Below are 48,862 nucleotides of genomic sequence, written 5' to 3'. Positions count from 1 at the left end.
AAACGCGATTGTTCCATAGTCACTGCGTGGAGCGGCGCTTTGGAAAATATAAAAAACTTGCTCGCTAAGTACATGGCGAACGAAAATATGCTTTGTTGATCGCCAATTACATTTTCACATCGGCATGCATCGCCAAGTCCATCTCATAATCATTGCAGATTGAAGGGGATGGATGACTTCGCGTTGCTGAATTCTGTCCCATGTGAACAATTTCCGCGGTCGCCGGTTGGTCTGGGGCAACCCCTAACGCCAGCGTTCAGCGAGCCGATCGGCTCTCCGTCCAGACTGGCCGCCATTTCAGGAGACCGATGATCATGCGCACGATCACCCGCCTATTCGACCACTATTCCGACGGCCTTGACGCCATTCGCAGCCTCGAGAGCGACGGCTACCACAGCCATGACATCAGCCTCATCTCCAATAACGCCGAGGAATGGCACGCCGCGGATGGTTCGACGGACCACGCCGGGCATGACCACGATCACGGCAACAAGGCCGGCGAAGGCGCGGCGACCGGTGCGGGCGTCGGGGCGGCACTCGGCGGCGGCGCCGGACTGCTGGCGGGTCTCGGCATGCTCGCCATTCCGGGCGTGGGACCCGTTGTCGCCGCAGGTTGGCTGGCGGCGACGGCGGCCGGCGCGCTCGGCGGCGCCGTTGCCGGCGGCGCCACCGGCGGTCTGGTGGGCGCGCTCACCGATGACGGCGAGAACGAGGACGACGCCCATGTCTACGCCGAGGGCGTGCGTCGCGGCGGGTCGCTGGTCAGCGTGCGCATCGCCGATGACCGGGCTCAGGATGTGGAAGCGGTGCTGGAACGCCATGGCGGCGTCAAAGCCGAGAAGCGCGGCGGCGCCTATCGCAGCGAAGGCTGGGAGCGCTTTGATCCGTCGGCTGAACCCTATGACCGCGACCGGGTCGTGGCGGAACGGGCCCGCTACCGCACAGACCCGGTGGCCCAGGAGCCCCGCAGCTTCACCGGGACCGACACCGTGCGCGACGATTCGATCAGCGATGATCGCATCCGCGCGGAGCAATCGCGCACGGGCGAGACCCCGCCCCCGCGTATCTGATCGCTGTCATCGGACAGTCGTCTGAAAAGGTGCCGGTTCGCCGGCGCCTTTTTTCTTGCGTCGGTTCGCTCAGGCCGCGGCGCGCCGGACCTCGTCGGGGGTGGGAACCTGGACGGCGGGGGTGATCGGCGCGCCGGTGGCCTCGGCCACCAGTTCGGCGGTGCGGGTTTCCACCGCCGCTTCAAGCCGGGCCATGAATTCGTCCTTGCCCAGACCCAGAGGGATGGCGTCGAGGAACTCCAGGGTCGCGGTTCCGGGGTGCTTCTCGTACGCCTCCTGCGGCCAGAACAGGCCCAGATTGGTGGCGACGGGCACCACGGGCATCTGGAAGTCGCGGTACATGTGCCAGACGCCGGTGCGATAGCGGTATTTCTGCCCAACCTTCGCCAGATTGCCCTCGGGATAGATCAGGATCTTGCGGCCTTCGGCGTGGGCCTCGGCGGCGCGGGTGGCGAGCGCCTTGCGGGCTTCATGGCCGCCGCAGTTGTTGACCACGATGGCGCCCAGCTTGCGCAGCACGGTGCCCAGCAGCGGAAAGCGCTCCAGATGATCGCCGGTGACGAAGGCCAGGTCGTCGAACTGATTGTAGATGGAGAAGCCGTCGCCCCAGGACTGGTGCTTGCAGGCGAGGATGAAGGCCCCGTCCGGCAGGCGGTCCTTGCCACGCACCTGGATGCGTATCCCGGCCAGAGCGCGCATGGCCCAGACCATGGAGCGTACATAGCTGCGGATCACGCCCCGGACCAGGCCGCGCCCCGGCGTCAGGGCGGCGAAGGCGGCCCCCAGGGTGTGGAGGATCGACAGGGGCCAGTAGGCGAGGGCGAAGGCGAGACTGCGCATGGGGCGACCTTGGCCGTGAATCACGGCGGGGGCCATATCCGACCGCCTGATTCACGGCGTGGGCGGGGTCGTGAAGGACTGCCTCGCCCGATCAGGCGTCAGGCGGCGCGCGAAAGCCTGGTGGCGCAGGTGACACGATTGCGGCCGGCGTGCTTGGAAGCGTACAGCGCCTCGTCGGCGCGGCCCATCAGGTCGACCGCCGTGTCGCCCGGCAGTTTCTGGGCCAGGCCGATGGAGACGGTGACGGCGCCCAGATCGTCATTGGTTGACCGGCGACGCAGGCTGCGGGAGGCGATCTCCTCGCGGATCGTGTTGAGCACGGTTTCGACCATGCGGGCGGTTTCGCCGGGAAACAGCAAGGTGAACTCCTCGCCGCCATAGCGGGCCGCCACGCGGGGGCTGCGCAGGGTACGGCCGAGAACGCTGGCCACATAGCGCAGCACCTGATCGCCGGTCTGATGCCCCCAGGTGTCGTTGAATTTCTTGAAGTGGTCGATGTCGAGCACCGCCAGGGTGAGGGGGGCCTTGTCGCCCGCCGCCGCGCATGCCCGGTCCAGCTCCTCGTCGAACGCCTTGCGGTTGGCCAGATTGGTCAGGGCGTCGGTCATGGCGTCGCGCCGGACCTGTTCCAGATGCTGTCTCAACTGGGCCACTTCGCGCGTGGAGGCCTGCAGACGCTTCTCCAGCGTGGCGTTCTCCATGTGGACCTTGCTGGTGGCGGCGGTCAGATCGCCGACCAGCCGCTTGATCTCTTCGGGCGCCAGAGGCGTCTCCATGCTGGCGCCGGCCTCGGCGAGGGTCTGGCCGTATTCAGCCTGGGACGACTGCGCGGAGGCGATGACCTCGGCGACATTGTTGAGCTCGCGGTTCAGCATCAGGCCGGCGTCGCGGATTTCGTCGCTGAGCCGGCCGCGCGGCAGATACTCGGACATCAGCATCTCGCTGATGTCCTCGGTGAAGGGCGTGCCGAGCTCCATCAGCCGTTTCATCTCACGGCTCAACGGGCTTTCGGGCGTGCCGATGTAATGAATCCAGAGCTCGAAATTCAGCGGCGTCGGCCAGACGCCGGCAGCTTCCATGGCCTCGAGCGCCTGACGCGCAAGGGAGAAGGCCTCGGGTCCGCGCAGCGTTGTTTCAACCTGTGCCGTCATACTGGTCCCGCCTCCCGCGCCCGTTCAGCGCCGGAGAAACCCTAGGTTCGCCAGGTAAGGACGAGGTTAAGGACCGGCGTTATTTCAGGACGAAACCGGGACCGGGCGACGCAGGAAGGCGGGCACATCATCGCCGAATCCCGAACCCTTGGCCGGGCCCCCGTCGTCGTCCTTGCCCTTGCGGCCGCCGCGGCGCTCGGCCTGGGTCAGCTGGGGCTCCTGAACCGCAACGGCGGCTGCGGGCGCAGCGGCCGCTGAAGCGGGGACCGGTGCGGACACTGCGGGAGCGTCCGCCGCGACCGGCGCAGTTTCGCTTTTCGACCCTCGGCGACTGCGGGTGCGGCGCGGCTTTTCGGCCTGTTCAGCGGAGACGGCGGCGACAGGTTCAGGCGCGGTCGCTTCGACCGGCGCGGCGGCCGCTTCGACAGCGGGCTCCGACCGGCTGCGGCGTCCGCCCCGGCTGCGCTGGGGCTTCTCGGCCTGCTCGGCCTGCTCGGGAGCCTTGCGCTCGGCCCGTTCCGGGGCCTTGCGGCCGCCGCGGGCGGAGCCGCCCGAACCGACGCCGGACCAGTCGATGTCCAGGGTCAGCTCTTCCGGATCCATCTTGATCAGCTTCAGCACCTTATCCAGCGACTTGTCGTCGGACGGGGTGACGATCATGAAGGTCTGACCCTTCTTGCCCGCGCGGCCGGTGCGGCCGATGCGGTGCACATAGTCGTCGGCGTGGTGCGAGACGTCATAGTTGAAGACGTGGCTGACGTCGGGGATGTCGAGGCCGCGCGCGGCCACATCGGAGGCCACCAGCAGCTTGAGTTCGCCCGAGCGGAACGACGCCAAGGTTTTGGTGCGCAGGGACTGGTCCAGGTCGCCGTGGATCGGCGCGGCGTCAAAGCCATGCTGCTTGAGCGACTTGGCGACCACATCCACTTCGGACTTGCGGTTGCAGAAGACGATGCCGTTCTTGACGTCCTCGCGGCCCACCAGGGCGCGCAGGGCGATGCGCTTGGCCTTGGGGTCGCTGGACGGGATGCGGACCAGATACTGGGCGATGGTGTCGGCCGTCATGGCCGGACGCGACGCCTCGATCCGGGTCGGATCCTTGAGGAACTGCTGGGTCAGGCGGGTGATCTCGGGCGGCATGGTGGCCGAGAAGAACAGGGTCTGGCGCCGCGGAGGCGTCAGTTTGAAGATGCGCTCGATGTCCGGGATGAAGCCCATGTCCAGCATGCGGTCGGCTTCATCCACGACCATGATCTCGACGCCGGTCAGCAGGATCTTTCCGCGCTCGAACAGGTCCAGCAGACGGCCCGGGGTGGCGATGAGCACGTCCACGCCCTTGTCCAGCAGGGCCACCTGCTCGCCCATGGAGACGCCGCCGATCAGCAGCGCCCAGTTGAGCTTGGTGCCCCTGGCGTATTTGCCGAAACTCTCGGCCACCTGGTCCGCCAGTTCGCGGGTCGGGGCGAGGACAAGGGCGCGGGGCATGCGAGCCCGGGCGCGGCCCGAGCCGAGGCGATCGACCATCGGCAGGGTGAAGGCCGCGGTCTTGCCGGTGCCGGTCTGGGCGATGCCCAGAACGTCGCGTCCGGCGAGGGCCACAGGGATGGCCTGTTCCTGAATGGGGGTGGCGGTGGTGTAGCCGGTGTCGGCGACCGCCTGAAGGGTCGTGGGCGAAAGGCCCAGTTTGGAGAATTCTGTCATGTAACTCGTGATGGGGAGTCTTTTCAGACTCATGACGCACGGAACCGCCCCTCATTGGGCGAGCGGGCGGCGCGAATTCGCCAGACCTGTCCCGAACTGTTGGCTCGATATAGAAATCCACAGCGAAAAGTCAAGTATTTCCGGCGAATCCCGGCCCAGGTGGGCCCTGGCGACGCTGGCGATCCGGGCGCGATGAGTCTAAGTCCGGGCCAAAGACTGTCAGGGAGAGACGCACATGAAGATCGCATTCATCGGCCTGGGCAACATGGGCGGCGGCATGGCGGCCAATCAGGCCAAGGCCGGGCGGACGGTGACGGCTTTCGACCTCTCGACCGAGGCCCTGGGCCGGGCCAGGGCGGCCGGGTGCACGCCTGCGACCTCGGTGGTGGAGGCGGTCAAGGACGCGGACGTGGTCATCACCATGCTGCCGGCCGGTCCCCATGTGATGAAGGTCTATTCGGAGCAGGTGATCGGGGCCGCACCCACCTCGGCCCTGCTGGTCGACTGCTCCACCATCGACGTGGACACCGCCCGCAAGGTGGCGGGTCTGGCGCAGGAGGCGGGCTACGCCTTTGCGGACGCGCCGGTGTCGGGGGGCACGGCGGCGGCGGAGGCGGGGACCCTGGCCTTCATGGTCGGCTGCGACGAGGCGGCGCTGGCCCGGGTCGAGGCGGCGCTGGAGCCCATGAGCCGGATCACCATCCGCGCCGGCGACCATGGGGCGGGGCAGGCGGCCAAGATCTGCAACAACATGCTGCTGGGAATCTCGATGATCGGCACATGCGAGGCCATCGCCCTGGCCGAGCGGCTGGGTCTGGAGCCCGAGCGGTTCTTCGAGATCGCGTCCAAATCGTCGGGTCAGTGCTGGAGCGTCACCAGCTATTATCCGTGGCCCGGCCCGGTGCCGACGGCGCCGTCCAATCGCGGCTACGAAGGGGGATTCGCCACGGCCATGATGCTGAAGGACCTGAAGCTGGCCCAGGACGCGGCGGCCAAGGCGGGCGCGTCCACGCCGCTGGGGACCCAGGCGGAGGCCATGTACGCCCTGTTCGACCGGCTGGGTTACGGCGGTCGGGACTTCTCGGCCATGTTGCAGTTCCTGCGCGGGGATCTGGACAGCCTGGAGCGCGCAGAGCGGACCTGAGCCTATGCCCCTGCTGTCGATGCGGTATTGAGAACCGTTATCAATTAAGGGGTTGCGGCCTTTTGTCCGTCGGTTTTCGTGGACACGCGGGCCTGCGGGGAGCAAAACGCAAGGCAGACGATCATAAGCAAAACGAGCCGTCCGCGTGTTTGACTATAAGGCCGCCTTTCAAAACGCCGTCGACCAGGTCCAGAAGGAAGGGCGCTACCGCGTCTTTGCCGACCTGAAGCGCGTGCGCGGCCAATTCCCCAAGGCGCTGCGCCGCCGCGAGGACGGGTCTGAGCAGGACGTGGTGGTCTGGTGCTCCAACGACTATCTGGGCATGGGCCAGCACCCGGTGGTGCTTGAGGCCATGCAGGCGGCCATCGACGAGGCCGGCGCCGGCGCCGGGGGCACGCGCAACATTTCCGGCACCACCCGCTGGGCCGTGGACCTGGAGGCCGAGCTGGCCGACTGGCACCAGAAGGAAGCGGCGCTGCTGTTCACCTCGGGCTATGTGGCCAACGAGGCGACCCTGACGACCCTGCAGCGGATCATGCCGGGGCTGATCATCTTCTCCGATTCGCTGAACCACGCCTCCATGATCGCGGGCATCCGCAACGGCGGCTGCGAGCGGCACATCTTCGCCCACAACGATCTTGAGCATCTGGAGGCCCTGCTGCAGGCCGCGCCGGCCGATGCGCCCAAGCTGATCGCCTTCGAGAGCGTCTATTCCATGGACGGCGACATCGCCGACCTGCACGGCACCATCGCCCTGGCCCAGAAGTACGGCGCCATGACCTATCTGGACGAGGTCCATGCGGTGGGCCTGTACGGCGCCCGCGGCGCGGGCGTGGCCGAGCGCGACGGCGTGCTGGACCAGATCGACATCATCGAGTGCACCCTGGGCAAGGCCGTGGGCGTCATGGGCGGCTATATCGCGGCCGACGCCGTGATCATCGACGCGGTGCGGTCGTGGGCCGCGGGCTTCATCTTCACCACCAGCCTGCCGCCGGCCCTGACGGCCGGGGCGCTGGCCTCGGTGCGCCACCTGAAGGGCGCCGCCGACCTGCGGGCGCAGCATCAGGAGCGGGCCGAGACGCTGAAGCGACGCTTCGCCGAGGCGGGCATTCCGGTCCTGCCCAGCGAAAGCCACATCGTGCCGGTGCACGTGGGCGACCCGGTCCACTGCAAGATGATCTCGGACATGCTGCTGGAAGACTTCGGCGTCTATGTGCAGCCGATCAACTATCCCACCGTGCCCAAGGGGACGGAACGCCTGCGCTTCACTCCGTCGCCGAACCACGACGACGGCATGATGGACGCCCTGGTCACGGCCATGGACAAGCTGTGGACCCACTGCAACGTGGCGCGTCTCCCTGCGGTCGCCTGACCACAGCCTCGGCGAGGTCATCGTCGAGTTCGTGCGCAACGGCGCCTATCTGAAATGCTCGGCCATTCATGCGGCCACGGGAACCGAGGCCTCGGCGGTGGGGCCGGTGAATGAGCGGGCGCATCTGGAGAGGATCGCCATCGGCAAGCTGCGGCGGACCCTTGGCGGTGCGACGGCACAACATGTTGTGGGGCGGGGGTGGAAGGCGTAAAGCATCTGGCATCTTCCCGCCCCCCTGATTTCCGGAGCCGCCCGTGACCGCCCGCTTCGTCCATGACGCCTATTTCTCCCAATCCCTGCGCGAGGCCGATCCCGAGATCTTCAAGGGAATTCAGGGCGAACTCGGCCGCCAGAAGGAGCAGATCGAGCTGATCGCCTCCGAGAACATCGTCTCTCAGGCGGTGCTGGAGGCCCAGGGCTCGGTCCTGACCAACAAATATGCGGAAGGCTATCCGGGCCGCCGCTACTATGGCGGCTGTGAATACGTCGACATCACCGAGACCCTGGCGCGCGAGCGGGCGAAAAAGCTGTTCGGCGCGGCCTTCGCCAATGTGCAGCCGCACTCGGGCGCCCAGGCCAATCAGGCGGTGTTCCAGGCCCTGCTGACGCCCGGGGACACTTTCCTGGGCATGGACCTGGCCTGCGGGGGGCACCTGACCCACGGCAGCCCGGCCAACCAGTCGGGCAAGTGGTTCCGTCCGGTCACCTATATGGTGAGGAAAGACGATCATCTCATTGATTATGATAACGTCGCCGAGATGGCTGAGCGGGAGAAGCCCAAGCTGATCCTGGCCGGCGCCAGCGCATATTCGCGCCATATCGACTTCAAGAAATTCCGCGAGATCGCGGACTCGGTCGGCGCGTATCTGATGGTGGACATGGCCCACTATGCGGGCCTGATCGCGGGCGGCGCCTATCCCGATCCGCTGCCCCACGCCCATGTGGTGACGACCACGACCCACAAGACCCTGCGCGGGCCGCGCGGCGGCATGGTGCTGACCAATGACGGCGACATCGCGAAGAAGATCAATTCGGCGGTGTTCCCCGGTCTGCAGGGCGGGCCGCTGGAGCATGTGATCGCGGCCAAGGCCGTGGCCTTCGGCGAGGCGCTGAAGCCCGAGTTCAAGGGTTATGCGCAGCAGGTGGTCAGGAACGCCCAGGCCATGGCGGGCGTGCTGGTGGAGCGGGGGCTGGCGATCGTTTCGGGCGGCACCGACAGCCATCTGATGCTGGTGGACCTGCGGCCCAAGGGCGTGACCGGCAAGGCCACCGAGCATGAGCTGGAGAAGGCCCTGATGACCTGCAACAAGAACGGCGTGCCGTTCGACGACGCGCCCTTCACCATCACCTCGGGCGTGCGGCTGGGGACCCCGGCGGGCACCACGCGCGGCTTCGGCGAGGACGAGTTCAGGCAGATCGGCCACTGGATCGCCGATGTGGTCGTGTCCATGAAGGGCGGCGACGAGGCGGACACGGCGGTGGCGGCGGGCGTAGCCGCGCAGGTGCGGGAGTTGACGCACAGCTTCCCGATCTACAGGTAGGCCCGGCCCATGAAGTGCCCCTTCTGCGGAAACCCGGACACCCAGGTGAAGGACAGCCGCCCGTCGGACGACGGCGCGGCCATCCGGCGCCGTCGGGCGTGTCCGGGCTGCAGCGGGCGCTTCACGACCTTTGAACGGGTGCAGTTGCGCGAACTGGTGATCGTCAAGCGCAACGGGCGGCGCACGCCGTTCGATCGCATGAAGCTGGAACGGTCGCTGGGCATCGCCCTGCGCAAGCGTCCGGTGGACCCCGATCAGATCGAACAGCTGGTCAGCCGCATCGTGCGCCAGCTGGAAAGCCTGGGCGAAACCGAGATTCAGTCCTCGACCGTGGGCGACTTCATCATGAAGGCGCTGAAGGGCGTCGATGAGGTGGCCTATGTGCGCTACGCCTCGGTCTACAAGGATTTCCGCCACACCGGCGACTTCGCCAAATTTCTCGGCGCCGAAGGATTCAGCGACTCCGACAAGGATCGGTGATGCGCGTCACCCTGAAACTGGCCACCTCTCTGGACGGCCGCATCGCCACCGCGACGGGCGAGTCCCAATGGATCACCGGCGAGGCCGCGCGCGAGCAGGGCCACCGCCTGAGAGCCGCCCATGACGCGGTGCTGGCCGGCGTGCAGACCGTGCTGGCCGATGACCCGCAACTGGCCGTGCGCCTGCCGGGCCGACCGGTGGATCAGCCGCTGCGCGTGGTGCTGGACAGCCGTCTGCGGACGCCTGCAACGGCGAAGCTGGCGGGCGAGGGGACGCTGATCCTGACGACCACCGAGCCGCATGCGGTGGGGGAGGCTCTGGTCGAGCGGGTCGAAGCCGGTCCGGACGGTCGCCCCTCCGTCGATGCCGTCCTGAAGGCGTTGAAGCGGCACGGCGTCGGCTCGGTCCTGATCGAGGGCGGCGGGCAGGTGGCGGCGTCCTTTATCGCGGCGGATGCGGTGGATGCGCTGGAGTGGTTCCGGGCGCCGATCCTGCTGGGCGGGGAAGGGCGGCCGTGCGTGGCGGCGCTGGCCATGGCGCAGCTTTCCGACGCGCCGCGCTTCCGGCGCCTTGCGGTCGAGCCTCTGGGTGACGACCTGTGGGAGCGATACGAGCGAGCGCGATCATGACTGGCTGCACCACCTTTTCCGAAAACCGGTTCCCACTTTTCGGGATCGTGCTCTGATGTTCACTGGAATCGTCACCGACATCGGCCGCGTCAGAAGCGTCCGCCAGACCGAGCGCGACCGGCGCTTCGAGATCGCCACGGCGTGGGACACGTCAACCATTGATATGGGAGCCTCGGTCAGCCACGCGGGAGTCTGCCTGACGGTGGTGGAGCGGGGCGACGACTGGTTCGCGGTGGAGGTCTCGGGCGAGACCCTGTCGAAGACCACCCTGGGCGCCTGGACCGAGGGCACGCGCGTCAATCTGGAGCGCGCGGCGCGGCTGGGCGACGAGATGGGGGGGCACATCGTCTCGGGCCACGTGGATGGCGTGGGGCGTGTGGTCTCGATCACGCCCGAAGGCGGATCGCACAGGGTGGTGGTGGAGGCGCCGGAGCCCCTGCACCGCTTCATCGCCCCCAAGGGCTCGATCACGGTCGACGGGGTGTCGCTGACCGTCAACGCCGTGGACGGACAGACCTTTGACCTGAACATCATCCCCCACACCTGGGAGGCGACGACCCTGGGGACGCTGTCACCGGATTCCGCCGTTAATCTGGAAATCGACATGCTGGCGCGCTACTTGGCCCGCTGGCAGGAGACAGCGTGATGCACCCGGCGGCCAATCTGAACGACAGCCCCGTCAGTCCCATCGAGGACATCCTCGAGGACGCCCGCAATGGGCGGCCCTACATCCTGGTGGACGCCGAGGACCGGGAGAACGAGGGCGATGTCATCATCCCGGCCCAGTTCGCTACGCCGGACCAGATCAATTTCATGGCCAAGCATGCGCGCGGGCTGATCTGCCTGGCCATCACGGCGGACCGGGCGCGTAGCCTGCGCCTGCCGCCCATGTCGGCCGAGAACCGCGAGAGCATGGGCACCGCCTTCACCGTATCGATCGAGGCGAAGGAAGGCGTGACCACCGGCATCAGCGCGGCGGACCGCGCCCGCACGGTGCAGGTGGCGGTGGATCCGAACCGCGGCGCCGACGATCTGGTGTCGCCGGGGCATGTGTTTCCGCTGGTGGCCCGGGACGGCGGGGTGTTGGTGCGCACCGGCCATACTGAAGCGGCCGTGGACATCAGCCGCATGGCCGGCCTGACGCCCGCCGGGGTGATCTGCGAGATCATGAACGACGACGGCACCATGGCGCGGATGCCGGATCTGGTCGCGTTCGCCCAGCTGCACGGGCTGAAGATCGGCACCATCGCCGACCTGATCGCCTATCGCCGCCGCACCGAGCGGTTCGTGGAGCGGGTGCTGGAGAGGCCGTTCGAGAGTGTGCACGGCGGGCCGTTCCGCCTGATGCTGTACCGCAACGCCATCGAGGGCGTGGAACATGTGGCCCTGGTGCACGGCCGGATCGACCCGAACAAGCCGACCCTGGTGCGGATGCACCAGGTGGATTTCGCCGCCGACCTGCTGGGTCATGTGGAGGCGCGTCAGAACTATGTGCCCAGCGCCCTGAAGGCCATCAGCGAGCCGCAGCGCCATGGCGCGGCCGCCGGCGTGACCGTGTTCCTGCGCGATCCCGAGCTGAAGGGGCTTGCCGAACGCCTGAGCGACGGCGACAAGCCCGGCGCAAGCGACCGCGCGCTGAAAGCCTATGGCGTGGGCGCCCAGATCCTGCTGGACCTGGGCGTGCGCGACATGATCGTGATGAGTTCGACCCGGCCCAATCCCACGGCCATTGAGGGTTACGGCCTGCGCATCGCGGGCTGGCGTGACATGGATGGAGAACCCCAGTCTTGACCGATCCCCTGCGTATCCTGATCGTCGAGGGACGGTTCTACGATGATCTGTCCGACGCGCTGCTGGACGGGGCCAAGGAAGCCCTGCGGGCGCGCGGCGCGACCTTTGACGTGGCCACGGTGCCCGGCGCGCTGGAGGTGCCGCTCGGCATTGCCCAGGCCGAGGAGATGGGCCGCAGCCCGCTTGGGGTGCGCTATGACGGCTATGTGGCGCTGGGCGTCGTCATTCGCGGCGAGACCTATCATTTCGAGATCGTGTCGGATCAATCCGCCGCCGGGATCATGCATCTGGGGCTGAAGGGGCTGGCCATCGGCAATGGCATCCTGACGGTGGAGGACGAGGAGCAGGCCTGGACCCGCGCCCGTTTCACCGAAGGAGACAAGGGCGGCGGCGCGGCCCGCGCCTGTCTCGAGCTGATCGACCTGCGCCGTCGTCTGAGGGAGGGCCGGCTGTGAGCGAGGCCAACAGCCTGAAATCCGTCATGGCCCATCTGGCCGAGGCCGAGAAACAGCGGGCCGAGCCCGATCTGACCTCACGCCAGCGCCGGGCCCGCACCGTGGCGCGTCTGGCCGCCGTTCAGGCGCTCTACCAGATGGAGCTGGGCGGGCAGGGGGTGGACACCGTGGTGGACGAGTTCCGCAACCACCGCTTTGACGCCGACATGGACGGCGAGCCGCTGGCCGAGGCGGACGAGGAATGGTTCGCCCAGATCGTGCATGGGGTGGTGGCGGGCCAGAAGGCTATCGACACGGCCGTGGTGACGCGTCTGGCCTCCGGCTGGCGCATCGAGCGGCTGGACGCGACGCTGCGTGCCCTTTTGCGCGCCGGGGTGTGGGAGCTGCGCGAGAAGCCCGACGTGCCGCGCGAAATTGTCATCGACGAATATGTGGAGCTGGCCAAGGCGTTTTTCGACGCGGCCGAGGCCAAGTTCGTGAACGCCGCCCTGGATGGCGTCGCCCGCGATGCCCGGGGTTGATGCGGCCGACGAGTTCGAGACCATCGAACGGCTGTTCCGGCCGCTGGCGCACCCGGAGTGGGGCCGGGGCCTGGTCGATGACGTGGCGGCCCTGCCGTCGCGGCCGGGCCATGACCTGATCCTGACCAAGGACGCCATGGTCGAGGGCGTCCATTTCCTGCCCGACGATCCGCTGGATACGGTGGCCAGGAAGCTGCTGCGGGTGAACCTGTCGGACCTGGCCGCCAAGGGGGCCGAGCCGTTCGGCTATCTGCTGGCCTGTTTCTGGCCCGAGGTGTCGGGCTGGCGGGAACGGGAGGCCTTCGCGGCGGGTCTGGCCGAAGATCAGGCCAGGTTCGGCGTTCACCTGATGGGCGGCGACACGGTGGTGACGCCGGGGCCGGCCAGCTTCAGCCTGACCGCCCTGGGCTGGGTTCCCCATGGCCGCGCTGTGGCGCGCGCAGGCGCGCAGCCGGGCGATCTGATCGTGGTCACGGGCATGATCGGCGACGGCTTCCTGGGCCTGAAGGCGGCGCGGGGCGAGATCGGACTAGAGGACGAACGGGTCGCGGCCCTGGTCGCCCACTACCGGACGCCGGAACCGCGCGTGGACTTCGCCCTGGCTGTGCGCGAGCACGTGGCCGCAGCCCTGGACGTGTCCGACGGCCTGATCGCCGACATGGGCCACATGGCGAAGGCGAGCGGCGTGGGCATCGTCATTGATCTGGAGAAGCTACCCCTGTCCCGGGCGGCGACCGCATGGTTCGAGACCCGCGTCGATCCGCTGGCCGCCCTGACGGAGCTGGCCACGGGCGGGGATGACTATGAGATCGTCATGGCCGTGCCGCCCGCCGCCATCGAGGGGCTGAAGCGGACGGCCGACGCGAGCCATCTGCGCCTGACGGTGCTGGGCGCGGCGACCCGGGGCGAAGGGGTGACGGTCCGGTATGGCGGCGAAGTCGTGCCGATGAAGACGACGGGCTGGCGGCACGGCTGAAACGGTTTCCTAACGCCGGTCGGCTAGATGGCTTGAATGCGCCGTCGTGACCTGATCGCCGCCGGAACCGTGCTCGCCGTCTCCGCAACGGCGGCGGCCGCCGCGCCGTCCAGCGATGCGCCCCCCGCAGCCGCCACACTGAACCTGGTCCCGCTGGGCCTGCCCGTCGTCAGCGAGGGGCGTTTGCGGAACTATGTGTTCGTGAACCTGCGTCTGCATCTGGCGAGCGGGCAGACGGCCGAAGCCGTCCGGCCGCACGATCCCTTCATCCGTGACGCCCTGGTCAAGGCCGCCCACCGGGTGGACTTTTCCGCCGGCGGAGAGTGGACCGTTCTGAGCGAGCGGGTGGTGATCGCCGCGACCATGGCCGCCGCCCGGGTGGTGGCCGGAGACGGCGTCATCGCCTCCGTCGAGCTGGTCAATCAGGCTCCCCGCCGCCGCACAGGCATGCGCTCCAACTAAACGCTGTTGCGCGAGTCGGCGGGCTTTGGCACTTTCCGGCCGCAATTCCCGCGTGGCCGCAGCCAGCGGCCGGTGCGCACGGGGGGACCGGAAGGCGGACAAGTCCGGAAAGGACGCCGCGCCAAGGGTCCGCGCGCAGAAATGCATAAAGGGTTGAAACGCTTATGACGTCCTATCTGTGGCTGGTCATAGCGGCAGGCGCGATGGGGGTGCTTTACGGCGCCATCCAGACCGCCTCGCTGCTCAAGGCCGACGCCGGCAACGACAAGATGCGCGAGATCGCCGCGGCGATCCAGGAAGGGGCTTCGGCCTATCTGAAGCGCCAGTACACCACCATCGGCATCGTCGGGATCGTGATCCTGGTCGCGGCCTATTTCCTGATCGGCCCGTATGCGGCCATCGGCTTCCTGATCGGCGCGGTGCTGTCGGGCGCGGCCGGATACGCCGGAATGCTGATCTCGGTGCGGGCCAATGTCCGCACGGCCCAGGCGGCCTCCAAGAGCCTGGCGGGCGGGCTGGACCTGGCCTTCCGCTCAGGCGCGGTGACCGGCCTGTTCGTGGCCGGCGGCGCCCTGATCGGCGTGGCGGGCTACTACGCCTTCCTGACCGAGGGCATGGCTCTGGACCGCGTCGGACGCGAGGTTATCGACGGTCTGGTGGCCCTGGGCTTCGGCGCCTCGCTGATCTCCATCTTCGCGCGACTGGGCGGCGGCATCTTCACCAAGGGCGCCGACGTGGGCGGCGACATGGTGGGCAAGGTCGAGGCCGGCATTCCGGAGGATGACCCCCGCAACGCCGCCACCATCGCCGACAACGTGGGCGACAATGTCGGCGACTGCGCCGGCATGGCCGCCGATCTGTTCGAGACCTATGCCGTGACCACCGTGGCGACGATGGTGCTGGCCGCCATCTTCTTCCGCGAGTCGCCGCTGGTGGAGGCCATGATGCTGCTGCCGCTGGCCATCGGGGGCGTGTGCATCATCACCTCGATCATCGGCACCTTCTTCGTGCGCCTGGGCAAGTCGAACAACATCATGGGGGCCCTGTACAAGGGTCTGATCGCCACCGGCGTCCTGTCGGTTGCGGCCCTTTGGTTCGTGGTCGATCTGCTGGTCAGCGAGCCGGTCGTCACCTCGAACGGCCTGACCATCGAGGCCATGAGCCTGTTCTGGTCCGGCGTGGTCGGCCTGGCGGTCACCGCCGCCATCGTCGTCATCACCGAATACTACACCGGCACCACCTATCGCCCGGTGAAGTCGGTGGCCAAGGCGTCCACCTCGGGGCACGGCACCAATGTGATCCAGGGTCTGGCGGTCTCGCTGGAATCCACAGCGCTTCCGGCCCTGACCATCATTATCGGCATCATCGCCACCTATCAGATGGCGGGACTGTTCGGCATCGCCATCGCCACCACCACCATGCTGGGTGTTGCGGGCATGATCGTGGCCCTGGACGCCTTCGGACCGGTGACGGACAACGCCGGCGGCATCGCCGAGATGGCGGGTCTGCCCGCCGACGTCCGGACCTCCACCGACGCCCTGGACGCGGTTGGCAACACCACCAAGGCCGTCACCAAGGGCTATGCCATCGGTTCGGCGGGTCTGGGCGCTCTGGTCCTGTTCGCGGCCTACACCGAGGACCTGAAGTACTTCTCGGCCAATCCGGCGGACTACCCGTTCTTCGCCGACATGGGGCCGGTCGCCTTTGACCTGTCCAACCCCTACGTTGTGGTGGGCCTGCTGTTCGGGGGGCTGTTGCCCTTCCTGTTCGGCGGCATGTCCATGATGGCGGTGGGCCGCGCGGCCGAGGCCGTTGTGACCGAGGTGCGCCGCCAGTTCCGCGAGAACCCGGGCATCATGACCTATCAGGTCAAGCCCGAGTACGGCCGGGCCGTGGATATCCTGACCAAGGCGGCGATCAAGGAGATGATCGTGCCGTCGCTGCTGCCGGTGCTGTCGCCGGTCGTGCTGTTCATCGCCATCATGCTGATCCAGCCGGACAAGGCCAACGCCTTCGCCGCGGTGGGCGCCATGCTGATGGGGGTGATCGTGACCGGTCTGTTCGTGGCCATCTCGATGACCTCTGGCGGCGGCGCATGGGACAACGCCAAGAAGCTGATCGAGGAAGGCTACACCGACGCGAACGGAGTGCTGCACGGCAAGGGATCGGAGGCGCACAAGGCCGCCGTCACCGGCGATACCGTGGGCGATCCCTACAAGGACACCGCCGGACCGGCGGTGAACCCGATGATCAAGATCACCAACATCGTGGCGCTTCTGCTGCTGGCGGTGCTGGCGAGCGGAAACATCGGCTGATGATCGTGACCCGGGCGGTTCGAGCCGCCCGGGAAACGGCCAGAAAGAAAGCCCCGGAGCGAAGGCTCCGGGGCTTGTTTCTTTTCGGCCGGGCGGAAATCAGTCGGGGCGGCGGCGGCCGGGATCGTCGTCCTCGGTGCGGGGCAGCTGACCGCGGCCCACATTGCCCAGCAATTGTTCGATCACGCTGAGCTCACGGCCCCGGGTCGGCGTCTCGCGGCCGTTCATGGCGATCTGCCGACCATCCTCGAGGCCCAGCAGCCGGACGCCCTGAACCTGGTCGCTTCCGTCGGCGAAGGTGATCTCTGTGACGCTGCGGCCCGCCACCTGGGTGGCGTTGTAGGTATACCGCTCAGTCGTCTGGCTGATGTAGTACCAGACGCTCTCGCTTTCGAAGGTGGATCGGGTGGACGGCGAGCCCAGCTTGGCCAGGACCGTTTCGCGGGTGTCCACGCCCGCCTCGATCTCGTTGGGCGCGATGTCGATCATCTGGAAGCCGTGACGACCGACCTGGGGCGCGCAGGCCACGAGGCCGGCGGCGAGCGCCGCCACGGTCAGAACGGGAATGAATCGGGACATGAAAACGGACCTCGAATGGATCGACGGCTTTGACCTAGCGGTCCCGGAGCATTAGTTCAACGCCGAGACCGGACAAGGGGCCAACAGTTGCTGCGGAATTTGTTTAAATCCAGGCCGTCCCGGCAAGTGGCCGAACGACTGTATGCGGCCTGCGCCGCCCAGGCCCGCCGTCCGGTGTTTTATACGGACATGGGCGTGCCCGACCGCATCGACGCGCGGTTCGAACTCTACACGCTGCATGTGCTGCTGATGATCCTGCGGCTGAGGGATGAGGGCCAGGCGGGCGCGGATACGGCCCAGGATCTGTTCGACACCTATGTTTCGGCCCTCGACAACACCCTTCGCGAGCTTGGCGTCGGCGATGTGGCGGTCGGCAAGAAGATGCGCCGCCTTGGCGAGGCCATGTACGGCCGCATGATGGCCTATGAGACGGCTATCCTGGCTGGCGATCACGACGCGTTGGCCACGGCCCTGAGCCGCAACATCCTGGAATCCGATTCGGCCACGCCTGAGATGCGCGCCATGGCCGACTACGCCATGCGCGCCCGCGGCGCCGTGGGGGAACAGTCCTTCGACGCCGTCATGTCGGCGCCCGCCTGGGCCGAACCGAGCGTGGCGGCCGCATGAGCCTGCCGCCGCCGCCCTTCAGCGAGCCCTTGCGGCTGAATCAGATCGGGGCGGGCGCCACCCGTGATCTGGAGCCGGATGAGGTCGTCCGCAGCCGCATCGCCCGGACCTTGGACCTGATCGAACTTCCGGTGTTCAAGGCCCGCCTCACCGTGAAGCCCGCCGATGCAGGCTGGACGCTGGCGGGCCAGGTGACGGCTCATGCGGTGCAGCGCTGCGGCCTGACGCTGGAGCCGCTGCCGGCGGACATCAACGAATCATTCGCCATCGAGTTGTTGGAAGCTGATCCGCGGGCGCCGGTTGAAGTGGACGTCGATCCAGAAGACGACGGACCGGACATGGTCGAGGACGGCGTGATCGACCTGGGCGTCTATGCGGTGGAGCAACTGGCCCTGGCGCTGGACCCCTTCCCCCGCAAGCCCGGGGCGGTTTTCGAGCAGCCCGAGGAGCCGGCTGAGGAATCGCCCTTTGCCGTGCTGAAGCAGTTCAAGCAGCCGGATTCCTCCGGCGACACCTGACGTTACGTCAGGCTGTTCCCATCATCCAAGGAGGCCGCTATCGTGGCGCGCCTCGAACCAGGAAGCGCCGCCGGGCAGGGCGGGCGCACGGAGCGACATCCAAGTTGGCGTCATCAATCATCATCTCGCTTGACGGCATGGGCGGGGACCATGGACCGCCTGTCACAGTGGGCGGCGTCCGCGAGTATCTGAAACGGCACGGCGGCGAGGGTGTTCGATTCCTGCTGCACGGCGATGAAAAGGCCCTGGCCGCCGAGGTGAAGAAGGCGGGCGTCGGCGAGGTCTGCGAAATCCGCGCGACGGACAAGGTCATCGCCATGGATGAGAAGCCCGCCCAGGCGATGCGCCGGGGCAAGGGGTCGTCCATGTGGAACGCCGTCGAATCTGTGAAGACCGGGGAGGCGGCGGGCGCCGTGTCGGCCGGCAACACCGGCGCCCTGATGGCCATATCCAAGCTGCTGCTGAGGATGTCGGCCACGGGTCTGGAGCGGCCGGCCATCGTGGCCAGCTGGCCCACCCTGAACGGCATCACCGCCGTGCTGGATGTGGGCGCAAACATCACGTCCGATGCCGAGCAGCTTGTGGATTTCGCCATCATGGGCGAGGCGTTTCACGCCGCTGTCCACGGCTCGACCAACCCCTCCATCGGAATTCTAAACGTCGGGTCCGAGGACATGAAGGGCCATGAAGAGGTGCGCGAGGCGGCGGCCATCCTGCGCGACAATCCCTTCGGCCTGAATTACCACGGCTTCGTCGAGGGCGACGACATCGCCAAGGGGACTGTGGATGTGGTCGTCACCGACGGTTTCACCGGCAATATCGCGCTCAAGACGGCCGAAGGCACGGCGCGGTTCATCTCGACCCTGATGAAGGACGCCCTGACCTCCACTCTGCAGGCCAGGGCGGGGGCGCTGCTGGCCCTGCCGGCGTTGAGGCAGATGCGCGCCCGCATCGACCCCGGCGCCATCAACGGCGGGCCGCTGCTGGGCCTGAACGGCATCGTGGTCAAGAGCCACGGCGGCGCGGACGCCAAGGGGTACGGCAACGCCATCCGCGTCACCGTCGACCTGGCCCGAAGCGACTACACGGCCAAGGTGGGGGCCAATCTGAAACGGCTGGATGCGGTGCTGCACAGCACCCCGTCCGACCCGGTGGAGACTGTCTCGTGAGCGTCATTCGCAGCGCCGTGACCGGCGTGGGCTCGTATCTGCCCGACAATATCGTCACCAATGACGACCTGTCGAAGTTCGTGGACACCACCGACGAGTGGATCGTCGAGCGCACCGGCATCCGCCAGCGCCATAAGGCCGCTGACGACCAGCCCACCAGCGACCTGGCGGTTCAGGCAGCTCGGCGGGCGCTGGAGGCGGCCGGGCGCACGGCGGCGGACATCGATCTGATCGTGGTGGCCACCACCACCCCGGACATGACCTTTCCGTCGGTGGCCTCCATCGTCCAGCGCAAGCTGGGGGCCCCGGTGTGCAACGCCTTCGACATTCAGGCGGTGTGCTCGGGCTTCGTCTATGCGCTGAGCGTTGCGGACGGCTTCGTGGCGCGGGGCCTGGCCCGATGCGCCCTGGTCATCGGCGCCGAGGAGATGACCCGTCTGATGGACTGGACCGACCGGTCCACCTGCGTGCTGTTCGGCGACGGCGCGGGCGCGGTGGTGCTGGAGCCCGTGGAAGGGCAGGGGACGCCCGCCGACCGGGGCGTGCTGGGCTTCGCCCTGCGCTGCGACGGCAACAAGACGGACCTGCTGTATGTGGACGGCGGCCCGGCCTCCACCGGCACGGTGGGCCACCTGCGCATGGCGGGCAATCAGGTGTTTCGCCACGCGGTGGTGAACATCGCCGAGGCTGTGACGGCCGCCTGCGAGGCCGCCAACATCCAGATTTCCGACGTGGACTGGTTCGTGCCCCACCAGGCCAACCAGCGCATCATCAAGGGCGTGGGCGACCGCCTTGGTCTGGACGAGGACAAGGTCATCCTGACCGTGGCCGACCACGCCAACACCTCGGCGGCCTCGATCCCGCTGGCGCTTGATACGGCCGTCAAGGACGGTCGCATCAAGCCGGGCGACCTGGTCCTGATGGAGGCCATGGGCGGGGGTCTGACATGGGGCGCGGTGGCGTTAAGGATGTAAAACAGGCGGTTGCGCTTTGACTTCGACGCATATTGTCGTCAGATGGCGCACCACCCGGGGCTTGATGGAGGGGAGCGACCGATGGCCGAGACTGTGACGCGCGCCGATCTTTGCGAGGCGGTTCATGAGGAACTCGGCCTGTCGCGACAGGAATGCTCCAATCTGGTCGAGCGGACCCTGAACCTGATCGTGGATTCGCTGGAGCGCGGGGAGACGGTCAAGCTGTCGGGCTTCGGCGTGTTTCAGGTGCGTGAAAAGCGCGCCCGCATGGGACGCAACCCCAAGACCGGAGAACCCGCCGCCATCACCCCGCGCCGGGTGATCAGCTTCCGCGCCTCCCAGATCATGAAGACCAAGGTGGACGGCGCGGCCGTCGATTGACCATGACCAAGGGCCCCAACGCCTTCCGCACCATCTCGGAAGCGTCCGAGGAGATCGGGGCTCCTCAGCACGTGCTGCGCTTCTGGGAGACGAAATTCACCTTCGTGACGCCGCTCAAGCGGGCGGGCGGTCGGCGGTTCTATCGCCCCAACGATGTGGCGGTCCTTAAGGGCGTGCGCCGTCTGCTGCATGAGCAGGGCCTGACCATCAAGGGCGTGCAGCGCCTCTACAAGGAGCAGGGCCTGAAGGGGATCGCGAGCTTCAGCGACGAAGACGCCGCCTTCACCCCGACAGCCGAATCGGAACGCCGGGAGGCGCCTGTCGTGGGCGGTGCGAACGCCGCCCGTCTGCGCGCGCTCCTGGCCGATCTGGAGGCCGCCCGCGCAAGTCTCGATCAGGCTCTTCGGCGCTGAGAGAATTCTTCTCGATTAGGGTTTGCGGGCACGCGGCGGCCCGTCTATAGGGAGCGCCTTCGGAGCGTGGCGCAGCCTGGTAGCGCACTTGACTGGGGGTCAAGGGGTCGCAGGTTCGAATCCTGTCGCTCCGACCATCTTCCTCAATGAAGACGGTTGGTTAGAGGGGCCGCTTTCGGGCGGCCCCTTTGATATTCCGCTGCTTGGTCACAAACTTGGTCACAGCTGCTAGGTTTGACTGCGCAGGTTGTTGGTTGCGATTGGGACCTGATGCCCGAGCGGCGCTTTTGGCGTTAGTCTACGAATCTGAGGGCCGTACGTTCGAATCGTTCCGGGCGCGCAATTTTTTCTCGAAAAATCCGAATGTTAGGTTTCCGGCCAAGGCGGCAACTACTCCATGCGTTCTAGTGGGGCATTAGTGGGGCAAGTGAGCTCTCCGATACGCAAGCCGAGCGGCCGCGACGGAAGGGAGCGGTGCGACAGTCAGCTGCTACCGCGAAGCTCCCGTGGCTCTGGGTCTCCAAACAGCCAACCGAGACGCCGGGCGGCGATGACCGTGCGGTCCTTCGGTCGCCGCGCCATTACCGCTTCAAGCCGTGGCTGAAGCTGCGGGACAGGTGGCAGCGGTGCGGCCCATTCGAGCGATGCGTATGCATTCGGGCGATCTGGGATATCGACGCCAGAGAGCCTCCAGCCGTAAAGATCAAAGCTCCGCCAAGCCAGCAGCGCCCGCACCTCCGCGTTGGTGTCGGTGAGCTTGGCCAAGAAGGCCGGGGTCATGACGATGTTCGGAAGGGCCGTGTAGGCGTCGGGGTCCAAGCTCGCCGCGTACACGTGGTTGAACTGGCTGTCGCGGCCCCGACGGTTGATCCCATTCGACCAGAGGAAGGCGTCGGTAGGGCTCTTGTTGTCATCCGACATCACCGAACGTCCGTCGATTTCAAGATACGCTCCGGGGACGCCGCGGACTGTAGGGAACATCGCGCGACCGCCGGTCTGCACCACAGTTTCGGGGTGAGAGAACAGCGCGAGTGAAGCTACCGCCTGGGCGAGCGTTCGGTAGCGCGAAGTTGCGATGAGAGCCTCCAAAGCGGCCTGACCATCGAATCCGAACTCAGCCAGCGTACGCGCCTGCTCCCTCGGGGCGGCGAGCTGCGAAGCCAACGTCGCGCCGGACCATCGAACAGCACGCCCGGAAGTTATCGTCGATGAACCGGTCGATCCTCCCTGCACTGACCCGCCCACGTCTTTCGCCTGGTCGTCCAAGAACCGCGTGTAGAGCGCCACGGCGTGGCGGTAGCTTGCGATGTTGGTTCGAAGCCTGCCGTTTATCGGAATTTCCGTAGGGTTAGGCCGGCCGCGCCGCTCGTCTTCGGTCGAGTAAACAAGCCGCTCCAGGAGTCCCTTGCATCGATCATGGCTAAATCCCTCATCTGGGTCGCCGAGATATTGCTGCACCCGACCGATACGGTGGAGCTGTGCCGTCACGGTTCCGCCGTCATACCCCTGCGCGCGAAGCCATGCTCCATAATCCGACCGCATGCTTCTTTAGCCCCTTGCCGCCAACAGGTTGTCAGTAGCCGCGTGCTGCAAACGATACCCGAGCTTGATCTCAAACTGACCGCGAACGAGTCGGCGGCCGAAATGGACCGGCTCAGCGCATGGTTAGCCCCAGGGTGCCCGCCCACTCAAAACGAACCATGTCTTTACGCAACATTACTGCTTAGGCTGGCTTGCGTGTTCCCGCGCAAGGTCACCCATGAACCCTATACCACATCGTCAGAACCAAGAGCCCCAGCTGCGCCTGCTACGGGCTCGCAAACGCATCTTGGATGACGCCAGCATCTGGCTGGTGGTGCAGTTCGGCCTAACGGTGATTATGCCGATGGGACTGACCATCCTGGCTCTCTTCCAGCCGCAAATCCGACCGTGGGCCGCCGCCGCGGCTCTGGGAGTGACGCTTCTCGATGTGCTCATCCTGGATCGCATGCAACGCTACCGGATCCGGTTGTCAGCCAAGATCGCCGAAGCCTTCGACGAAGCGGTGCTGGACGTGCCGTGGAACAAGCTTGTCGGGGGCAAGCGCGCGCCTTATCCGGAAATCGCTTCAGCGGAGCGCCGCTGGGTGCGCTGGGGTGGGACCGACGACAGGCTGCGCGACTGGTATCCCTTAGCGGCTGGCCGGCCACCACTCTATCTGGGCCGGATCATCTGCCAGCGCACCAACCTGTGGTACGACGGCGAGCTTCGCCGGCACTACGGACGCTGGCTCATAGGCTTGGGCGTAGGCCTGCCGCTGATCCTTTTGGCCATGGCTGGCTTCGTGGGGCTCACCATTGACAGCTTCGTCACCACCGTCCTGGCTCCAACGGCGCCCATCCTGACTTGGTCGGCTCGCGAATACTTCCGTCAGCGGGATGCAGCCGACGCCCAAGAGACGTTGCGCGGCGAGGCGGAAGCCCTGTGGGAGGCCGCCAAGCAGGGCGAGTGCAGCGAAGATGATTGCAAGATCCAGGCGCGCGAGCTTCAGAACGCCATTTATTTGCGGCGCGCCAGCACCGGCCTCATTTTCCCGGGCGTATACAAACAGCGCCGCAAGACGATGGAGACGGCCATGAACGACGGGGCTGAAGGCTATGTCTCAGAGCTGAAACTCGGGGCGGCTGCTGAATGAAGTTGACCGAACACTTCAACGACTTTCTGCGCGATACCGTCGATCTGAACACGACCCGGCTGCAGACGCTGGAAAAGAACAGCAACGCCATCAAGACCTTCCTGCTCGGGTCCAAATGGGAACCGACGATTCGCGATTTCGACCGGCAGGGCTCGTGGGCGCACGGCACCATCATCCGTCCGGTCGACCAAGGCGAGTTCGACGCCGATCTACTGGTGCTCGTGGACCCGGTGGAGGGTTGGAGCGCCGCTGACTACATCCGCACCCTAGTGGCGACCTTCCGCTCCAGCGGGGTCTATCGAGACAACGTCAAGGGGTGGCCCTATTGCGCGACCATCACCTACGCAAACGACGCGGTGGTCGATGTCGCTCCGCTGGTGATCGGCCGCGAGATCACCGGGTGTCCCGAGGTCTGCAACCGATCGGCCGATCGCTTCGAGCGCTCGGAGCCCGCAGCCTACACCGCTTGGCTAATTGAGAAAAACGGCTACTCGGGTGCAAATTCGTTTCGCAAGGTCACGCGTCTGATCAAGTATCTGAGGGATATCAAGACCCGATTTGTCTGCCCCTCGGTCCTATTGACCACCCTTCTGGCCCAACAGATCGACGAAGCTGACAAGGGGTCGAGCGCCTTCGCCGATGTGCCGACCGCGCTTCAGACCGTGCTGTGCCGGCTCGACAACTGGCTGCAGGCGCGCCCCGACAAGCCCTCCGTTTGCAACCCGTTCTTGAGCGACGGAGACGACGCGGAGGACTTCGCGATCGAATGGACCCAAGACCAGTACGCCAACTTCCGCGCCTCCATTAATCGCTATCGCGGCTGGATCGATGAGGCGATCGTGACGGCTGACCGTGACGCCAGCATCAGGGCTTGGCGCCGTCTATTCGGCGACGAATTCGCTGGATCGATCACGCTGGACGAAGGTACGGGCCGGTTCGCGCTCGCCGACCCGGCCGGTTCGGGCCGAAACCTGCTACAGGACCTAGTGGATCTGGTGGTGACGTTCGGGCGCGCAGCCATCCCGGTCAACTTCCGGCGCGTGGTACACATGCACAGGCCGACATGGACCGATCGGCGCGACCCGGATCTTGAGGTGGTGGTGGGAGCCACGCTCAAGGGCGGCTCCAAGAGCATGTACGCCGTCGTCGTCGGGTCCGGCGATCCGCTGGCGCCAGGACAGAAGATCTGGTTCCACGCACTTCGATCTTCTGGGGATCCGATCGGATCGGAGTACGAGGTGCATTGGCGCATCACTAACACTGGCGACGTCCCCAGTCCGCGCGGCGACTATTACCCGTCCGAGCTCGGTTATGAACGCGCAGAAACACTGGCATGGCGCGGCGTCCATCTCGCGGAAGCCTTCGTCGTGCGTCGAAGCGACAGCAGTCTCGCGGCTATCAGCGAGCCGTTCTATGTGGTGATCACCGGCTGACGCCAAGGCGGCGGTCACGCTGCTCTGACGTCACTATCTGAGGCCGACAATGCACGTCTGTCCCGCATGCTTCCAATCGACCGGTCTAGGGAAACGCATCGAGGCGGTCCGTCCTGATCATCCTTGGGCGCGGTGCGACAACCATCCGCGGCGCAAGGGGGTGCCGGTCGAAGCGGTGGCCGAAATCGTCGACCCGGTGTTTCGCACCCACTATGCCGGCGTGCCTGAGGATGGCTTCGGAAATAGCCGCGGCAATGACCTTTGGACGACCCTAGCCGAGCTCACCGAGACCGATGACCAGGCCATCCTTGGGCGGCTAAAGGACTGGCTGATCGATAACGACCACTATTGGCCGCCCGACGGCGCGGACGCCTTCTACAGCGATGACTATGGCTATGTGTCGGATGACTTCGCGCTGGAGGAACACGGGCGGCTGTGGGCGCTGCTGCGTCAGCGCCTGATGCACGAAGCCCGGTTCTTCAATGATGAAATGGAAGGCCTGCTCCAGCGCATCTTCGACGACGTCCAGCTGCAGCGCACGGCGGACAAGATGGGCCCAGTCTACTTCATCCAACCCGGCACGCCCGGAGGCAGGTTCTTTCGCGCCCGGTTGGCTGCGGACGATTTGGCGACATCCATTCTGAAAAGCCCGGTGCCGCTGCTTGGTCCGCCGCCGGAACACCTGCGGAGGCCAGGCCGGATGAACCCTTCCGGGATCGCAGTCTTCTATGCAGGGTTCGACCTAGACACCTGCGTCTCGGAGTTGCGCCCGGTGGTTGGTAGCGGCGTAGTGGCCGCCCAGTTCGAGATTACCGAGGCGATCCTCGTCCTGGACACCACGCGATTTGCAGGCCCGCCCAAGGCCCACGATCCGTTCGCCAAGAACGCCGTGCAGCGCGCCGCGCAGTGGCGCTTCATGCACACCTTCATGCGTCAGATTTCGCAACCCGTTTCGCCCGACGACGAACACCTCGACTACGTCCCAACCCAAGTGGTCGCAGAATATCTGGCGCGCAGGCACGCCTTCTCCTTCGAAGGCGAGCGGAGGGGCTTCGACGCGATCATCTACCGGTCGGCGCAGAGCGGCGACGGCAGGAACATCGCCCTATTCGGAGACGCCGCTCGTCTGGTGCAGCCGCCGGTCGAACGCCCCGCCTCGCGTTCTAGCGCGGACGACTTCTGGCTCAACTTCGACGCTTTGGACTCCTTCAGCGACTCCCGGCCTGGACGGCTGAGGCTGGTGGATGACAGCGTTAAACTCTACCGCGTCGACCGGGCCAAGTTTCCCCTGATCGAGCAGGTGGAGCACGATGACGCAGACGAGTACTGACCCGAACGGGGCTCGTGGGTAGGCGCGGCTATCGAACCCTCGCGCCTTCGGCTTGATGGAACCAGCTGTAGATCGTCGGCGGAGCGCGCACCGCCGATCGTCCTGCATGCGCTAGGGTGGGATATGACCTTCCTGTCAGGCCTTCTTTCTCCCCCGCCCAGCGCACAGTGGGCATATGTCGTGCCGCGGTTCACCCGGTTCTTCGCGTCTCTGGACCTGACCGTTCATCAGCTCAACGATGGGTGGGTCAAGCAGGCGTCCGTTCTCGCCTGAACCAACACTATTACGGTCTGGACGATCCGCTAGCGAACTCAATGCTCACTGGGTCTTGGGGAAAGGGGCTAGCGGTCCGATCAAGGCGCGACATTGATGTGATGTTCTTACTGCCTGACACCGTCCTGAGTCGGTTCAATCAGCGCGTCGGCAACCGCCAATCGCAGATCCTGCAGGAGGTGAGGTCTGTGCTCAGCGTGGCCTATGGCCTGCAGACCGAAATGCGGGGGGATCAGCAGGCCGTCGTGGTTCGATTCTCCACGACTCCCGTGGACGTCGTTCCGGGGTTTCGCGCCCGTTACGGCCAAGTGTGGATTTGCGACACCCGCTACGGAGGAACATACCGGCTCGCGGATCCGGTGATGGAAATGGACAGCCTCAACACTTCGGACGCCCGCCATCAGGGTGTGACGCGCATCATCATTCGGGCGATCAAACAATGGCAACGCCATTGCAACGCGCCGCTGCGATCGTTTCAGGTCGAACGTTTGGTCATCGAATTCATGCACACCCAAAGTGGCGTTTACTTCTGGCCGGACTCGCTGGTTCGCGACTTCTTCGGTTGGCTGATCACTCGACCGTCCGCCAGTATCATCATGCCCGGCACGCTTGAGGTGGTCGCCCTTGGTAATGCCTGGAGGTCACGTGCTGAAACCGCCTGGCGAAATGCATGCATCGCTTGCGATCACGAGCGCGCTGGTCAAAACCTAGAGGCTGGGGCGGCGTGGCAGAAGGTGTTCGGGACAATGATTCCGCTCGTCGCTTAACACACCGCGGAACTCGGGCTGCGAAGCGACACGACGCATGGCGACCAAAATCGAAATTCGACCGTGGTCGCCGGCGTGGGCGGTGGACTTTGCCATCATCGCCGACGATCTGAGCAAGATCCTCGGGAAATCGGTCCGGCTAGAGCATATCGGGAGCACGGCCATAGCGGGCCTTGCGGCCAAGCCCGTCATCGACGTGGTTGTCGGCGTGCCGACGATGGATGATGTGGCGACCGCGACCACCATCTTGGCCCGCAATGGCTTCGCCCCAGGGATTCCGGCTGCCGCCCAGGAGCAAACAGGCTTTGTCTCGAAGCCGGAGACCTCACCTGCGGTCAATGTGCACGTTGTCCTGTTTGACGGCAGCACCTGGCGAGACCTCGTCAACTTCCGGGATCGGCTGAGGGAAGATCCCGAGCTGGCAGGCAGCTATGAAGCGCTGAAGCGCGAACTGGCCGCCAAGTGCCGAGACCTAAACGCCTACACGCGAGCCAAATCTGCGTTTGTCACGAGTGTCATCAACGCCAGCGATCACGATCAACTCCTTCGCCATCAGCGCGCGGAGCTGCGAGACGCCGAGGGGTATCGGGGGCTCAGTATCGGGTCGCAGCTGACCCTTACGCTTTTGGCTGCCGCCTCTATCTGGGTCGATGATGGCGCGTTGCTTGCGGTGATTGGCGCATTCGGCTTTCTGAGCGCGGCCTCCATGCTGTGGTTCAATCACCTCTATCGTTCACATCGCTCTGCCGGAGAGCAGGTCCGCCGATTGCTGCAGATCGTCTATGGGCTCGGTTGGCCGGTGGCGAACACCGCGTTGGTGTGCAGCGAATGTCGCGCCTCGACCAAGAAACTGTCGACGCTCACCCTGAAGGACTACTTCGCGACACGCGCAGCGAACGGTCAGCAGAAGTTGGCAGAAATGGTCGAAGAGTCGGCCTTCTTCACTGGCAGGCTGCATGAGTGGAGCGGGTCGATCATGTGGCTTGTGACCGTCGTACCGGCCCTTGCCGTTTTTGTGGGATGGGCGGTCTGGGGCTGGCGTCAGACCGGTGACGTTCAGATCGTCGCCGTGCGGGTCATTCTGACGTTCAGCGCTTTTCTGCTGACTTCGGGCGCAACAGCGGCGGCGCTCAGTCACCGACGGGCCGCGGCCGTCATGTTGGAAATACGCCAGCGCTTGCTCGCCAGCCGAGGCAAGGCGCTGGGACGTGGCAGGGTCGTGCAACTTATGACCGACTACAATGCTGCGGTCGAAAGTGCTCCGTTGCCAACACCGTACCTCTACAAAGCGCTGGCGGGCGGCCTGAACAGGGCTTGGGCGAAGTACAAGAAGGATTCTAGTCTGGGCCAGCCCTAGGCTTATCGAGGCGCTCGCCTTCAGCACAACGCTCCCGTCATGAAATCTGACGGGCCCAATCGCATCCGTGGTGCGTGGCCGTTGGACTGGAAGCGCTTCTCGAGCAGACCGTCCGATGCGCGCACTACCCGCGTTGGCGAGGGTACGATACTCCTGTGCCTTCGCGGGGGGGGGCAGGCGACGTGAGATTAGTCAGTAACAGAGGCCGGGACCGTGTCGTCGACATTTTAGGGCAGGGCGGGGGCGGCGAAGCAATCCGCATAGCAGCGACTTCGGTCAGCCTTCATGGACTGGCGGCCCTTCGAACCGCACTGGGCAAAAGCGGGGATCTCCGGCTGATCCTTTCCCACCCGCAAATGCTTGAGCCTGATCTGCTTGGGGGACCGGCCGATCGTACTCGGCGCAATGGTCTGGACCTGCGCACGCTTGCCAATGGACTCGCCGGCTGGCTTCGGCCGGCTGAGGTGAAGGCTGCGAAGGGCCGCCTGCCACAATCCTCGATCCTTGTTGAACGGGAGGATGGGGCGATTGCGCTATTCGGAAGTTGCGCACCCACTTCGGAGGGCCTGGGCCTCGCACCCGCCGATCCGTTCAGCCTCGTTCATCTGCAGGAGGGTGCGGGCGCTGAACAGTTACGGGCCTGGTTCGACAACCAGTGGCGGGAGCTGCCCGCTTGGCCTTCGACACCAGATAGCTTCGTCCAGATGCTCGAAGCCCTCGGGGAGCGGCGCTCGGCCACTGACATCTATCTGCGACTGCTCGACGCCTTGTTTGCAGAGATGGCCGAGGGCCTGGACGAGGAGCGGATCGTCAAAGCGGCTACCGGAATCCGGGAGACCCTAGTTTGGAACAAGCTCTATCGCTTCCAGCGCGACGGGGTGGTCGGTGCAATAGATAAGCTCGAACGGTTTGGCGGCTGCATCCTTGCGGACAGCGTGGGCTTGGGCAAAACCTTCGAAGCCTTGGCGGTCATCAAGTACCACGAGCTTCGCAATGACCGCGTGCTGGTGCTGTGCCCCAAGCGCCTGAGGGACAACTGGACGCTCTGGAGGATGAATGATCGCCGCAACCTGCTCGCCGGCGACCGCTTCAACTACGATGTTCTGAACCACACGGACCTGTCGCGCGACAATGGCCTGTCGGGCGACATCGATCTGGCCCACGTCAACTGGGGCAATTACGACCTGGTCGTGATCGATGAGTCGCACAACTTCAGGAACCGGAACGCCCATAGCGACCGAGACAGTCGCTACGACCGGCTGATGAACCAGGTCTTCAAGAGCGGCGTGCGGACCCGAGTGCTGATGCTTTCGGCGACGCCGGTGAATAACCGTCTCGCCGACCTGCGTAATCAGATCTCTTTCGCCACGGAAGGTAACGACGCCGCGCTTCGCAGCCATGGCGTGGCATCTGTAGAAACCACGATCCGCATCGCGCAGGGTCAGTTCAACCGTTGGCTTGAGCTGCCCCAAACCCGGCGTACGTCCGAACGGCTGCTCGACATGCTGGGCTTCGATTATTTCCGGCTGCTAGACCTGCTGACTATTGCCCGCAGCCGCAAGCACGTGGAGCGCTACTATGGGCTGGAGGAAACCGGTGCTTTCCCCGAGCGTCGGCCTCCGATCAACCGGAAGCCGCCGGTGGACAGCTCCGGCACCTTCCCGCCCATCGTCGAAGTTAATACAGCGATCCGTCGCCTAACGCTCGCCGCCTACGCACCGCTGCGCTACGTCCTGCCGTCCAGGCGGGAGGCCTATGAGAAGGCCTACACTCAGGTTGTCCAAGGCGGCAAGGGGGTGTTTAGCCAGCTCGATCGCGAAGAGAGCCTAGTTCACCTGATGCGGGTGAACATGCTCAAGCGCATGGAGAGCTCCGTAATCAGCTTCGGCCTCACCGTGGAGAGGCAGCTAGCAGTCGTAGACACCTTGATTGGTCGCATTGATGCGCATGAGGAGAGTTTTGAGGAACTCGGAATCGACGACCTCGGCCTTGACGATCCGCTTTTCGAAAGCCTGGCGGTCGGACGCCGCGTTCGGGTTCTGCTGGCCGACACCGACCGCGTGCGCTGGCGTCAGGACTTGATCGACGACCGTGCCCACCTGTCCCGGCTGCTTGAACAGGCGCGTGCGGTTACACCTGACAAGGACGCTAAGCTGGCCGACCTGCGCGCGTTAATTGTGGACAAGGTCGCCCACCCATTTAACCCGGGCAATCGCAAGGTCATCGTCTTCACCGCCTTCGCGGACACCGCTCGCTACCTCTATGACCAGTTGTCGGGGACGCTCGGGTTGAACGCGGCCTTGGTCACCGGCGGCGGGGCCAACAGGAGCACGGTCAAGGGTCTGCGCGCTGACCTTGGGACTATCCTCACGGCCTTCTCGCCTCGCGCGAAGGGCCGACCAGAGGATCTCGCTGAAGAGGGCGATATCGACCTGCTGATCGCCACTGACGTTATCAGCGAAGGCCAGAATTTGCAGGATTGCGACTGTCTCGTGAACTACGACATCCACTGGAACCCGGTACGCATCGTGCAGAGGTTTGGGCGGATCGACCGGCTGGGCTCCGCGAACGAGACCATCCAGCTAGTTAATTTTTGGCCCAACATAGACCTCGACGCCTACATCGGTCTGGAGCGGAAGGTGTCGGGACGGATGGTGTTGCTCGACGTCTCGGCGACCGGCGAGGAGAACATCATCGAGGCCCAGTCCGGCGACGTGATGAACGATCTCGATTATCGACGTAAGCAGCTGGAGGCTTTGCAAACCACGGTGATCGACCTCGAGGATCTGTCCTCGGGCGTATCCATCGCCGACCTGACTCTGAACGACCTTAGAGCCGATCTGGCGGCGCTCCGGCCCGAGCAGAGAGATGCACTGTCGAAGACGCCGCTGACGGCTCACGCCGCGGTTTGGGAAACGGAGGAGGTTCCTGCCGGTGCCATCTTCTGCCTGCGCGCGGAGACCCCGGCAGCGCTAGCCGTGCTGTCGCCAAATGATCCGCTGCGCCCGCATGCTCTGGTGCACGTAGGTCTCGACGGGACCTCGTTGCTTACTCCGGGACAGGCCAAGAAGGTGCTCGATCGCGTCCGCCTCCTAGCTGATCGTGGTAAGGCACCCGACCTTGATGCTTGGGCGCGGCTGGACGCCGACACGCGCGGTGGACGCGACATGAGCACTTGGCGCGAGGCCTTGGCCGCAGCTATCGCCGCCGTCTCCGGAAAGGCGCAAGAACGCGCGGTCGAGAGCCTATTCACGCCGGGCGAAGTCACAGACCCCACCGATCATGCAGGCATGGACGACTGGGAGGTCATCGGCTGGTTCGCCGTCCTGCCCCAACCCCAGACGGCCGCGTGATGGACGATGCACTGGATGCGCTGTTTGATGCCCTCGCGTTGCCGAAGGAGACACAGGTCGAGCAGCGAGTGGCCAAAGCCCTGTTGGTCGACCGCGGCGAGCTTGGGGCAGCGGATCGCCGGCTGCTCGAGACGGGTCTAGAGCGGCTGACTTGGCGGGCCACGATCAAGCCGACCGCCGCGGGGGTGGCCGCCTACGCCGACGAGGTCCGGGACTATGCCCAGCTGGTGGTGATGGGCGCCCGCTTGAGGCCTGATGCAAAGACGGACCGGATTATCGAGGTCATCCATCGCGCCGTCGCGCAGCCGTTGGTCCTTCTAGCTGGAGACTCTAAGGCGGCCGCCTTGTCGGTGGGACTCAAACGGCGGCACGAGCGCGAAGCGGCGAGGGCGGTGCTGCAGCGGTTGACGATAAGCCCAATCGTAATATCGGAGGCTGATCCTGTGCAGATTGCCTTTCTGGACAGCTTGGCGCTGACGCGCGTAGCCACCCACGATCTGTGGTCGTTGCACAGGCGGTGGAGCGAGTGCGCAGAGGCCTACGTGGCCGGGCGCATCACCGGCGTCTTCCGTCTCCCGACGGATGAAGCCGAGGTGGAGTCCCGCCGCGCAGGCCTGGAGGCGTATACCGTCCAGGCGCGGGAGGTAGCGCGGGTACGCAAGGCGGCAATGACGGAGAAGCGGCTGGCGCGCAGGCTCGCGCTGGCCGGCGAGGTCGCGAGCGCTGAAGAGCGGCTGGGTGCGCTGGTTGCTCAGATAAGGTGAACCGATTTGAGATACTCAGGCAGCAAAACCATCATCCGTTTGATCAGGCCGATGCCTGCCCCACCCGACCTCTTGGCCGGTCCGCCCAAGCTGGTCGGCAGATAGCTGTTTTCCCAAGAACCCCGGCGCTTGTTCTTGATCAAACCCGGGTTTTGGCTGACGAACGACCGTATCCGGTCAAGCCCCGTCACTACTCGTCCCCCCTGCCAATTCTGTCCGATCAGGGACCGGGCCCAAGTGGGATCGCCGCGGAATAGCACGCTCAGGCCGTGATAGGCCGAATAGGCGTGACCGCTCACGTTGTGTTTCTTCCCACTACATCGAGAATGTACTTCCTTGGCGAGCGCGGAATTCTGGCCCGCCAACCAAGCGACGAAGCTCTCAAAGGGTGGATTTCCCACTTGGCCGGCGAAGGCGACGGCGGCACCCGCGGCGGCGTCTGGCGTCGGTTGCACCGAGGCTTTGCCAGCATCGATCGCTTGGACAAGACGCTCGAGGTACAGGATGGACGCGGGGTATGCGGTTTTGATGAACTTTTCGGCCTCCGTACGGAGCGCGGCGACGGTCTTCGCGTCCTTGGTGAGGAGGCTGGCTTCATGGGCCCCGCTGAACCCCGTCGTGCTGAGATTGGCGCTCCCGATGAGCGCTTGGCCTTCGGAGGCAAAAATCTTTGCGTGAATCCTCGGGTGTACAAATATTTCCACCCCAGGGTTCTTCTTGGCGAAACTGAGCAGTTTGCGCGGATCGTTCGGTAGCAGCTTGGGAATTGCGCCGGCAGGTCTTGGTAGTCGGACGAGCAGCTTGGCCCCTACCGGTTTAGCGGCAGCCACCTTCGTAAGCATGCCATCCCCGTAGAAGGCACTGACCAAGATCGGCAGTTTGCCTTTCACAATAGGGGACAAGTGGGACCACTCCGGTCCGCAGAGGAGCTGATTAAAGCGCATTCGCATTCCTGCAACTTGAGGTCGATAACCACTCTGTTACAGCTACGATTGGGACGCAATGCGTGGCAGATCGGAGGGTCTCGTCGCCGTCGGGTTGCTGCGACACCAGCGTGTGCCATAGGACATAGGAGCGGAGCCTTCTGCGGCTCTTCGACACCTTTTCATCGGAGCCCACCACGTTGCCTATTCGGAAAATCGAGGCCGATGGCCCTGACGCCCAGAGCGCCGACCTAGTGGGAGAGAACGTTGCAGCGATCGCCGCCCGTTTTCCTGAAGCGATCAGCGAGGGCCGGATCGACTTCGATGCCTTGCGGGAGCTCTTGGGGGACGCGGTCGACGAATCGCCGGAAAAATACGGCCTCGCCTGGCCGGGCAAACGGATGGCCCGGCGGCTGGCGCTCACCCCTTCACTTGCGACCTTGCGTCCCGCCGAAGGCGAGAGCGTGGACTGGGCTCAAACCCAAAACCTGCTGATCGAGGGAGACAATCTCGAGGCGTTGAAACTGCTGCAGAAGAGCTACGCCCGACGGGTGAAGCTCATCTACATCGATCCGCCGTACAACACCGGCACGGACCTCATCTATCCGAATGATTTCCATGATCCGATGCAGAACTACATGGAGATCACCGGACAGTCCGATGGGGGTGCTCGGCTGGTCAGCAACCCGGAAGTCGGCGGGCGCTACCATTCGAATTGGCTGAACTTGATGTATCCGCGGCTGATGCTGGCCCGGAATCTCTTGCTACCCGACGGCGTCCTCATCTGCACTATCGACGAGAACGAGGTCGTCAATCTCGGAAGCCTGCTGAAAGAGGTCTTCAACGAAGGGTCCTATGAGCACGTCTGCGTGACGATCGTGCACAATCCGCGCGGAATTCAGGGCACGAATTTCTCGTACACCCATGAGTACGCCTATTTCGTCTTTCCAAAGGGCGGGAAATACATCCGTGACCGCAAGATCGACCAGGCGGAAATTAGTTGGTCGCAGTTTCGCAACTGGGGCTCGGAGTCCGAGCGGCACGACGCCAAAAACTGCTTCTATCCCGTCGTCCTGAAGGCCGGTGTGATCCACGGTTTCGGGGATGTGCCCTCCGATGAGCTTCATCCAGCTCAGACCGAAGCGGTCGGGGACCTGACTTATGTCTGGCCGATCGATTCCGCAGGTGTGGAACGGAAATGGCGTTACGCCCGCCAGAGCGTGGAGGCTGTGCGTCATCTGTTGAAAGCGCGGCAATCCAAGACCGGTTATGAAATCGAGATTGGAAAGGATTTCGGTTCCTACCGCACCGTCTGGACCGACAAGCGCTACGACGCGAACGAGTACGGCACCAAGATCGTCAACGCCCTGGTTCCGGATTCACCGTTCTCGTTCCCAAAGAGTCTCTGGGCAGTTTACGACTGCCTGTATGCGGTGGTGGCGGATGACCCCGAAGCCATCGTCATGGACTTCTTCGCGGGAAGCGGCACTTCAGGCCAAGCCCTTTGGGAGATCAACAAGGCGGACGGGGGAAAGCGTCGGTTTATTCTCGTGCAGCTTCCTGAGCCAATTGCCGATCACCCGCGCTATCAGTCGATCGCGGACGTGACCAAGCAGAGGCTGCGAGCCGCGTCGTCGGAGCTGAAGAACGATCTGGCGGCGCCGGACGATCTCGGCTTTCGAGTCTACAAGCTGGCGACCTCCAACCTGAAGGCGTGGCAGCCAGGCGAAGATCTGGAAGCGGACCTGCTGTCGGCTGCAAACAACCTGATCGACGGGCGCACCGAGAACGACCTGCTGGTGGAGCTGCTGCTTAAGCAGGGCATTGACCTGGCCGAGCCCGTGCAGATGAAAAGCATCGCCGGTCGCGCGGTCTATGCCTTCGGCGGTGGTGTTCTGGCGGTGTGCCTTGCAGACGTTTCCGCCGCAGAGGCCGAGGCGCTGGCCGACGGCATGTCTGACTGGTTTTTGGAGCTGACGCCGGCCGCGGGGATCACTGTCTTCTTCAAGGACACAGGCTTCGAAAGCGACAACGCCAAGTCCAACGTCGCCGCTATTCTCGAGCAGCGCCTGGGCGACCGACTACTAAAGGTCCGCAGCGTATGAAGCTGAAATTTGAGCCGGACCTAGACTATCAAACCGCGGCGGTGAACTCGGTCTGTGATCTGTTCAAAGGACAGGACATCAACCGCACCGAATTCACCGTCACCCGGGTCTCGGCCGACGCGGCCCAAGCTGACCTGGGATTGGACGATGACGGCCTCGGGGTCGGCAACCGTTCTTCCCTCCTTGATGATGAGATCCTCGCCAACCTGCGCGAGGTGCAGGTGCGCAACGCTCTGGCACCCACCGATCTGTTGGAGAGCATGGACTTCACGGTCGAGATGGAGACTGGAACGGGGAAGACCTACGTCTATCTCAAGACCATCTTTGAGCTGAACAAGCGCTACGGCTTCACCAAATTCATGATCGTCGTGCCTTCGGTGGCCATCCGAGAGGGGGTGGCCAAGACTCTGGAGATGACACGCGAGCACTTCCGGGCCCTCTACGCCGGCCAGCCAATGGATTCCTTTGTCTATGACAGCGCCAAGCTTGGTCAGGTGCGTGATTTCGCGACCTCATCGACCATCAAGGTGATGGTCGCCACCATCGGCTCGCTGAACAAGCTGGACACCAACGTCTTCTATACGCCCCACGAAAAGACCGGCGGCGAGCGGCCGGTAGACCTCGTCAAGGCGACCCGGCCCGTGATCATCATCGATGAGCCTCAGTCGGTGGAGGGAGGAATCAAGGGTGCCGGGGCCAAGGCGCTCCGTGAGATGAACGCACTGTGCCGGCTACGGTACTCGGCCACCCACGTGCACAAGCACCACATGGTCTACAGGCTGGACGCTGTCGACGCCTATGAGCAGCGGCTGGTGAAGCGCATCGACGTCGCGGGCCTGGAGATTGTGGACGCCCACAACACTTCGTATGCGCGCCTCATTGAGGTGAAGACCGCTAAGAGCCGGGCGCCCACGGCGCGTGTCGAGCTCGACGTGCAGCATAAGGGAGGCGTCAGCCGCGACGTGGTCACCGTGCAAGACGGCGACGACCTGGCCGACATCACCGGCCGCGATGTTTATCGCGACGTCTCCATCGGCACGATCGAAAAGACCGAGGGCGGCGGCCTGGTCCAGCTGAACGTGCCGGGCGACGTGCGTTACCTGCGGGAGGGCGAGGCGTTCGGGGACGTCGACCGGCTGGCGATCGTCCGGCGCATGATCGAGCGGACGATCCGCGAGCACTTCACCCGTGAGAAGGCCCTGAGGCCCTTGGGCATCAAGGTGCTGAGTCTGTTCTTCATCGACAGGGTCGATCGGTATCGCGTCCACCATGAGGATGGGTCGACCGCCTTGGGGCCTTATGGCGAAATCTTCGAACAGGAGTATCACAAGCTCGCGGCGCACCCCGACTTCCAGACTCTGTTCGCGGCGGTTCCCGTCGATCCGGCTGCGGCTCACGACGGCTACTTTTCGCGCGACAAGAAGGGCCGGGTCACTGAGCCGGAGTTGAACGCGGCCGGCGAGATGAAGAACGCGGCAAGTCGCGACGATGCAGAACGCGGCTTCAACCTGATTATGCGCGACAAGGAAAAGCTGCTGGATGAAGCGACGCCGCTGCGCTTCATCTTCTCCCATTCAGCCCTGCGGGAGGGCTGGGACAACCCCAACGTCTTCCAGATCTGCGCTCTGCGCGAGATGGGCAGCGAGACCGAGCGCCGTCAGACGGTCGGACGCGGCTTGCGCCTTTGCGTAGACAAGCACGGTGATCGGCGTCGGGACGAGGGACTCAACGTGCTCACCGTCATCGCAGGCGAGAGTTACGCCCAGTTTGCCGAAGGGCTGCAAAAGCAGATCGAGCAGGACTTGGGCATCAGGTTCGGCACAGTCGCCACCGACGCATTCGCCGCGCTGTCGTTCTCTAACGACAAGGGCGAGCTCGAACCCTTGGGCGTGGACCAGTCAGCGGCGCTGGCAGGCTGGTTGCGCGAGCAAGGTTACATCGATGCGAGAGGCAAGGTTCAGGATGATCTGCGCCGCGCCCTGAGGGACCCGGACTTCGCGCTGCCCGAGGTTTTCGCCGCTGTGGAAAGTGCGGCCAAGGCCATGTTGACCAAGCTGGCAGGCAAGCTCGAGGTTCGCGACGCCGACGAGCGCAGACCTGTCGCATTGAATCGGGAAGTCTTCCTCGGCGAGGAATTCCGGGCGCTGTGGGATCGGATCAAGGCGAAGACAACTTACCGCCTGACGTTCGATAATGACGCTCTGGTCGTCGACGCCGTTGCACGCCTTCAAGCGATGCCGGCGATCACGAGGGCCCAGGCGCGCTGGCGAAAGGCTGAACTGGCGATCGACGTCGGCGGGATCACCGGAGTGAAGGAACGCGTCTCGGGCTTCCAGCACCTCGCCCACGGCAACGCCCACGTCCCTGACGTTCTTGGCGAGCTGCAAAACCGCACCCAGCTGACCCGGCGCACCTTGGCCAAGGTGCTTGTCGACAGTGAGCGCTTGGACGACCTGCGGCAGAATCCGGCATCCTTCATCGATCAGGCCGCCAACCTGATCAACAAGGCGAAGGTTGCGGCTCTGGTCGATGGCGTGCGCTACCAGAAGCTGGGTGACATGCAGGTCTATGCCCAGGAGCTCTTCGAAGAGCAGGAGCTGACGGGTTATCTGAGCAAGATGGTCGCGGCGACCAAGGCGCCGACCACCCACGTCCGCTTCGATACCCCCAGCGAAGGGGTCTTCGCTGAAGGGCTGAACGCCAACGACGCGGTGCGGGTGTTCGCCAAGCTGCCGGCCTGGTTCAAGGTGCCCACGCCCTTGGGGTCCTACAATCCCGATTGGGCCGTGCTCGTCAGCACTGAGGATGGGGAGCGGCTCTATTTCGTCGTCGAAACCAAGCCGACCAACCTCATCGACGATCTGCACCACCTGGAAGCCGGCAAGGTGACGTGCGGCGCCAGGCACTTCGAGGCGATCGCCACGTCACCGGGCGAGCCAAGATTCGTTCAGGCAGGCGGGGTGGACGATTTGATGAAGGCGGTGAGCTAGCCCCGCACGGTTGTGGTGGGAGGCTGGGAGTCGAGGACTCCCTGTCGACTTCGGAGAAGGCGAGGATTTCTCGCACGTACGCCGGAACGACCCCCCTCCTTTAACTCAACACCCTGTAAAAGTGGCCCCGGCACCGGTTTCCGCGCCGACGACTTCCCGACTTTCTGACCCCCTCCCGTCTCCACGCCCCATCGGAGTGGGCAATCTGCCCACTGGTCTGCTGGGCCGGGCGGCGCGCGCGGGACCGAGGCGTGACATGCCGTGACACCCCCATAGGGGGGATGTCACGATGTCACGGCTGGCTGCTGGGGATCTGCGAGCGTGACAGGGCGTGACTTGTCACGCTGCGTCACGATGTGGGGGATCAGAGCAGCCAGACCAGGCTGCCCTCGACGTTGATGCGTCCGCGAGTGATAAGTTTATCCAAAGCTCGATGGAATCGTTGTCGAACCGCAGCCGGCAATTCTGTCTTGCTGCCGAGACCATTAGCGAATGCGCATTCCCGGACAGCGTCGCGCGAGACAGCGTGGATCAAATGGGTCACGCCATGGCGATTGATGGTCTGAGGGTCGTTCGGCCCGTGGTCTGTTAGATGTTCAACCGCTGCCAAGACAATCTGCTCGTGGTTCGACATCGGGCGGAGCCGCCCCTTAGCTCTGTCGCGAGCCACTTCATAGACCGGAACACAGGATGTGAGCTCATCACCATCTTCATCCAGGATCTCGAGTCCCACCGGTTCCAGCCGGAACGCAAGTCTCCCACCGTCGATCCCATTCTTCACCTTGGCGATTGTGAGGGTTCGCAGATTCGGGTCGTCAGCTTCCCGCTCCAATGTGATGGTCGCGTCGGAGTTTGCGTCGAAGCCGGACCATCCCCGAATGCCCTTGTCGCCGCCAGATTTGCCGAAGTGAGCGACGACTAGAACAAGAGCATCGATCGAGCTCGCTAGTTCCTCGATCACCGCGAACGCGGTGCTCATGTCGGTGCTGGCGTTCTCGTCGACGCCCGGAATAGTTTTGCTGAGCGTATCGAGCACTACGACGCCCAAGCGGCTACCTTGCTGTCTGAAACGATCGGATGCCTCGACCAATGAAGCCCGCAAGTCGGCGACCTGCTCCTCGTTCAGAAGATTCAGTCCTTGGGCAACCAGATCGAAAGGAATGCGGCCCTTTACGCGGTACTTCGTACGCCAAGCGGCGACCCGGCCACGGCAGCCGTCCGCATCTTCTGCGGCGATATATACGACGCCGCAGGGAGTCGCCTTGCGGCCAAGCACTGTCTCAGAGCCGACAGCGAGGTTCAGCGCGATGTCTATAGCTAGAAAGCTCTTCCCGGCCTTGCTCTGTCCCACGATGAAGGCAACCCCCCGCGCGGGCAGAACGCCCTTTATCAACCAGGGCGAAGATCTCGGCTGGAGGTCCGCGAAGTTCTCAAAGACGTAGCGACTATTTCGAGGCGAAGCCTCCACATGGTTTCTGGTCGTTCCGCTCATTCTGACGCGGCGACCTCATCTGTCTGTGGCTGAGCCTCTCTCTCGGCAAGGGTGAGACGGTCGGCGATCCACTGGCGTACGGCGGGGAGAGACCAAGCCATGCGCTGGGCACCGATCCTGACCGGCTGTGGGAAGTTTAAGTGAGCGTATTCCGGCTCCTTACAGAGCCGGTGAATTTGAGTGCGCGAGAGACTGGTCAGCTTGGTGACTTCGCGGACCTGGATCAGACGATCAGCGTACGGCTCAGGCGGCGATGCCTGGGTGGCGACTTTCATGGTGGTTGCTCCGAGTGGACCCGCACCTTGCGGCGCCAGAGGAGACAACCTGACCCGCCTGTTTTGGAATCGGACCAGCAGGATTCCGGAAATCGTCTGGGTGGATCCTTCGACGCGCTCTAACCCAATCGCTGACGACCCGAACACCGGCTTTCAGGTCCGAGGCAGATGGCCCGTCGCCGGGCCAGTGATCGATCATCCACTGCGCGAGACGGGAGGTGTTCCTCGCGTGCCGCCCGCCGCCTGCGGAGAGCGCGCGTGGGAGTAGGGCTGTTAGGACACCGTCGCGACGGCTGATTTTGTCTCTCTGCTGCTTCACCTTTTCAGAGTTTGAGCCGCCATCGCTGGAGGACTGGGCATGTGCGGCGGCCCTCTGAACCAACTCGCTGAATAAGGCTGTGCACTGCGCCTTTCCACCCAGCTCGGACAGATCCGCAGCTGCGCGGGCTGCTGCCATCAGCCGCCCGGTTGCCAAGGCCGCATTGAGCCGCTCCAATGCCTCGTCCCGCTCAGTCATCAAGCCGCCAGCGATCTCGGCCAGAACAGAGCCTTGGAACTGGCGATGCGTCTGGTAGACGGCCTCCGCTCCGGCGAGTCCCTTGATCACCGTTTCCCGCAGGTCGGGGTCGCTCGTCATCTCTTGGCCCGGCATCACTTGGGCCCAGCAGGCCCGCATCAGGGGCTGGTCGCGTGGTGACGCTCCCCGCGACAGCTGAGCATCTAGCCGCTCACGCTGGCGTTTCCCAAGGGGCCTGTTCACGCCGCACCTGCCGGCCGGATGGCGACGATGTTCGCGCCAGTCAGGCGTTCAATCTTGGCACACCACAGGTCCATCGCCTCGGCGGCCTCGGCGTCGAACCTATACCGGGCGTAGATCGCGGTGACGCTTTTGTCGCCCTCGGAGTGATTCAGCAGTCGAGAGATGACCCGGCGATCGACGCCCAGCATCTCCATATGCGTCGCCATCGTCCGCCGCAGATCATGCAAGTGCCAGCCGGGCATGACGTGTTTCTTCTTGTCGTAGGGCTCGTGCATCGCTCTCGCGATGGCTTCGCCAATCTCCTTATCGAGGCGCCGGGCGTATTTTGACCAGCCGGATGGCGGCTGATCACCTGCGAGGCCGCTGGCGAAGATGTAGTCGAACGGCTTGTCGTCTTCGACCAGCTTAGGCGCGCCGTAGATCAAGCGCTTGGCTAGCGGGCTGAGAGGAACTGCGTGAGCGACTTGGCGCTTCGTCCGCTCCGCGGGAAGTAGCCATGCCTCGATCGTCCTGGTTTCACCCGTGCGCCCGTCGCGCTGCTCGAGCAGTCCCAGCTCAGACCGTCTCATCCCCGCGACCTCGCCGCGGCGCTGCCCCGTAACCAGCGCCATCTGAACGAGGCGGCCATAGGGGTCGCCGACGCGGTCCGCAGCATCCCAGATCAGCTGGATTTCTTCGTCTGTGAGGTAGCGATCGCGGGATTGCTCTTCAGAAGGCTTCTCGACGTCTGCCGCCGGATTGAACGTGATGATGTGGCGGCGCTTCGCCCACCGCATGATCTTCTTGATCAGGCTGGTAAGGCGGTTGGCCGACATCGGCGCGGTCTGGGCCTTCCGGTAGACCAGATCGGAAACCTCGCGGGCGGTGATCGAGTCGATCGGCCGATCCAGCCATTCGGTCAGGTCGCGGTTGATCATCGCCTGCATGGCGTCTTTCGTCCGCAACTTGGCTCCGCCGGTGCGAAGAGTGTCTTGGAAATAGGTCTCGACGACTGAGCGAAAGGTGTCGGCGCTTCCAGAAGAGTCGACGGTCTCGCCCTCGGGGGGAATACCCTTCTGGGCGTTCTCGATGATGCGACGCGCCGCCTCACGGGCGATGCCAAGCTCGGTATTTCGCGTGGTGCCGAGGCTGCGACGGATCTGGCCGGGACAGCCCTTAACGCGAGTGACGACGTAGTACGTGCTCTGGCGCTTGGACACACGGAGCATGAAGCCGGGCACAAGATCGTCATTCAGGATCATCACCCTGCCGTCGGCAAGCGGGGCGCGGTTGATGCTACCTCGATCACCGCCTGTCAGCCTTACCCGCATGGCAGCCTCGTTTAGTTGGTCACAACTTGATCACATGATCCGCCGGTTCATGCCGGAGCAACATGGGACAGGTGTTCGCTCTAAGTGGAGGACGTTGCAAGGAAAGCGCCAGATCGGCGGAACAGCTTGGTTTCGCTGGATTGGCCGGAAACAGGCGCGGAGGCTGCTGGGGGTCAAGGGGTCGCAGGTTCGAATCCTGTCGCTCCGACCATTTCCTGAAAATTGGAATGGATCGATCCGGGGCCGCTTTAGGGCGGCCCCGCGATTGCTCAGCCCCGCTCGGCCCACCGGAGCAGCGGGATGAGGGGCACGCCCCAGAGGGTTCCGGCCAGGGGATAGAAGATCAGGTCGATCCAGAAACTGTCCGGCAGGGCGTCGGCCACCACCGTGGCCAGCCAGATGTAGAAGGCCAGGAACGCCAGGGTGGCGAAGGCCGCGATGATGCGGCGGGTGCGGGCGGGCATGGGGCTCATCGCTTGTTGCGGGTCAGGAAATAGACCAGCAGCACGATCACTGATCCGGCCATGGCCCAGACGACCCAGCGGATGTCGCCCATGGCATGGGCGCCGAACACCCGCACCGCCAGGAACCAGCCGCAGGCGGCGCCGGTCAGGGAGGCCAGCAGGGTGCGGGCTATGCCGCGTCCGCCAGTCAGCAGGTCGGCGACCCAGCCCAGGGCCAGGGCGCCTGCGACCGCCAGGATGATGTCCAGATACTGCACGTCTCGCTCCGTGGTGGCGGCGACCGCTTGTCGCTGTCCCGATTTGCGACTGGTCCTTACGCCATTCCGTAGGCATAGGGGAAACGTCGGGTCTCTCGAACCCGGCCTGTAGCTCCTCTTAGTGAACGACGGGCGTCGAATGAACCGTTTTTCCGCATGGGATCGCTCGCGTCCGGTGGCGATCTGGCTGTTCTGCGTGGCCGCCCTGGTCTTCGCCATGGTGGTGGTGGGCGGGATAACGCGCCTGACGGGCTCGGGCCTGTCGATCACCGAGTGGAAGCCCATCATGGGGGCAGTTCCGCCCCTGAACCAGGCGGACTGGGACGAGGCCTTCGCGCTGTACCGGGAGATCCCCCAGTACCAGCAGGTCAACGCGGGCATGACCCTGGGCGAGTTCAAGGGCATCTTCTGGTGGGAGTGGATCCACCGCCAGCTGGGCCGCCTGATCGGCGTCGCCTTCGCCGTGCCGTTCCTGGTGTTCCTGGCCCTCAAGATGGTCCCCGGGCGGCTGGTGCTGCGCTGCGTGGTTCTGCTGGGGCTGGGCGGGCTGCAGGGACTGATCGGCTGGTGGATGGTGTCGTCCGGGCTGAGCGAGCGGGTGGACGTGGCGCCCGAGCGCCTGACGGTTCACCTGGGCCTGGCCTTCGTCATCTTTGTGGGCCTGATCTGGACGGGGCTCGAGGCGTGGTTCGGCGAGGACCGCACGCGCTCGCCCGCCGGGTGGAGCCGGTTCGCCGCCTTGGTGCTGGGCGTGGTGTTCATCCAGAGCCTGCTCGGCGGGCTGGTGGCGGGCTCCAGGGCGGGCATGGTCTATACGGACTGGCCGCTGATGAACGGCATGGTCATCGCGCCGGTGAACTGGGGGCAGGGGGCGCTGGCCTTCCTGCATGACCAGGCCCTGGTTCAGTTCAATCACCGGATCATGGCCTATGCCCTGCTGGCGCTGACCACGGTCTATGCGGTGCAGGTGATCCGCGCGAAGCTGGCGCAGGGCGCAGGGGCTTCAGCGTGGGTGGTGCTGGCGCTGGTGTGGGCCCAGGCGGTGCTGGGGATCGCCACCCTGATGCACGCCGTGCCGCTGTCGCTGGGCGTGCTGCACCAGGCCGGAGCGGCGGTGGTTCTGGGCGCCGCGACGGTCAATCTGTGGCTGGTGCGGCGGTCCCAGCCGCGAATGTTCGGCTGATCGGGTAGGTATTTTAATACCGTATTTGGAAAAATCATTTAATTCAGCAAGTTAAGCGGATTTGACGTCGAATAACGCCGTTGACGAACGCCCCCGCCCCCTCTATTGACCCCGCTTCCGCGCGGCGTCGGTCCCACGATCTGCGTCCGCGACCCGATTTCGCCTCAGGACACCTGATCATGTTGAAGACCACCACGGCTTCCCTGAAGCCGGCCGAGGTCGAGAAGAAGTGGATTCACATCGACGCCGAGGGCGTCGTCGTGGGCCGTCTCGCGACCTTCATCGCCAACCGTCTGCGCGGCAAGCACCGCCCGGACTACACCCCGCACGTTGACTGCGGCGACTATGTCGTCGTGACCAACGTCGACAAGGTGGTGTTCACCGGCAAGAAGTCGACCGACAAGGTCTACTATCGCCACACCGGCCACCCCGGCGGCATCAAGTCCACGACCCCCGAAAAGGTCCTGGGCGGACGCTTCCCCGAGCGCGTGCTGGAAAAGGCCGTCGAGCGGATGCTGCCCAAGGAAAGCCCCCTGGCCCGCAAGCAGATGACGCACCTGCGTCTGTTCGCCGGCACCGAGCACACCCATCAGGCCCAGTCCCCCGCGACGATCGACTTCAAGTCGGCCTCGCCCAAGAACACCCGGAGCCAGTAATGACCGACGTGACCAACGAAACGCCGGCCGCCACCGGCTTTGACGCCCTGAAGGGCATGGGGACTGCCGCGGAAGAGACCATCGTCCGCGAGCCCCAGATCGACGCCCAGGGCCGCGCCTATGCGACCGGCAAGCGCAAGAACGCGATCGCCCGCGTGTGGATCAAGCCCGGCTCGGGCAAGATCACCATCAACGGTCGTGAGCAGGAAGTGTACTTCGCCCGCCCCGTGCTGCGCATGATGATCGCCCAGCCGATGCAGCTGAGCGACCGTGAAGGTCAGTTCGACGTGGTCGCCACGGTCGAGGGCTCGGGCCTGTCCGGCCAGGCCGGCGCCATCCGTCACGGCATCTCCAAGGCCCTGACCAACTACGAGCCCGGCCTGCGCGCGGTGCTGAAGCCGCACGGCCTGCTGACCCGCGACAGCCGCGTGGTCGAGCGCAAGAAGTACGGCCGCGCCAAGGCCCGCCGCAGCTTCCAGTTCTCGAAGCGCTAAGCCGTTCACGCGGTTTGGATCTGGGGGCGCTTCGGGGAGACCCGGGGCGCCCTTTTTCCTTTCTGGATCGACCATGACCCACACCATCTTCATCGACGGCGAGGCCGGGACCACGGGGCTGGAGATCCGGGAGCGGCTGGAGGCGCGCGGCGATCTTGAGCTGCTGCTGCTGGGCGAGCGGCGGCGGGATGTGGCGGCGCGGCGCGAGGCGCTGAACGGGGCCGACGGGGTGATCCTGTGCCTGCCGGACGACGCGGCCAAGGAAGCCGTGGCCATGATCGAGAACCCGGCGGTGAGGGTGATCGACGCCTCCACGGCGCACCGGGTGGCGCCGGGCTGGACCTATGGCTTTCCGGAGATGGACGCGGCGCAGCGGGCGGCGGTGGCGGGGTCGACGCGGGTGTCGAACCCGGGCTGCTATCCCACCGGCTTCATCGCCCTGATGCGGCCGCTGGTGCGGGCGGGGCTGGTTCCGGCGGACCATCCCGTCAGCGTCAATGCGGTCAGCGGCTATTCCGGCGGCGGCAAGGCCATGATCGCCGAGTTCGAGGCGCCGGGGGCGGCGACCGCCCACCGGGCCTATGGGCTGAGCCTGACCCACAAGCATGTGCCGGAGATGACGCGGCATGCGGGGCTGAGCCAGCCGGTGCTGTTCGCGCCGGCGGTGGGGAACTATCGCCAGGGCATGCTGGTGGAGGTTCCGCTGCACCTGTCGGCCCTGCCCGAGACGCCGTCCATCGAGCGCCTGCACGGGGCGCTGGTGGAGGCCTATGCCGGGGCCCGGTTCGTGGAGGTGGCGGATCTGGAGACCACCGAGGCCATGACGGGCATCGAGCCCGAGGGGCTGAACGGGACCAACCGTCTGCGGCTGCATGTGTTCGGGGACCGGGGGGGCGAGCAGGCGCGGCTGGTGGCCCTGCTGGACAATCTGGGCAAGGGCGCCTCGGGGGCGGCGGTGCAGAACCTGAACCTGATGCTGGGGCTGGACGAGGGGATGGGGCTGTCCTGACGCGTCCTGTCTCCTCCCCATGACATGGGGAGGGGGACCGCCCGGCGAAGCCGGGTGGTGGAGGGGGCGGCGCAGGCGGTATGGATGGAGGATGACCCTGGTTGAAATCGAGTCGCCCCCTCCGTCACGGGCGCTGAGCCGCGCCCGCGCCACCTCCCCATCGTTTCGATGGGGAGGAGAAGGCCGCCGCTGATGGAATTCCAGGACGACGCCTTCGTGCTGTCGGCCCGCGCCCATGGGGACACCGGGGTGGTGGTCGAGCTGCTGACCGAGCGGCACGGGCGCCATGCGGCCTATGTGGCGGGCGGGGCGTCGCGGCGGATGAAGCCGTTCCTGCAGCCGGGCGCCCGGGTGGTGGCGGACTACCGGGCGCGGACCTCGGAGCATCTGGGCTCGGCGAAGCTGGAGCCGGTGGGCGAGGGGCCGGCGGCCCTGTTTGACGACCCGCTGGCCCTGACCGGGCTGAACGCGGCGGCGGCGGTGGCCCAGGGGTCGCTGCCCGAGCGCGAGCCCCACCCGGGGGCTTTCCTGGCCTTCGAGGCCCTGATGGCGTCGTTCGCCTTTCCCGACATCTGGCCCGCCGTGTTCGTGCGCTTCGAGGCCGGGCTGCTGGAGGAGCTGGGCTTCGGCCTGGACCTGTCGAAGTGCGCGTCCACCGGCTCGGCGGACGACCTGATCTGGGTCAGCCCGCGCACCGGCCGGGCGGTCAGCCGGGAGGCGGGCGCGCCCTATGCGGACAAGCTGCTGCCCCTGCCGCCCTTCATGCTGGGATCACAGGCGGGCCTCAGCGAGGGGGATGTGAAGGCGGGGCTGGACCTGACCGGCCGCTTTCTGGAGACCTTCGTCTTCCACCCCTTCAACAAGCCCCTGCCGCCCGCCCGGGTGTGGATGCTCGACAAGCTGGCCGAGGCGGGGCGGCTGTAGCTGGACTTGGGCGCCGGGCTGGCCGAGGCTGACGGCATGGACGACCAACAGGTGAAAGACCGGCTTCTGGCCCTGCGGGCCGAGCTGACCGACCTCAGCGAGGGGGCGGCGGACTCGCGCAAGGCCGTGGAGCTGGACCAGCAGAGCGTGGGCCGGCTGTCGCGTCAGGACGCCCTGCAGCAACAGGCCATGGCCAACGCCGCCGACGCCCAGCGCGCCCTCGAGATCCGCCGCATCGACGCCGCCCTGCAGCGGCTGGAGGACGGCGAATACGGCTGGTGCGCCGACTGCGGCGAGCCCATCGCCCCCCGCCGCCTCGACCTGGACCCCTGCGCCGCCGTGTGCATCGACTGCGCCCGGGGCGGGTAGGGGGCCTCACCCGCCGCAGGCAGCGGGGAGCCGGGATGGGGCGCACACAACACCCGCTCATCCCGGCGGAGGCCGGGATCCAGATGGCGTGCGGGGCGGTCAGGAATTGAGCGCGCCAGGCCTTCCAGCCACCCAGCCCTATGATCTGGACCCCAGCCTTCGCTGGGGTGAGCGGAGTTTTATGGTCCCGTCCCGTCCCGGATAACGCCTGGCGGCGTTTCCGGGATGACAAGGGGCTCGTTCTGATGCGGCGGGGATGGCAAGGGGCGGGCGCACACAACACCCGCTCATCCCGGCGACCCGAAGGGCGGCGCGTAGCAGCCAAGGCCGGGATCCAGATGGCGTGCGGGGCGGGCAGGACCTGAGGTGCGCCAGGCCTTCCAGCCACCCAGCCTTATGATCTGGACCCCAGCCTGCGCTGGGGTGAGCGGAGAATTATGGTCCCGTCCCGTCCCGGATAACGCCTGCGGCGTTTCCGGGATGACAAGGCGCCTGACGGCGTTTCCGGGATGACAAGGGGCTCGTTCTGCTGCGGCCGGGATGACAAGCCCGCTCACGGCCCCTGTCCGGAGTGGTGAGACTCCGGCGGCG

The 48,862-nt window shown here is 65.3% G+C and carries 45 protein-coding genes and 1 tRNA gene; 35 read left to right on the top strand and 11 right to left on the bottom strand.

The annotated features are described in order from the left end of the window. Nucleotides 1-314: 314 nt before the first annotated feature. Nucleotides 315-1,070, top strand: a complete 756-nt coding sequence (locus C0461_RS02340; protein ID WP_292103587.1) for a hypothetical protein — start codon at nt 315-317, stop codon at nt 1,068-1,070. Nucleotides 1,071-1,139: 69 nt separating this feature from the next. Here C0461_RS02340 and C0461_RS02335 read toward each other — a convergent pair whose 3' ends face one another. The 3 genes from C0461_RS02335 to C0461_RS02325 form a co-directional block, all read right to left on the bottom strand. Continuing rightward, nucleotides 1,140-1,910: a 1-acyl-sn-glycerol-3-phosphate acyltransferase gene (locus C0461_RS02335; protein WP_292103592.1), complete on the bottom strand. Its 771-nt coding sequence runs from the start codon at nt 1,908-1,910 to the stop codon at nt 1,140-1,142. Between the two features lie 98 nt (nt 1,911-2,008). Continuing rightward, nucleotides 2,009-3,061, bottom strand: coding sequence for a GGDEF domain-containing protein (locus C0461_RS02330; protein WP_292103586.1), 1,053 nt, complete (start codon nt 3,059-3,061; stop codon nt 2,009-2,011). An 84-nt stretch (nt 3,062-3,145) separates the two neighbouring features. Beyond that, nucleotides 3,146-4,762: a DEAD/DEAH box helicase gene (locus C0461_RS02325; RefSeq protein ID WP_292103584.1), complete on the bottom strand. Its 1,617-nt coding sequence runs from the start codon at nt 4,760-4,762 to the stop codon at nt 3,146-3,148. Between the two features lie 235 nt (nt 4,763-4,997). On the opposite strand from C0461_RS02325, the gene mmsB reads away from it, so the two are divergent. From mmsB to C0461_RS02265, 12 genes are all read left to right on the top strand, one after another. Continuing rightward, entirely contained in the window at nt 4,998-5,906 is a 909-nt protein-coding gene (mmsB, locus tag C0461_RS02320; RefSeq protein ID WP_292103582.1) for a 3-hydroxyisobutyrate dehydrogenase, read from the top strand. A 145-nt stretch (nt 5,907-6,051) separates the two neighbouring features. Next, nucleotides 6,052-7,278, top strand: coding sequence for a 5-aminolevulinate synthase (gene hemA, locus C0461_RS02315; RefSeq protein WP_292103580.1), 1,227 nt, complete (start codon nt 6,052-6,054; stop codon nt 7,276-7,278). A gap of 296 nt (nt 7,279-7,574) precedes the next feature. Continuing rightward, on the top strand, nt 7,575-8,819 hold the full coding sequence (gene glyA, locus C0461_RS02310; protein WP_292103591.1) for a serine hydroxymethyltransferase: 1,245 nt from the start codon (nt 7,575-7,577) through the stop codon (nt 8,817-8,819). 9 nt (nt 8,820-8,828) lie between these two features. Further along, nucleotides 8,829-9,299, top strand: a complete 471-nt coding sequence (gene nrdR / locus C0461_RS02305; RefSeq protein WP_292103578.1) for a transcriptional regulator NrdR — start codon at nt 8,829-8,831, stop codon at nt 9,297-9,299. Continuing rightward, nucleotides 9,299-9,928, top strand: a complete 630-nt coding sequence (locus C0461_RS02300) for a RibD family protein (RefSeq protein WP_292103575.1) — start codon at nt 9,299-9,301, stop codon at nt 9,926-9,928. The genes nrdR and C0461_RS02300 overlap by 1 nt, the downstream gene beginning before the upstream one ends. A 55-nt stretch (nt 9,929-9,983) precedes the next feature. Continuing rightward, nucleotides 9,984-10,574, top strand: coding sequence for a riboflavin synthase (locus tag C0461_RS02295; RefSeq protein WP_292103574.1), 591 nt, complete (start codon nt 9,984-9,986; stop codon nt 10,572-10,574). Beyond that, on the top strand, nt 10,574-11,719 hold the full coding sequence (gene ribB / locus C0461_RS02290) for a 3,4-dihydroxy-2-butanone-4-phosphate synthase (RefSeq protein ID WP_292103572.1): 1,146 nt from the start codon (nt 10,574-10,576) through the stop codon (nt 11,717-11,719). The genes C0461_RS02295 and ribB overlap by 1 nt, the downstream gene beginning before the upstream one ends. Further along, on the top strand, nt 11,716-12,174 hold the full coding sequence (gene ribH / locus C0461_RS02285) for a 6,7-dimethyl-8-ribityllumazine synthase (RefSeq protein ID WP_292103571.1): 459 nt from the start codon (nt 11,716-11,718) through the stop codon (nt 12,172-12,174). The genes ribB and ribH overlap by 4 nt, the downstream gene beginning before the upstream one ends. Beyond that, nucleotides 12,171-12,695 carry a transcription antitermination factor NusB gene (gene nusB / locus C0461_RS02280; RefSeq protein ID WP_292103570.1) on the top strand — a complete coding sequence of 175 codons (525 nt, stop codon included), beginning with the start codon at nt 12,171-12,173 and terminating at the stop codon, nt 12,693-12,695. The genes ribH and nusB overlap by 4 nt, the downstream gene beginning before the upstream one ends. Then, the gene (gene thiL / locus C0461_RS02275) at nt 12,682-13,671 is read left to right on the top strand and encodes a thiamine-phosphate kinase (protein WP_292103569.1); all 990 of its coding nucleotides are present in this window, start codon (nt 12,682-12,684) and stop codon (nt 13,669-13,671) included. The genes nusB and thiL overlap by 14 nt, the downstream gene beginning before the upstream one ends. A gap of 36 nt (nt 13,672-13,707) precedes the next feature. Beyond that, nucleotides 13,708-14,133 carry a hypothetical protein gene (locus tag C0461_RS02270; protein WP_292103568.1) on the top strand — a complete coding sequence of 142 codons (426 nt, stop codon included), beginning with the start codon at nt 13,708-13,710 and terminating at the stop codon, nt 14,131-14,133. Between the two features lie 164 nt (nt 14,134-14,297). Beyond that, nucleotides 14,298-16,448 (top strand): sodium-translocating pyrophosphatase, encoded by a 2,151-nt coding sequence (locus tag C0461_RS02265; RefSeq protein ID WP_292103567.1) that lies wholly within the window; start codon nt 14,298-14,300, stop codon nt 16,446-16,448. A 99-nt stretch (nt 16,449-16,547) separates the two neighbouring features. On the opposite strand, the gene bamE is transcribed toward C0461_RS02265, so the two are convergent. Further along, entirely contained in the window at nt 16,548-17,027 is a 480-nt protein-coding gene (gene bamE, locus C0461_RS02260; RefSeq protein WP_292103565.1) for an outer membrane protein assembly factor BamE, read from the bottom strand. A gap of 126 nt (nt 17,028-17,153) precedes the next feature. On the opposite strand from bamE, the gene C0461_RS02255 reads away from it, so the two are divergent. The 7 genes from C0461_RS02255 (at nt 17,154) to C0461_RS02225 (ending at nt 21,246) form a co-directional block, all read left to right on the top strand. Further along, nucleotides 17,154-17,654, top strand: coding sequence for a ubiquinol-cytochrome C chaperone family protein (locus C0461_RS02255; protein ID WP_292103563.1), 501 nt, complete (start codon nt 17,154-17,156; stop codon nt 17,652-17,654). After that, complete coding sequence (locus C0461_RS02250; protein ID WP_292103561.1) at nt 17,651-18,172, top strand: DUF177 domain-containing protein; 522 nt, start codon at nt 17,651-17,653, stop codon at nt 18,170-18,172. The genes C0461_RS02255 and C0461_RS02250 overlap by 4 nt, the downstream gene beginning before the upstream one ends. 104 nt (nt 18,173-18,276) lie before the next feature. Further along, the gene (gene plsX, locus C0461_RS02245; RefSeq protein WP_292103558.1) at nt 18,277-19,341 is read left to right on the top strand and encodes a phosphate acyltransferase PlsX; all 1,065 of its coding nucleotides are present in this window, start codon (nt 18,277-18,279) and stop codon (nt 19,339-19,341) included. After that, complete coding sequence (locus tag C0461_RS02240; protein ID WP_292103557.1) at nt 19,338-20,315, top strand: beta-ketoacyl-ACP synthase III; 978 nt, start codon at nt 19,338-19,340, stop codon at nt 20,313-20,315. Before plsX ends, C0461_RS02240 begins: the two co-directional genes overlap by 4 nt. Nucleotides 20,316-20,396: 81 nt before the next feature. Next, a complete protein-coding gene (locus C0461_RS02235; RefSeq protein ID WP_021697386.1) occupies nt 20,397-20,696 on the top strand; it encodes an integration host factor subunit alpha in 300 nt (99 codons plus the stop codon). 2 nt (nt 20,697-20,698) lie between these two features. After that, a complete protein-coding gene (locus C0461_RS02230) occupies nt 20,699-21,109 on the top strand; it encodes a MerR family transcriptional regulator (protein ID WP_292103553.1) in 411 nt (136 codons plus the stop codon). A gap of 60 nt (nt 21,110-21,169) precedes the next feature. Beyond that, nucleotides 21,170-21,246 (top strand) — tRNA-Pro (locus tag C0461_RS02225). A gap of 346 nt (nt 21,247-21,592) precedes the next feature. On the opposite strand, the gene C0461_RS02220 is transcribed toward C0461_RS02225, so the two are convergent. Beyond that, on the bottom strand, nt 21,593-22,597 hold the full coding sequence (locus tag C0461_RS02220) for a hypothetical protein (protein WP_292103552.1): 1,005 nt from the start codon (nt 22,595-22,597) through the stop codon (nt 21,593-21,595). Nucleotides 22,598-22,868: 271 nt separating this feature from the next. On the opposite strand from C0461_RS02220, the gene C0461_RS02215 reads away from it, so the two are divergent. From C0461_RS02215 to C0461_RS02185, 7 genes are all read left to right on the top strand, one after another. Further along, nucleotides 22,869-23,783, top strand: a complete 915-nt coding sequence (locus C0461_RS02215) for an S-4TM family putative pore-forming effector (RefSeq protein WP_292103551.1) — start codon at nt 22,869-22,871, stop codon at nt 23,781-23,783. Beyond that, a complete protein-coding gene (locus tag C0461_RS02210; protein ID WP_292103549.1) occupies nt 23,780-25,216 on the top strand; it encodes a hypothetical protein in 1,437 nt (478 codons plus the stop codon). Before C0461_RS02215 ends, C0461_RS02210 begins: the two co-directional genes overlap by 4 nt. Nucleotides 25,217-25,265: 49 nt before the next feature. Then, complete coding sequence (locus tag C0461_RS02205; protein WP_292103547.1) at nt 25,266-26,546, top strand: RES family NAD+ phosphorylase; 1,281 nt, start codon at nt 25,266-25,268, stop codon at nt 26,544-26,546. Nucleotides 26,547-26,662: 116 nt separating this feature from the next. Next, the gene (locus C0461_RS02200) at nt 26,663-27,586 is read left to right on the top strand and encodes a hypothetical protein (protein WP_363377382.1); all 924 of its coding nucleotides are present in this window, start codon (nt 26,663-26,665) and stop codon (nt 27,584-27,586) included. 37 nt (nt 27,587-27,623) lie between these two features. After that, nucleotides 27,624-28,943: a GrpB family protein gene (locus C0461_RS02195; protein WP_292103543.1), complete on the top strand. Its 1,320-nt coding sequence runs from the start codon at nt 27,624-27,626 to the stop codon at nt 28,941-28,943. A 182-nt stretch (nt 28,944-29,125) separates the two neighbouring features. Next, entirely contained in the window at nt 29,126-32,296 is a 3,171-nt protein-coding gene (locus C0461_RS02190; protein ID WP_292103540.1) for a helicase-related protein, read from the top strand. After that, the gene (locus tag C0461_RS02185; RefSeq protein ID WP_292103538.1) at nt 32,296-33,060 is read left to right on the top strand and encodes a DUF4391 domain-containing protein; all 765 of its coding nucleotides are present in this window, start codon (nt 32,296-32,298) and stop codon (nt 33,058-33,060) included. Before C0461_RS02190 ends, C0461_RS02185 begins: the two co-directional genes overlap by 1 nt. Here the strand turns inward: C0461_RS02185 and C0461_RS02180 are convergent. Next, entirely contained in the window at nt 33,048-34,004 is a 957-nt protein-coding gene (locus tag C0461_RS02180; protein WP_292103536.1) for a phospholipase D family protein, read from the bottom strand. The genes C0461_RS02185 and C0461_RS02180 overlap by 13 nt on opposite strands. A 179-nt stretch (nt 34,005-34,183) precedes the next feature. Here C0461_RS02180 and C0461_RS02175 point away from each other — a divergent pair, with 179 nt between their 5' ends. Together C0461_RS02175 and C0461_RS02170 are read left to right on the top strand one after the other, a co-directional pair. Beyond that, a complete protein-coding gene (locus tag C0461_RS02175; RefSeq protein WP_292103535.1) occupies nt 34,184-36,088 on the top strand; it encodes a site-specific DNA-methyltransferase in 1,905 nt (634 codons plus the stop codon). Beyond that, nucleotides 36,085-39,078 (top strand): DEAD/DEAH box helicase family protein, encoded by a 2,994-nt coding sequence (locus C0461_RS02170; RefSeq protein WP_292103530.1) that lies wholly within the window; start codon nt 36,085-36,087, stop codon nt 39,076-39,078. The genes C0461_RS02175 and C0461_RS02170 overlap by 4 nt, the downstream gene beginning before the upstream one ends. Nucleotides 39,079-39,442: 364 nt before the next feature. Here C0461_RS02170 and C0461_RS02165 read toward each other — a convergent pair whose 3' ends face one another. The 5 genes from C0461_RS02165 to C0461_RS02145 all read right to left on the bottom strand — a co-directional run bounded on the left by C0461_RS02165 (nt 39,443) and on the right by C0461_RS02145 (nt 43,636). Continuing rightward, nucleotides 39,443-40,570 carry an AAA family ATPase gene (locus tag C0461_RS02165; protein WP_292103528.1) on the bottom strand — a complete coding sequence of 376 codons (1,128 nt, stop codon included), beginning with the start codon at nt 40,568-40,570 and terminating at the stop codon, nt 39,443-39,445. Beyond that, a complete protein-coding gene (locus tag C0461_RS02160) occupies nt 40,567-40,845 on the bottom strand; it encodes an AlpA family phage regulatory protein (RefSeq protein WP_292103526.1) in 279 nt (92 codons plus the stop codon). Before C0461_RS02160 ends, C0461_RS02165 begins: the two co-directional genes overlap by 4 nt. Before the next feature lie 756 nt (nt 40,846-41,601). After that, the gene (locus tag C0461_RS02155) at nt 41,602-42,846 is read right to left on the bottom strand and encodes a site-specific integrase (RefSeq protein ID WP_292103524.1); all 1,245 of its coding nucleotides are present in this window, start codon (nt 42,844-42,846) and stop codon (nt 41,602-41,604) included. A gap of 338 nt (nt 42,847-43,184) precedes the next feature. After that, nucleotides 43,185-43,379 (bottom strand): DUF2842 domain-containing protein, encoded by a 195-nt coding sequence (locus tag C0461_RS02150; RefSeq protein ID WP_292103522.1) that lies wholly within the window; start codon nt 43,377-43,379, stop codon nt 43,185-43,187. Nucleotides 43,380-43,384: 5 nt separating this feature from the next. Next, nucleotides 43,385-43,636: a transglycosylase gene (locus C0461_RS02145; protein WP_292103521.1), complete on the bottom strand. Its 252-nt coding sequence runs from the start codon at nt 43,634-43,636 to the stop codon at nt 43,385-43,387. Nucleotides 43,637-43,775: 139 nt separating this feature from the next. On the opposite strand from C0461_RS02145, the gene C0461_RS02140 reads away from it, so the two are divergent. From C0461_RS02140 to C0461_RS02115, 6 genes are all read left to right on the top strand, one after another. Continuing rightward, nucleotides 43,776-44,819 (top strand): COX15/CtaA family protein, encoded by a 1,044-nt coding sequence (locus C0461_RS02140; RefSeq protein ID WP_292103519.1) that lies wholly within the window; start codon nt 43,776-43,778, stop codon nt 44,817-44,819. Between the two features lie 182 nt (nt 44,820-45,001). After that, the gene (gene rplM, locus C0461_RS02135; protein WP_292103590.1) at nt 45,002-45,475 is read left to right on the top strand and encodes a 50S ribosomal protein L13; all 474 of its coding nucleotides are present in this window, start codon (nt 45,002-45,004) and stop codon (nt 45,473-45,475) included. Nucleotides 45,476-45,531: 56 nt separating this feature from the next. Next, a complete protein-coding gene (gene rpsI / locus C0461_RS02130; RefSeq protein WP_292103588.1) occupies nt 45,532-45,969 on the top strand; it encodes a 30S ribosomal protein S9 in 438 nt (145 codons plus the stop codon). 73 nt (nt 45,970-46,042) lie between these two features. Further along, a complete protein-coding gene (gene argC, locus C0461_RS02125; RefSeq protein ID WP_292103518.1) occupies nt 46,043-46,978 on the top strand; it encodes an N-acetyl-gamma-glutamyl-phosphate reductase in 936 nt (311 codons plus the stop codon). Nucleotides 46,979-47,170: 192 nt separating this feature from the next. Further along, nucleotides 47,171-47,902, top strand: a complete 732-nt coding sequence (gene recO / locus C0461_RS02120; RefSeq protein ID WP_292103517.1) for a DNA repair protein RecO — start codon at nt 47,171-47,173, stop codon at nt 47,900-47,902. 6 nt (nt 47,903-47,908) lie between these two features. Further along, nucleotides 47,909-48,271 (top strand): TraR/DksA C4-type zinc finger protein, encoded by a 363-nt coding sequence (locus tag C0461_RS02115; protein ID WP_292103516.1) that lies wholly within the window; start codon nt 47,909-47,911, stop codon nt 48,269-48,271. Nucleotides 48,272-48,862 lie beyond the last annotated feature (591 nt).

The organism is Brevundimonas sp., from assembly GCF_013823285.1.
Taxonomy (GTDB): Bacteria; Pseudomonadota; Alphaproteobacteria; order Caulobacterales; family Caulobacteraceae; genus Brevundimonas.
Note: the sequence above shows the minus strand (reverse complement) of the source record. Positions and strands in the feature narration are given on the sequence as shown.

Coding starts and splice junctions, on each gene's coding strand:
- C0461_RS02340 (WP_292103587.1), top strand. CDS start 315: ATGCGCACGATCACCCGCCTATTCGACCACTATTCCGACGGCCTTGAC.
- C0461_RS02335 (WP_292103592.1), bottom strand. CDS start 1,910: ATGCGCAGTCTCGCCTTCGCCCTCGCCTACTGGCCCCTGTCGATCCTC.
- C0461_RS02330 (WP_292103586.1), bottom strand. CDS start 3,061: ATGACGGCACAGGTTGAAACAACGCTGCGCGGACCCGAGGCCTTCTCC.
- C0461_RS02325 (WP_292103584.1), bottom strand. CDS start 4,762: ATGACAGAATTCTCCAAACTGGGCCTTTCGCCCACGACCCTTCAGGCG.
- mmsB (WP_292103582.1), top strand. CDS start 4,998: ATGAAGATCGCATTCATCGGCCTGGGCAACATGGGCGGCGGCATGGCG.
- nrdR (WP_292103578.1), top strand. CDS start 8,829: ATGAAGTGCCCCTTCTGCGGAAACCCGGACACCCAGGTGAAGGACAGC.
- C0461_RS02300 (WP_292103575.1), top strand. CDS start 9,299: ATGCGCGTCACCCTGAAACTGGCCACCTCTCTGGACGGCCGCATCGCC.
- C0461_RS02295 (WP_292103574.1), top strand. CDS start 9,984: ATGTTCACTGGAATCGTCACCGACATCGGCCGCGTCAGAAGCGTCCGC.
- ribB (WP_292103572.1), top strand. CDS start 10,574: ATGCACCCGGCGGCCAATCTGAACGACAGCCCCGTCAGTCCCATCGAG.
- thiL (WP_292103569.1), top strand. CDS start 12,682: ATGCCCGGGGTTGATGCGGCCGACGAGTTCGAGACCATCGAACGGCTG.
- C0461_RS02270 (WP_292103568.1), top strand. CDS start 13,708: ATGCGCCGTCGTGACCTGATCGCCGCCGGAACCGTGCTCGCCGTCTCC.
- C0461_RS02265 (WP_292103567.1), top strand. CDS start 14,298: ATGACGTCCTATCTGTGGCTGGTCATAGCGGCAGGCGCGATGGGGGTG.
- bamE (WP_292103565.1), bottom strand. CDS start 17,027: ATGTCCCGATTCATTCCCGTTCTGACCGTGGCGGCGCTCGCCGCCGGC.
- C0461_RS02250 (WP_292103561.1), top strand. CDS start 17,651: ATGAGCCTGCCGCCGCCGCCCTTCAGCGAGCCCTTGCGGCTGAATCAG.
- C0461_RS02235 (WP_021697386.1), top strand. CDS start 20,397: ATGGCCGAGACTGTGACGCGCGCCGATCTTTGCGAGGCGGTTCATGAG.
- C0461_RS02230 (WP_292103553.1), top strand. CDS start 20,699: ATGACCAAGGGCCCCAACGCCTTCCGCACCATCTCGGAAGCGTCCGAG.
- C0461_RS02215 (WP_292103551.1), top strand. CDS start 22,869: ATGAACCCTATACCACATCGTCAGAACCAAGAGCCCCAGCTGCGCCTG.
- C0461_RS02210 (WP_292103549.1), top strand. CDS start 23,780: ATGAAGTTGACCGAACACTTCAACGACTTTCTGCGCGATACCGTCGAT.
- C0461_RS02205 (WP_292103547.1), top strand. CDS start 25,266: ATGCACGTCTGTCCCGCATGCTTCCAATCGACCGGTCTAGGGAAACGC.
- C0461_RS02195 (WP_292103543.1), top strand. CDS start 27,624: ATGGCGACCAAAATCGAAATTCGACCGTGGTCGCCGGCGTGGGCGGTG.
- C0461_RS02185 (WP_292103538.1), top strand. CDS start 32,296: ATGGACGATGCACTGGATGCGCTGTTTGATGCCCTCGCGTTGCCGAAG.
- C0461_RS02180 (WP_292103536.1), bottom strand. CDS start 34,004: ATGCGCTTTAATCAGCTCCTCTGCGGACCGGAGTGGTCCCACTTGTCC.
- C0461_RS02170 (WP_292103530.1), top strand. CDS start 36,085: ATGAAGCTGAAATTTGAGCCGGACCTAGACTATCAAACCGCGGCGGTG.
- C0461_RS02165 (WP_292103528.1), bottom strand. CDS start 40,570: ATGAGCGGAACGACCAGAAACCATGTGGAGGCTTCGCCTCGAAATAGT.
- C0461_RS02160 (WP_292103526.1), bottom strand. CDS start 40,845: ATGAAAGTCGCCACCCAGGCATCGCCGCCTGAGCCGTACGCTGATCGT.
- C0461_RS02155 (WP_292103524.1), bottom strand. CDS start 42,846: ATGATCCTGAATGACGATCTTGTGCCCGGCTTCATGCTCCGTGTGTCC.
- C0461_RS02150 (WP_292103522.1), bottom strand. CDS start 43,379: ATGCCCGCCCGCACCCGCCGCATCATCGCGGCCTTCGCCACCCTGGCG.
- C0461_RS02140 (WP_292103519.1), top strand. CDS start 43,776: ATGAACCGTTTTTCCGCATGGGATCGCTCGCGTCCGGTGGCGATCTGG.
- rpsI (WP_292103588.1), top strand. CDS start 45,532: ATGGGGACTGCCGCGGAAGAGACCATCGTCCGCGAGCCCCAGATCGAC.
- argC (WP_292103518.1), top strand. CDS start 46,043: ATGACCCACACCATCTTCATCGACGGCGAGGCCGGGACCACGGGGCTG.
- recO (WP_292103517.1), top strand. CDS start 47,171: ATGGAATTCCAGGACGACGCCTTCGTGCTGTCGGCCCGCGCCCATGGG.